Genomic DNA, 54,857 nt, shown 5'->3' with positions numbered 1-54,857 from the left:
GATTGCCGGGCCCCGTGATGAGCAACGAGGCTGGTGCCATTCGTCCCTTCTCCCCCTGTGGGAGAAGATGGCCGAGCAGAGCGAGGTCGGATGAGGGTGCTGGTGCCGCTTCCCTATCCCGCCAGTTTCGCCAGTTGCGTCATCACCACGGCCGATCCCGACAGCCGCTTCTCGGCCGTGGCCCAGTCGCGGATGAAGACGATGGAGTGGTCCGGCCGGATCTTGGCCAGGGAGCCCTGCTCGCCGATGAACTTGACCAGCCCCGCCGGATTCGGAAATTCCTTCTTGCGGAAATGGATGACCACGCCCTTCGGGCCGGCGTCCAGCTTCTCGACATTGGCCTTGCGGCACAGCGCCTTGATGAAGACGATCTTCAACAGGTGCTTCACCTCCTCCGGCAGCGGGCCGAAGCGGTCGATCAGTTCGGCGCCGAACGCGTCGATCTCCTCCGTCGTCTCCAGATCGCCGAGGCGGCGATAGAGGGCCAGCCGAAGCTGCAGGTCGGGCACGTAGTCTTCCGGGATCATCACCGCGGTGCCGATGGCGATCTGCGGCGACCAGCCGCCGTCCACCGCCTCGCCGGTGTCCTTCACCTCGGCCACGGCTTCCTCCAGCATCTGCTGGTAAAGCTCGAAGCCGACTTCCTTGATATGGCCCGACTGTTCCTCGCCGAGCAGATTGCCGGCGCCGCGGATGTCGAGGTCGTGGCTGGCCAGCTGGAAGCCCGCGCCCAGCGATTCCAGCGATTGCAGCACCTTCAGCCGGCGGTCGGCGGTGTCGGTCAGCTTCTTCTTGGCCGGCAGCGTGAACAGCGCGTAGGCGCGCACCTTCGAGCGGCCGACGCGGCCGCGCAACTGGTAAAGCTGCGCCAGGCCGAACATGTCGGCGCGGTGCACGATCATGGTGTTGGCGGTCGGGATGTCGAGCCCGGATTCCACGATGGTGGTGGACAGAAGCACGTCATATTGGCCGTCGTAGAAGGCGTTCATGATGTCGTCCAGCTCGCCGGGCGGCATCTGGCCGTGGGCCACGGCGACCTTGAGTTCCGGCACCTCGGCCTTCAGGAAATCATGGATTTCGGCCAGGTCGCTGATGCGCGGCACGACATAGAAGGAATGGCCGCCGCGATAGCGCTCGCGCAGCAGCGTCTCGCGGATCACCAGCGGGTCGAAAGGCGAGATGAAGGTGCGCACCGCCATGCGGTCGACCGGCGGCGTGGCGATCAGCGACAGTTCGCGCACGCCCGTCAGCGCCAGTTGCAGCGTGCGCGGGATCGGCGTGGCCGAAAGCGTCAGTACATGCACGTCGCTCTTGAGTTCCTTCAGCCGTTCCTTGTGCTTGACGCCGAAATGCTGCTCCTCGTCGATGATCAGCAGGCCGAGATTCTTGAATTTTATCGCCGAGCCGAGCAGCGCGTGGGTGCCCACGACGATATCCGCCGTGCCTTCGGCCAGTTCCTTCTTGGTCTCGGCAAGCTCTTTCGCCCCCACCAGCCGCGACGCCTGCCGCACCTTGACCGGCAGGCCGGCAAAGCGTTGCGAAAAGGTCCTGAAATGCTGGCGCGACAAAAGCGTTGTCGGCACCACCACCGCCACCTGGAAACCTTCCATGGCGGCGATGAAGGCGGCGCGCAGCGCCACTTCCGTCTTGCCGAAGCCGACGTCGCCGCAGACAAGGCGGTCCATGGGCCGGCCGGCGGACAGGTCGTCCGTCACGGCGTCGATCGCCGTCTGCTGGTCGTCCGTCTCCTCATAGGGGAAGCGGGCGGCAAATTCGCCATAGAGCCCTTCGGCGGGGATCATGGTGGGTGCCGCGCGCATCTGGCGCTCGGCGGCGATGCGGATAAGCTGGCCGGCCATGTCGAGCAGCCGCTTCTTCAATCGCGCCTTGCGCGACTGCCAGGCGCCGCCGCCCAGCTTGTCGAGCGTGGCCTCGGCCGAATCCGAGCCGTAGCGCGACAGAAGCTCGATATTCTCCACCGGCAGGAACAGGCGGTCGTCGCCCGCATAGCGGATTTCCAGGCAGTCATGCGGGGCGCCGGCGGCCTCGATGGTCTGCAAGCCCACGAAGCGGCCGATGCCGTGGTCGGCATGCACGACGATATCGCCGGCCGAAAGCGATGCGGCCTCGGCGATGAAATCGGCGGCGCGGCGCTTCTTGCGCGAGCGGCGCACGAGACGGTCGCCGAGGATGTCCTGCTCGGCGACGACGACCAGTTGGTCGGTCTCGAAGCCGGTTTCGAGTTGCAGCACGGCCAGACCGGCCTGCCCCGGCGCCAGCTTCTCCACTTCGTCCAGCGTGGCGACGGGCTTCATGTTGCCGAGATGATGTTCGGCCAGGATCTGCCCCAGCCGGTCCAGCGAGCCTTCCGTCCAGCCGGCCACGATGACGCGCCGCTTGGCCGCGCGCTCGTCGGCGATATGCTTCACCACCTCGTTGAAGACGTTGGCGTTGGGGTCGGCGCGCTCCTCCGCGAAGCTCCTTCCCGCGCGGGAGCCGGCGTGGAACACTTTTCGGCTGCCGGCTTCGGGAGCGGCGAAGGGCGTCAACTCGACCGCCTCGCGGTCCGCCGTGGCGGCGTTCACCGCCTCGGGCGACAGATACATCAGGCCAGGCGCCACCGGCTTGTAAGGCACCGCGTCCTTCAACGCGCCGCTGGCCTGCGCCTTGCGCGCCTCGTAATGGTCGAGGATCAGCTTGTGGCGCTCGGCAAGCGCCTCATGCGCCAGATGGTCGAACACCACCGGCACGTCCGGCAGGTAGTCGAACACCGTGGCCAGCCGCTCGTAGAAGAAGGGCAGCCAGTGCTCCATGCCCGCGAAGCGCCGCCCTTCCGAAACAGCCGCGTAGAGCGCGTCGTCGCGCGAGGGCGCGCCGAATGCTTCTATGTAGGCACGGCGGAAGCGGCTGATGCTTTCCGGCGTCAGCGCCACCTCGCTCATCGCCTGCAAGGTCATGATGTTGCGCTGGCCGGTGGTGCGCTGGCTGGCCACGTCGAAGGCGCGGATCGATTCCAGCGTGTCGCCGAAGAAGTCGAGGCGCAGCCCCTCCTCCCAGCCCGGCGCGTAAAGATCGAGGATGCCGCCACGCACGGCGAATTCGCCCACCTCGCGCACGGTGGGCACGCGCTCGAAGCCGGATGTCTCCAGCCGCGCGATCAGCTTGTCCATGTCGACCTGATTGCCGGGCTTGGCGCGAAAGGCTTGCGCCTCGATCAGTTCGGCAGGCGGCATGCGCTGCAACAGCGCGTTCGCAGTGGTCAGCACGATGGCACGATGCGGCTTCCTGCGGAGCGCCGCCATGCCTGCCAGCGCGTCGAGGCGGCGGGCGGCGGCATCCGAGCCCGGCGAGACGCGGTCATAGGGCAGGCAGTCCCATGCGGGCAGTTCCAGCACGGGCAGGCCGGGGTCGGCGAAAGCCAGTCCTTCGACGATGGCCGGCAGGCGCTGGCCGTCGCGGGCGACGAACAGCACCGGCCGGTCGGGCGCGATCTCGCGCGCCACCTCGGCCAGCGCGAAGGGCTCGTAACCATCGGCGACCCCGTCGAGGACAAAGGAGCCGATGCGGCCTTTCGGCAGGCCGATGGTGGGAATAAGCGTCATGGGTTCACGTTCAGGGAGGTCGCGTTCAGGCTTGGTAAGCGCGGCCAAACGCCAGGATGCGCCGCAGGAGCGGACAATCCAGATGCGCCGGCACCGGCCTTTCGCCGGTAATCAGCAGGAAGAACTGGTCGTCTGGGAATTCGAGCAGTTCCTCATATTGGTCGATTTCAGTGTCGTTCAAGGCGCCGAGTTCGGCATCGGCGAAACGGCCGAGGATCAGGTCCATCTCGCGCATGCCGCGATGCCAGGAGCGGAAACGCAGCTTCTTGCGGCGGGGGTCCAGTTCGGCTGCGGGAGCGGTCATTGTGGGCATTCCTTGCTCGATGGCGCGCATATAGCGTGGATAGCGCGAGGTGTCAGCCTTGCAACACAGCAAGGAGTTCCTAATCTCGGCTGCGATGCTATCAGCCTTCTTGATCCCCGCACGACGGCGGGCGCCCCCTCTTACGCTCCCCCTTGTGGGGAGGGTCGGTGAGCAATCGCGGCGCAGCCAAGATTGCGAAGCGGGGTGGGGGATCATCGACACTCCACGCCCCCACCCCGACGCTGCGCGTCGACCCTCCCCACAAGGAGGGTAAGAATGCGCCCTTCCCTTCTCGATCCACTGTTCGCGCCCATCACCTCGCTTGCCGGCGTAGGGCCGAAGGTGGCCGCGCTGATCGAGCGCGTGCTGCCGCCAGGCCCGGGCGAGCGCGCGGCCCGCGCCGCCGATCTGCTGTTCGTGCTGCCCAATTCGGTGATCGACCGGCGCAACCGGCCCGGCATCGCCAATGCGGTGGAAGGCGCCATCGTGACGCTGGACCTCACCGTCGACCGCCACCTGCCGCCGCCGCGCGGCAACAGGAACGCGCCCTATCGGGTCTACGCGCATGACGACACCGACGACATCGTGCTGACCTTCTTCCATGCCCATGCGGCCTATCTCGAAAAGCACCTGCCGGAAGGTGCGGCGGTGGTGGTGTCGGGGCGCATGGAATGGTTCAACGGCCGGCCCTCCATGGTGCATCCCGACCATATCGCGCTGGCCGAGGAGGCGGAGAACCTGCCGCTGGTCGAGCCGGTCTATCCGCTGACGGCAGGGCTTTCCCCGAAAGTGCTGCGCCGCGCCATCGGGCAGGCACTGGCGCGCGTGCCCGTCTTGCCGGAATGGCTCGATCCCGCCTTTATGCGCAAGCAGAGCTTTCCGGGTTTCCAGCCCGCGCTTGCCCGCCTCCACAGTCCCGAAAACCCGCTCGATGCGGCGCCCGAAGGCGCGGCCTGGCGCAGGCTCGCCTATGACGAGTTCCTCGCCGGCCAGGTTTCGCTGGCGCTGGTGCGGGCCAAGGTGCGGCGGCTTTCCGGCCGGCCGCTGACCGGCGACGGGCGCACCGTGGAAAAATTGCGGGCGGCGCTGCCCTATTCGCTGACCGGCTCGCAGGAAGCCGCGCTCGCCGACATTCTCGGCGACCTCGCCGAGCCGGAGCGGATGCTCAGGCTGCTGCAAGGCGATGTCGGCGCGGGCAAGACGGTGGTGGCGCTGCTGGCCATGGCCCGCGCCGTGGAAGCCGGCGGGCAGGCCGCCATGATGGCGCCGACCGAAATCCTCGCCCGCCAGCACCTTTCGACGATCGCCCCGCTGGCGGAACATGCCGGCCTGAACGTCGCGGTGCTGACGGGCCGCGAGAAGGGACGCGACCGCGCGCAGGTGCTTGCCGGCCTCGCCGACGGCTCGATCGACATCGTGGTCGGCACCCATGCGCTGTTCCAGGAGAGCGTGACGTTCAAAAACCTCGTGCTGGCGGTGGTGGACGAGCAGCACCGTTTCGGCGTGCACCAGCGCCTCGCCATCACCGCCAAGGGCGATGCGCCCGACATGCTGGTGATGACGGCGACGCCCATCCCGCGCACGCTGGTATTGACCGCCTTCGGCGACATGGACGTCTCGAAGCTCACCGAAAAGCCGGCGGGCCGGCAGCCGGTGCGCACCGTCACGCTGCCGATGGAGCGGCTGGACGAACTGGTCGGGCGCATCCGCGATGCCGTGGCCGAGGGGCAGAAGATCTACTGGATCTGCCCGCTGGTCGAGGAATCCGAAGAAGCGAAGCTGATGTCGGCCGAGGACCGCTTCGCCTCGCTGAAGCCCATATTCGGCGACCGAATCGGCCTCGTCCACGGTCGCATGAAGGGCGCTGAAAAGGACGAGGCCATGCGCGCCTTCAAGGACGGCGAGACGCGCGTGCTGGTCGCCACGACGGTCATCGAGGTCGGCGTGGACGTGCCCGACGCCACGATCATGGTGATCGAACACGCCGAGCGGTTCGGCCTGGCGCAGCTCCACCAATTGCGCGGGCGGGTCGGGCGCGGCTCGAAGCCCTCGTCCTGCGTGCTGCTCTACAAGGAGCCGCTCGGCGAGACCGCCAAGCGGCGGCTTTCGGTGATGCGCGAGACGGAGGACGGCTTCGTCATCGCCGAGGAGGATCTGAAGCTGCGCGGCGAAGGCGAATTGCTGGGCACGCGGCAATCCGGCACGCCGGGCTTCCAGGTGGCGCGCATCGAATTCCATGCCGACCTGCTGGAAGCGGCCCGTGACGACGCCCGCCTGATCCTGTCGCGCGATCCGGACCTGCAGAGCGAGCGCGGCGAGGCGCTGCGCCTGCTGCTTTACTTGTTCGGCAAGGACGAGGCGGTACGGCTCTTGCGCGCCGGCTGAGGCAGCGTGCCGGCCGGCGGGTTGCCGATCTTCACCGGCTTGCCGTTGGTGCCGGGCTTCCTTTCCGGCGGGGGCGGCACCAGCCCGGCGGAGACGATCAGGCGCGCGCCCTCCTCGATGGTCATGTCGAGCATGACGATCTCGGACTTGCGCACATACATCAGGAAGCCTGTGGTCGGATTGGGCGTGCAGGGCATGAACACCGCCACCAGCGGGTCGCCTTCCTTGTCCAGCTTGCGGTTGATCTCTGTTTCCTTCTCGCCGGCGACGAAGACCAGCGACCACACGTCCTTGCGCGGGTATTCGACAAGGCCGACCTGCTTGAACATGTCGCCGCGGTTGGACAGCACCGTCTCGAAGATCTGCTTGAGCGAGCGGTAGATGGTGCGCACCAGCGGCATACGGTCGAGCAGCCGCTCACCAAAGCCGACGATGGCGCGGCCGACGATGTTGGCGGCGAGGAAGCCGATCAGCGTGACAAGCACCAGCGCGACGATCAGGCCGAAGCCGGGCACCCGGAACGGCAGGTAGGTGTCGGGGCTGTAGCGCGCGGGGATATAGGGCGTCACCCAGGAATCCACCCAGCCGATGAAGGACCAGGCGATGTAGGCGGTGATCGCCAGCGGCGCGCAGACGATGAAACCGGTCAGGAAATAGTTCCTGAGCCGGGTCATGCCGGAAATCTTCGTACTGTCAGACATGCCGCCGCCTCGTTGCGCTGCGACATTAGGGCATGTTCCCGAAAAGTGGAAACCGGTTTTCCGACAGGAACATGCCCTCGCTGTTCTTATGGCCGCATTTGTGCGGCGCAAGGTGTTTTTACCTTGCTGCCTGCTTCGGGCGAATGGCGCCAACTTTGGACGCCGGGGAGTTCCGCGCACCGTATCGGGCCCTGTGATCTGCGCCGGCTCTGGTTTCCTCGAGTCCGAGGCCTGGATTCCCGACACTCTCCATTCGCAACGCTCATTACGCGGTCGGGAATGACGCGTTTCAATTTCGTGTCCGCCAGTCGTCAACATTGGAGACTGACCGAAGCATAAAAGCATTCCGTCATTCTCGACCTCGGAGCGAGCAATGCGAGCGAAGAGCGTCGGGAATCCAGGCCTCGGACTCGAGGAACAAAGCCTGCGCCGAACTCGAAACCGCACGTTGCCCAAACGCGAAACCGCGATAGTCTTCGACTATGGGACGGCGGGGTTATGTGTACATTCTGGCATCGCAGAAAAACGGAACGCTCTACACCGGCGTAACGTCCGATCTTGCCGGCCGTCTACTGCAGCACAAAACCGGCACAGGCTCCAAATTTGCCGCACGCTATGGAGTCATGCGGCTGGTCTGGTTCGACGAATACGAGCTCATCGTCGAAGCCATCGCACGTGAAAAGGCCATCAAAAAATGGCCGCGCCGGTGGAAGATCAAGCTGATCGAGGAGCGCAACCCTCACTGGCACGACATATCCTGGCACCTGCTTTGACAACGGCGATATGTCGGGCACGCCGCAAGGCTTCCGGTGCCGAGCCCGCTGTCCAGGCATCGGTTCGCGGCGCTCCGCGGCCCACGTTCGTGCCGGGGCCGGGAACGACGGTTTTGTTCAACCCAATTGCCAAGGCTGGCGATTGACGCGAGCGCTAAACGCACTCGTCATTCCTGTCCCCTTCATGGGCGCAGCCAATAGAAAGTGTCAGGAGTCCATGCCTCAACGGCGGAACTCAGGTTCGGCGTTCGAAATCCGGAAGCCTATTCCACCGTCACCGATTTCGCCAGGTTGCGCGGCTGGTCGACGTCCGTGCCCATGAAGACGGCGGTGTAGTAGGCCAGCAACTGGATCGGCAGGGCGTAGACGATCGGCGAGATGATCTCCGGCACGTCCGGCAGCACGATGGTTTCCAGCGTGTCGACGCTAGATGCAGCCGCGCCCTTCCTGTCGGTGATGAGGATGATCTTGCCGCCGCGCGCCGCCACTTCCTGCATGTTCGAGACCGTCTTCTCGAAGATGCGGTCGTGCGGGGCGATGACGATGACGGGCATGTTCTCGTCGATCAGCGCGATCGGGCCGTGCTTCAACTCGCCGGCCGCATAGCCCTCGGCGTGGATGTAGGAGATTTCCTTCAGCTTCAGCGCGCCTTCCATGGCGAGCGGGAAGTTGGTGTCGCGGCCGAGATAGAGCACATGCCTGTAATGCGCCAGTTCGCGCGCCACCTTCTCGATCTGGTCGCCGAGCTTCAGCACCTGGCTGGCGTAGCGCGGCGCTTCGGCGAGCTGGCGCACCAGCGCCTTCTCCTCCTCGACCGAGATCGTCTTGCGCGCCGCCGCGGCCCGCACCGCGAGCGAGGCCAGCACCGAAAGCTGGCAGGTGAAGGCTTTCGTGGAGGCCACGCCGATCTCCGGGCCGGCCAGCGTCGGCAGCGTCACGTCGGATTCGCGCGCAATGGTGGAGCCGTGCACGTTGACCACCGCCCCGATGGGCAGGCCCTCATTGCGGCAATAGCGCAGCGACGCCAGCGTGTCGGCCGTTTCGCCCGACTGCGAGATGAACAAGGCGGCCGAATTCTTCGGCAGCGGCATCTCGCGGTAGCGGAATTCGGAGGCGATATCGATGTCCACCGGCAGGCGAGCGAAGCGCTCGAACCAGTATTTGCCGACGAGCCCGCTGAGATAGGCGGTGCCGCAGGCCGAAATCGCCAGCCGGTCGATGGTGGCGAAGTCGAACGGCAGGTCCAGCGGCTTCGAAACGCCGCTGGTGAAGTCCAGGTAATGCGCCAGCGTGTGGGAGATCACTTCCGGCTGCTCGTGGATCTCCTTTTCCATGAAATGGCGGTGGTTGCCCTTGTCGACCAGGAAGGAGGTGCCGACCGACTGCTGGCGCTTGCGCTCGACCCTGTTGCCGTCGATGTCGAAGATGGTGATCTCGTTGCTGCGCACCACCGCCCAGTCGCCGTCCTCGAGATAGGTGATGGAATCGGTGAAGGGCGCAAGCGCGATGGCGTCGGAGCCCAGGAACATCTCGCCCTCGCCATGGCCGACAGCCAGCGGCGGGCCGTTGCGGGCGCCCACGATCAGGTCCTCGTCGCCCTTGAACATGATGGCCAGCGCGAAGGCGCCCTGCAACCGTTTCAGGGCGTTATGCGCGGCCGCGATGGGCGCGGCACCGCGCGCCATCTCGCGCGACACCAGATGCGCGACCACCTCGGTATCGGTCTGCGAGGCGAATTCGTAGCCGTCCTTCTTCAACTCTTCGCGCAGTTCGGCGAAGTTCTCGATGATGCCGTTATGGACGATGGCCACGCCGTTGGAAAAATGCGGGTGCGCGTTGGTCTCGTTCGGCACGCCATGGGTGGCCCAGCGGGTGTGGCCGATGCCGATGGTGCCGTCCAGCGGCTCCTTCTGGAGCCGGCGCTCGAGATTGACCAGCTTGCCCTCGGCGCGGCGGCGCGACAGCTCGCCGCGCTCGATGGTGGCGACGCCGGCCGAATCATAGCCGCGATATTCCAGCCGTTTCAGCGCATCGACGATCAGCGGCGCGACCGGTGTATGGCCGACAATAGCAACAATTCCGCACATGCAGACGTCCCCGAATTCCTGCAACGAACCCGCCGGCTATGTAGCGACGGGCCGCTGCCCATGAAAATCACGTTGCGTTTCGCTGCGTGTCAGCAAAACCGTTCACATACGGCGTCAATATGACAGCTCGCCGTTGGAATCCAGTTGTCGAAATTGCTTATTTCTTTGCCGCTTCGGCGCGGCGCGCGCGCAGTTCACGCGCCTTGCCGGGTAAATTCTTCTGTCTTGCCCGGCCGAATGCCAGCGCATCTTCGGGAACATCTTCGGTAATCACGCTGCCCGAGGCGACATAGCCGCCATTTCCGATCGAAACCGGCGCGACGAGCGACGAGTTCGAGCCGATGAACGCATTTTCACCGATGTCGGTGAAGAACTTGGAGTAGCCGTCATAATTGCAGGTGATGGTGCCTGCGCCGATATTGGCACCGGCGCCGACGCGCGCGTCGCCGATATAGGTCAGATGGTTGACCTTGGCGCCTTCCTCCACCGTCGCCTTCTTCACCTCGCAGAAATTGCCGACCTTGGCCCTCTTCTTCAGGTCCGCGCCGGGACGCAGCCGCGCGAAGGGGCCGACTTCCGAACCCGAAGCGACCGTTGCGCCCTCGATATGGCTGAAACCATGGATGGACGCGCCCGGATCGATGCGGACGCCCGGCCCGAACCAGACATTCGGCTCGACCACCGTATCGGCGCCGATCTCGGTGTCGTGGGAAAAGAAGACGGTTTCGGGCGCGACCAGCGTCACGCCGGCCAGCATCGCCTCGCGGCGGCGGCGCTGCTGCCAGATGGCTTCGGCTTCGGCAAGTTCCGCGCGGTTGTTGATGCCGAGCGCGCTTTCGAAGCTCGCCTCCGTCGCCACCACTTCCAGCCCCTGCCCGGAAGCGATGCCGACGATGTCGGTGAGGTAGAATTCGCCCTTGGCGTTGGCGTTGCCCACCGCCTCCAGCAGCTTCAGCGCCTGCCCGCCCGCTATCGCCATCAGGCCGCTGTTGCAGAAGGTGATTCTGCGCTCCTCCTCGGAGCAGTCCTTCTCCTCGCGGATGGCGACCAGTCTGCCGCCCTTTTCGATGAGGCGGCCGTAGCCGGTCGGCTTGTCCGTGCGGAAGCCGAGCACCACGACGGCCGCGCCGTTCGCAAGGCGGTCGCGCGCGGCGGCCAGTGCTGTCGGATCGATCAGCGGCGTATCGCCGAACATGACGAGGATGTCGTCATAACCCCTGGCGATGGCGGCGCGCGCGGCCAGGACCGCGTCGGCGGTGCCGAGCCGCTTCTCCTGCACGAACAGTTCGGCGCGGGGCGCGAATTTTTCGGCCGCCTTGCGCACTTCCTCCGCGCCGTGGCCGACGACCAGGGCGAGGTCGCCCGCGCCGGCCGCTTCCGCCGCCCTCGCGACATGCGCGACCATGGGCAGGCCGGCAATCTTGTGCAGCACCTTCGGCAATGCGCTTTTCATGCGCGTGCCCTCGCCGGCGGCAAGGATGATGGACAGGCAGGTTCTGGACGTCATAGAGCGCTGCTACCGACTTGAGAAAGATTCGTTACCCAACCTAACACCGGCCACCACCACGCGTCCAACAAGACAAAAAATTGAAGACAAGACGCCCGAATCAGGAATAGGATTTACTTATCGACTGCGCAGGACGTGCAGCCTCCTTTGGAGCTGCACGTCCATGTCTTTTTTCGACGTAATTATTGATGAAGTTGTCCGCCAGCTTGTTGCTGTAATCGCTGATCTGCTTGTAAAGACAATTATTGATGGTCGTTTAGCCAGAGCTATTGATGGTCGTTTAGCCAGGCGCGTTATTATATCCGCTCTGCTTATTCTAATTCTGGCTTCGAATAGACTATCCTAGCCGCCCCAGCACCGGGAAGGTTTCGAGCAGCCAATAGGCGACCGTCTGCACGCCGCCGGTCAGGAAGAAGACGCCGGCCACCACCAGCAAGCCGCCGATGACCTTTTCCACGCGTCCAAGATGCACCCGGAACTTGCCGAGAAACCGCATGAAGGCGCCGGAAAAGATTGCCGCGATCAGGAACGGTATGCCGAGCCCCAGCGAATAGGCGGCCAGCAGCAGCGCGCCCTCGCCCATCGTCTCGCGGCCGCCGGCCAGCGTCAGGATCGGGCCGAGCACCGGGCCGATGCAGGGCGTCCAGCCGAAGGCGAAGGCGAGGCCCATGAGATAGGCGGCCACGGCGCTGGCCGGCTTGCCCTGCGACTGGAAGCGCGCCTCGCGCGACAGAAGCGGGATGCGGATCACGCCGAGGAAATTCAGGCCCATGAGAATGATCAGGATGCCTGCGGCGAAGGCCAGCGGCTCCTGCCAGACGCGCAGCAGGCGGCCGATGGTGGAGGCGCCGGCGCCGAGGGCGACGAAGACCGTCGAGAAGCCGAGCACGAAGGCCACCGAGGCGGCGAACAGCGCGCCGCGCGCGCCGGCCTTGGCGGTCGCGCCGGCCTCGCCGCGGAAATCATCCACCGACACGCCGGCCATGTAGCACAGATAGGGCGGCACCAGCGGCAGCACGCAGGGCGACAGGAAGGAGATGGCGCCCGCGCCGACCGCGCTTACATATCCGATGTCCAGGGCCATTTCCGCTTCCCGCCGTGTCGCGTCTTTCAAGTCCCGGCCCGTATAGCCTTCGCGTCCCGGCTTCTCCAATCACCATTTCGTGGCGCATTTCGTCGCTGGCGCTGTGCCGTTTGCCTTGCCGCGCTAGATTCAAGAAACGGCGGCGCCGCGGGAAGAAACCGCCGGCTCGCGGCGTTCTGCAAAGGGGCGCGACGGCGCGCCATTTTCGTCAAGGAGGACTTTCATATGAAATCACTGACAATCGCCCTGGCCGCTTTGCTCATCGGCACCACGGCGTCCTTCGCCGCCGAAGCCTGGAAGGAAGCGGAAGTCGGGGGCATGAAGATCTACACCGACGCCAAGGGCATGACGCTCTACACCTTCGACAAGGACAAGAAGGGCGTGTCCAACTGCTACGACAAGTGCGCCGCCAACTGGCCGCCGCTGAAAGCCGCGAAGGGCGCCAAGGACGAAGGCGCCTGGACCGTCATCAAGCGCAAGGACGGCAGCCGCATGTGGGCCTATGAGGGCAAGCCGCTCTACACTTTCGTCAAGGACAAGAAGGCCGGCGACATGAACGGCGAAGGCGCCATGGGGGTCTGGCACACGGCCAAGGCCGACTGACGTTCACCCGGTCAGCCGGCACGCCATTCCCATCACGACGCGCCGCCCGCCTGGCCGCGGGCGGCAGGTTTCCCGCTGGTGCCCGCCCGCTTCCAGGATCTCAGGCGACGTCCCTGCGCTTGGGCTGCTGCACGCGCAGCGGGCGCTCGCCCCGGATGATGTCGCTGACCTCCACATAGGCCATTTCGATCAGGTAGGTCAGCATGTCGCAACGTTCGGCCTCGGCCATGTTGCGAAGCTGGCCCAGCATCGACTGCAGATAATCGAGCGTCTCGGTCCGCCGTCTTGTGTAGAGTTGTCGCATCGACAATACTCCCCCTTCCGTGCTCGCTCGTACATTGCCCGCGGGCGCGCCGGTCGAATCTGCGGCGGCCGAACGGGCGACGTCGGGTAAGATATTAAATACATCTAAAATTGCAAGATAGCGATTTATGCACTTATAAGTTGCATTGACGACAGTCACCTTGGCGACCCAGCCTCTTGACCGGATGCAAAAGCACAGCCATTTGACGGGCACCTGAATGATTTTCGTCGCGGCCTGAGGGGAATCTCCTGCCGCCGACCCAGCTGACACGGGCAACATGGACGTCGTCGTCGTCGAATCGCCGGCCAAGGCGAAGACAATCAACAAGTATCTCGGGCGGAACTACAAAGTTCTGGCCTCGTTCGGCCATGTGCGCGACCTGCCGCCCAAGGACGGCTCGGTGCGCCCGGACGAGGACTTCGCCATGTCCTGGGCGGTCGATTCGGCATCGGCCAAGCGGCTGGCCGACATCGCCAAGGCGGTCAAGGACGCCGACGGGCTCATTCTCGCCACCGACCCGGACCGCGAGGGCGAGGCGATTTCCTGGCACGTGCTGGAGGTGTTGCGCGCCAAGCGCGCGCTGAAGGACAAGCCGGTCAGCCGCGTCGTCTTCAACGCCATCACCAAGCAGTCGGTGCTGGACGCCATGGCTAACCCGCGCGAGATCGACGTGCCGCTGGTGGACGCCTATCTGGCGCGCCGCGCGCTCGACTATCTGGTCGGTTTCACGCTTTCCCCGGTGCTGTGGCGCAAGCTGCCCGGCGCCCGCTCGGCCGGCCGCGTGCAGTCGGTGGCGCTGCGTCTGGTCTGCGACCGCGAACTGGAAATCGAGCGCTTCATCCGCGAGGAGTACTGGCAGATCGCCGCCATCCTCGGCACGCCGCGCAAGGACAGTTTCGAGGCGCGGCTGACCGCCTATGAGGGCAAGAAGCTCCAGAAGCTCGACATCAAGAACAAGGAGCAGGCCGACGGCATCAAGGCGATGCTGGAGGGAGCGACCTTCCGCGCGCTGTCGGTGGAAGCCAAGCCGACCAAGCGCAATCCGGCGCCGCCCTTCACCACCTCGACCCTGCAGCAGGCCGCCTCCTCGCGGCTCGGCTTCTCCGCCAACCGCACCATGCAGGTGGCGCAGCGCCTCTATGAAGGCGTCGACCTCGGCGGCGAGACGGCCGGCCTCATCACCTATATGCGAACCGACGGCGTGCAGATGGCGCCGGAGGCGATTTCGGCCGCGCGCGACGCGATCGGCAAGGAATTCGGCCCGAAATACGTGCCGGAGAAGCCGCGCTACTATTCGGTGAAGGCCAAGAACGCGCAGGAAGCGCACGAGGCGATCCGCCCGACCGACTTCTTCCGCACGCCGGCTTCGGTCAGGCAATATCTCGACGCCGACCAGGCCCGTCTCTACGAACTGGTCTGGAAACGCGCCATCGCCAGCCAGATGAACGCGGCCGAGATCGAGCGCACCACGGTCGAGATCGAGGCCACGAACGGCACCCGCACCGCCGGCCTGCGCGCCGTCGGCTCGGTCGTGCGCTTCGACGGCTTCATCGCCGCCTACACCGACCAGAAGGACGAGGATTCGGAGGACGAGGAAAACCGCCGCCTGCCCGAAATCCGCCAGGGCGAAGAGCTTTCGCGCGAGGCGATCAACGCCACGCAGCACACCACCGAGCCGCCGCCGCGCTATTCGGAAGCCTCGCTCATCAAGAAGCTCGAGGAGCTCGGCATCGGCCGGCCCTCCACCTATGCGGCGACGCTGAAGACGCTGGAAGACCGCGAATACGTCACCATCGACAAGCGCCGCCTGATCCCGCAGTCGAAGGGGCGGATCGTCACGGCCTTCCTCGAAAGCTTCTTCGAGAAATATGTCGAATACGACTTCACCGCCTCGCTGGAAGAAAAGCTGGACGAGATTTCCGACGGCAAGCTGGCCTGGAAAGAGGTGCTGCGCGACTTCTGGAAGGATTTCTCGGCCTCGGTTGACGACATCAAGGAACTGCGCGTCTCCGACGTGCTCGATGCGCTGAACGAGGAACTGGCGCCGCTGGTGTTCCCCGCCCGCGAGGACGGTTCGGACCCGCGCATCTGCCCCAAATGCGGCACCGGCAACCTGTCGCTCAAGCTGGGCAAATACGGCGCCTTCGTCGGCTGCTCGAACTATCCGGAGTGCGGCTATACGCGCCAGCTCGGCGAAAACGGCAATGGCAACGGGGAAAACGGCGCGGGCGAGGACGGCACCAAGGTGCTGGGCAAGGACCCGTATACGGGCGAGGAGATCACCCTGCGTTCCGGCCGCTTCGGCCCCTATGTGCAGCGCGGCGAAGGCAAGGAAGCCAAGCGCTCCAGCCTGCCGAAGGGCTGGACGGTCGAGAGCATCGACCATGAGAAGGCGTTGGCGCTGCTTTCCCTGCCGCGCGACGTGGGCAAGCATCCCGAGAGCGGCAAGATGATCTCGGCCGGTCTCGGCCGCTACGGTCCGTTCGTGCTGCACGACGGCACCTATGCGAACCTCGATTCCATCGAGGACGTGTTCTCCATCGGCCTCAACCGCGCGGTGACGGTGCTGGCGGAGAAGCAGGCCAAGGGCAAGGGCGGACGCAACGGCGGCACGCCCGCCGCGCTCAAGGACCTCGGCGACCATCCGGACGGCGGCGGCAAGGTGACCGTGCGCGACGGCCGCTACGGCGCCTATGTCAATTTCGGCAAGGTCAACGCCACGCTGCCCAAGGGCAAGGACCCGCAGTCCGTGACCCTGGACGAGGCGCTGGCGCTGATTGCCGAGAAGGAAGCCAAATCGGGCAATGGCGGCGGCAAGAAACCGGCCCGCAAGGCAGCGGCCAAAAAGCCGGCGGCCAAGAAGCCGGCCGCGAAGAAGAAGGGATAGAGTCTTGGCGCGCAGGATCTCCGGACGGCATCACGGCGATCCCCGCGCTGGCGATACGAGGCGCGGGAGCGATCAATATCGTCCCTCGCGCGACGAAATCCTGCGCTACATCGCCGAGAACCCCGACCGGTCGGGCAAGCGCGAGATCGCCAAGGCTTTCGGCCTGCGCGGCGAGGATCGGGCGTGGCTGAAGGACATGCTGCGCGACCTTCAGGAAGAAGGCCTGCTGGAAAAGAAGCGCAAGCGCCATATCCGCCCCGGGGCCCTGCCGCATGTGACGGTGCTGGACATTTTCGGACGCGATCCGGAAGGCGGGCTCTTGGCCCGCCCGGCCGAGCAGGAAGGCAACGGCACCCCTCCGGTCGTGGCCGTGCGCGTCTCGCGGAGCGGCCCGACGCCCGGCATCGGCGACCGCATCCTGGCCAAGACCTTCCCGACCGACGATCCGACCGGCCCGGCCTACACGGCCAGGGTGATGAAGATCTTCGAGAAGCGCTCGGAGGCGGTGCTGGGCATCTTCCGCGTGCTGAAGGACGGCACGTTCCGCATCGAGCCGGTGGAGCGGCGCCAGCCGGAACTCATAGTCGACAAGGAGTTCCAGAACGGCGCGAACAACGGCGACCTGGTCGAGGTCGAGCCGGCGCGGGCCGCCCGCTACGGCCTGCCGAAGGCCAAGGTGCTTCAGGTGCTCGGCTCGCTGACCAGCGAGAAGGCGGTCTCCATGATCGCCATCCACGCCCACGAGATCCCCCACATCTTCCCGGCGGACGTGCTGGCGGAGGCGGAGGCGCTGAAGCCAGTGACGCTGCAAGGGCGCGAGGACTGGCGCGACCTGCCGCTGGTGACCATCGACCCGGCCGACGCCAAGGACCATGACGACGCCGTCTTCGCCACGCCCGACACGGACGAGAAGAACCCCGGCGGCGTCATCGTCACGGTGGCCATCGCCGACGTGGCGGCCTATGTGCGGCCCGGCTCGGCGCTCGACCGCGAGGCGCTGAAGCGCGGCAATTCGGTCTATTTCCCCGACCGCGTCGTGCCGATGCTGCCCGAGCGCATCTCCAACGACCTGTGCTCGCTGCGCGAGGGCGAGGACCGCCCCTCCATGGCCGTGCGCATGACCTTTTCGGCCGAGGGGCGCAAGATCAGGCATTCCTTCCATCGCGTGATGATGAAATCGGCCGCCAAGCTCGCCTACAGCCAGGCGCAGGCGGCGATCGACGGCGTGCCGGACGACAAGACCCGCCCGATCCTGGACACGGTGCTGAAGCCGCTGTGGGAAGCCTATGCCGTGCTGAAGCGCGGCCGCGATTCCCGCCAGCCGCTGGATCTCGACCTGCCGGAACGCAAGATCCTGCTCAAGCAGGACGGCACGGTCGATCGCGTGATCGTGCCGGAACGCCTCGACGCGCACAAGCTGGTCGAGGAATTCATGATCCAGGCCAATGTGGCCGCGGCCGAGACGCTGGAAGCCAAGAAGCAGGCGCTGGTCTACCGCATCCACGACGCGCCGTCGCTGGCCAAGCAGGAATCCCTGCGCGACTTCCTGCAAACGCTGGGCCTTTCGCTGGCGCGCGGCGCGCAGATGCGTCCTTCCCAGTTCAACGGCATTTTGGAGCGGGTGCGCGGGCAGGACAATGAGGGGCTGGTCAACGAGGTGGTGCTGCGCTCCCAGAGCCAGGCCGAATATTCGCCCGCCAATATCGGCCATTTCGGGCTGAACCTGCGCCGCTACGCGCATTTCACCTCGCCGATCCGCCGCTACGCCGACCTGATCGTGCATCGCGCCCTGATCGCCAGCCTGGGTCTCGGGCCGGGCGGGCTGACGCGCGAGGAAGAAGCGCGGCTGGACGAGATATCCGCCCTGATCTCGACCACGGAGCGGCGCGCCATGGCGGCCGAGCGTGAAACGGTGGACAGGCTGGTCGCCGCCTATCTGGCGGAGCGCATCAACGACCGCTTCGACGCGCGGATTTCCGGCGTGGTCAAGGCTGGACTCTTTGTCCAATTGCCGCAGTTCGGCGCAGATGGCTTTATTCCGGTGTCGTCGCTGGGCGGCGACTACTATATATACGACGAAACTGCACGATCGCTTTACGGAGAGCGCAGCGGAAAAGGCTACCAGCTCGCGGATCGCGTCGAGGTCCGTCTCGTCGAAGTGGCGCCCATGGCGGGCGCCATGCGCTTCGAGATGCTGAGCGAGCCCAAGCCACTGCCGGGTTCGCGGCGATCCTTTCACAAGGCCAAGGGCCGCGCACGCGCCTCGCAATCGCGTCCGGGACCGCGCGGCAGGAGACGTTGACCATGGAACAACAGGTTTTCGGCGGCGAACATCATTCGGGGCGCCCTGCCCGTCCGCTCTGGGAGGCGATGAAGCGCGGCTTCCTCGGACGCTGCCCGCATTGCGGCGAGGGCAAGCTGTTCCGCGCCTTCGTCAAGACGGTGGACCGCTGCGACAATTGCGGCGAGGACATTTCCCACCACCGCGCCGACGACCTGCCGGCCTATCTCGACATCGTCGTGGTCGGCCACATCGTGCTCGGCGGCTTCATGGCGGTGGAGATGGCCACCGTGTGGCCGATGTGGCTGCATCTGGCGGTGTGGGTGCCGCTGACCATATTGCTGTCGCTGATCCTTCTCCAGCCGATCAAGGGAGCCGTTGTGGGCCTGCAATGGGCGCTCTACATGCACGGCTTCGGCGGCGAGGCGGAGCATCTCGAGCCGCAGCCCGAGGCCTGAATTTTCCGGTTCGGCTCCGTGCACGCGACGCAAACGCCTCTTTCGCGTGGCAAAACTTTCCGCTAGTGGTCCGGTTCTGACATTTGCGTTCCTCTGATACAAACCGCTCAGGCAAATGTCGGCATCAAAGGGCCACCGGCAAGTGTTTGATTCTGGTGGAACTTTGGATTTGACATTCGCATGTTTCGCTTGATGTCGAATGGAGCGCGAATTTCAAATTCGTTCCACTAGGGCGTGCGCATGGACGGAATGACCAAGGCCGAGATCGACACGGCCGAACGCAGCGACATCGCGCTCGGGACCGGGCCGAAGCGTCCGCGCGACGCCGCGACGCTGATCCTGCTCGACAGGTGCGGCGACGAAGTGCGGGTGCTGATGGGCCGCCGCCACAGCAGGCACGCCTTCATGCCCGGCAAGTTCGTTTTCCCCGGCGGCCGGACCGACCCGGCCGACAGCCGCGTGCCGGTGGCCAGCGCGCTCACCGCCCTGGACGAGCAGAAGCTGAGGGCCGGCGCAGGGCGCATCAGCGCGGCGCGGGCGCGCGCGATCGCGCTTTCCGCCATCCGCGAGACCTATGAGGAAGCCGGTCTGCTGATCGGCCGCAAGGGCGATTTCACGACCACCAAGGCCGATTGGCAGGGCTTTGCGCGGCATGGCGTGCAGCCTTCGCTGGAGACGGTGCGCTTCATCGCCCGCGCCATCACGCCGCCGGGGCGCGTGCGGCGCTTCGACACCCGTTTCCTGGCCGCGTGGCGTCACGACGTCGCGGTGGAACTGCCGGACGGCGGCCCCACGAACGAACTGGAGGAAATCGCGTGGCTGCCGCTGGCGCAGGCCAAACAGGCGGACATTCCCTCCATCACCCGCACGATCCTGGAAGAACTGGAAACACGGCTGCGGGACGACCCGCGGCTCGATCCCGGCCGGCCGGTGCCGTTCTACCGGCTCGTGCGAACGCGCTTCATGCGTGAACTTCTGTAGACTTACGTTCAGGCTTTTCATGACGGTGGACACCAGGGTGCAAGACGAGGAACGCGTTCATTGGCTGCCTATGACGGCGGCAGTATCCTCGATCAGCGTGGTGGGCATCGCCATCGGCCTCGGCATGCCGCTGCTCAGCGTGATCCTGGAATCGCGCGGCCATTCGGCCTCGATGATCGGGCTGAACACCGCCGTGGCCGGCGTCGCCTCGATCGCTGGGGCGCCGCTCGCCACCCCGATCGCGTCGCGGCTCGGCGTGGCCTGGGCGATGCTGGCGATGATCGCGTTGGGCGCGCTCGCCTTCGTCGGCTTCTATTTCGCGCCGGCGTTCTGGATGTGGTTCCCGCTGCGCGTGGCGCTGCACATGTCGCTGACCATCCTGTTCATCCTGTCCGAATTCTGGATCAGCACCTCCGCGCCCCCCAGCCGGCGCGGGCTGGTGCTGGGCGTCTACGCCACGGTGCTGTCGCTCGGCTTCGCGGCGGGGCCTTGGCTGTTCGCGCATCTCGGCAGCACCGGATTCCTGCCGTTCGGCGTCACCATGGCGCTTGTGACGATCGCGGCGATCCCCGTCCTGGCCGCCCGCAACGAAAGTCCGCCGATCCGCCCCGAGGGCGAGGAAACCAGCGGTTTCCTGCAATATATCTGGATGGTGCCGACCGCAACCGTGGCGGTGCTGGTGTTCGGCGCCGTCGAGACCGGCGGCTTCGCGCTGTTTCCGGTCTATGGCAGCCGTATCGGCTATTCGGAGGCGAATGCCGCGCTCCTGCTCACCATGATCGGGCTCGGCAACGTGCTCCTGCAAATCCCCATCGGCATGATCTCCGACCGCGTCAGCGACCGCCGCTACCTGCTGCTCGCCTGCGCCACGGTCGGCCTGCTCGGCGCCGCGTTCATGCCGCTGTTCGCGCAGAACTGGCACCTGATGGCGGCGCTGCTGTTCGTATGGGGCGGCGTGGTGGCCGCGCTCTATACCGTGGGTCTCGCCCATCTCGGCTCGCAACTTTCGGGCCACGAACTCGCCTCGGCCAATGCCGCCTTCGTGCTGTGCTATGGCGTCGGCATGGTGATGGGACCGCAGGCGATCGGCATCGGCATGGACATGTTCGGTCCCGTCGGCTTCGGCTGGTCGCTGTCGCTGTTCTTCGGCGTCTACATATTGGTGTCGCTCGGAAGGCTCTTCTTCCGACGCGCGGCGTCCTGAGACACCCGACCGGACTTCCCAGGCACCTTTTCGACCATGACGACGGGCTTTGCGGCGCGAGGCCGAGTTGATCCGCATGGCAACTAGAGCGTTTTATCTCGCTCGAACAGCCTATTCCTAAATCTTATTTTCAGTTTTAAAACAAATCGCAAAATTATACGCTCGAAAGACGTAATTTTACTTTCATTTCTTGACCTTCATTTCGGCAAGCGGGAGACAGCCCTAATGCTCGCATCGCGCCGCGAATTCCTCTTCATCCTGGGCACCACGGTTGTGTGCGCAGCTTCCACCGGCATCGCTGCCGCCAAAGGCGGAGGCGGTGGTGGTGGCGGAGGCGGTGGCGGCGGAGGCGGCCACGGTGGCGGCGGTCACGGCGGCGGTGGTCATGGCGGTCACGGGGGCAAGGGAGGCGGCGGCAAGGGCAAGGGCGGCGCGAAAGGCCGCACGGGCACCGATATTATCGCCTGCAAGGGGACTAAGTGTAAAAAGCCCTAGAATCCGCCGAACGAGGTTCCGGCTTCCGGGTCGGAACATGCCCCGTTCGCGGAGGCGCCGAAACGATCCGTCTTTTTGTTCTGCGCAACTCCGGACGGAAAACCGCTCCGCACTTTTCCTGGAATCGCTTGTGTTCTGCGCAACTCCGGACGGAAAACCGCTCCACACTTTTCCTGGAATTGACTGTGTTCTGCGCAATTCCGGACGGAAAACCGCTCCACACTTTTCCTGGAATTGCTTTAGCGCATCATGTCCGCCAAGGCATCGCGCATCGCGGAACTGGTGATGCCGAACACCCCGCCATAGGGGATTTCGAGATCGACGATCACGAACATCACGCTGGCCACGGCGACGACCCCGATCCCCAGAACGATCGCGCCCAGGAAGCGGCGCGGGACCTGAAGACCGAAGCTCAGGAACACCAGCGCCAGCCAGAAGGCGACGATGTCGCTGAACGAACTGCGGGACGCACCGTTCGCGTCCTCGATGACGGCCCAGCGGCTTTGCTGGACCATGGTGTAGTTGGCGCGGCATCGGGCGGCGACGTTCGCGCGCGCGGCGTCGGGCGGCGCCACGGCATCCACCATCGTTCCGATTTCATTCATCAGCACCTTGAGCGTGGCGTCCTCGCCGCTGACCGCCATGTGCGTCACGTCGGGCATCCCGTCGACGAAGGGGGCGGCCTCGTCAGGCCAGGTGCTGGCTATGACGGCGGCGGTATAGCGGCGCAGGCCCAGCCTCGCCGGCTCCATTCCGGGACCGAGATTCTTCAGGCATTCGTCGAGGCGAGCGAGTTGCGCGGCATAGAGCGAGCGATCCTTGTTGGCGGCATCGAAAGCCGTGCGCGCCGTCGACAGTTGAAGGCTGAGGATGATGGCGGCGAAAGTGACGAGGAGACCCGCCACAAGCTGCACCGCAGCCATGTTCTCGCTCGACAGATGTTTTTCGCGCAGATGCGCGCGGAGAACCATCCCGCCGATGGCGCTCACGCTGAACAGCAGCAGAAACCCAAGTCCGTAGAGGATTTCCATGACGCCGGATGGCCGAGGAGGTAGGCTGTTTAGCTGCGCGCGGAATGTACCGCACCCTGTGCAATCCCACAATCCGGGCCCAGATCCAAGCTCACGATCCATGCTCGGCCATCTCCGACCGCCCGGAGCGGATTGCCTTGCGGCGCCGGCCGGTCCCGCTGCCCGGCCCTGCGGGCTTGCGTTGTGGCCAGAATCCTGTATAGACGCGCGCAATCTGCCGGTCCCGATTGGGGGCTGAACGGAGGGCCGAAGGCCGTTTTCCCCTGAAAACACGCTTTCGTTGCGGAGCCGCAAGGGCTTCCGCCTCCCGTGTCTCCGCTCTCGACCGTCTCGTCATGCTCCTTTCTTCCCCGTTTCGATGCGGGTCAAGAGAAGTTGCAGAGGCTTAGCCGTCGGGAACCGGGAGAGAAACGAAGAAAGGCAAAAGAACTATGGCTCTTTACGAACATGTGTTCCTTGCCCGGCAGGATCTGTCGCAGCAGCAGGTCGATGAGCTCGTTGAACGGTTCAAGGGCGTCATCACCGCTGGCGGCGGCTCGGTCGGCCGGGTCGAGAACTGGGGACTGAAGTCCCTCACCTACCGGGTCAAGAAGAACCGGAAAGCCTACTACACGCTCATGGACCTCACCTGCCCGCCGGCCGCGCTCAACGAGATGGAGCGCCAGATGGGCCTGTCGGAAGACGTCCTGCGCTTCCTGACCATCAAGGTCGACAAGCATGAGGAAGGCGCTTCGGCCATGATGCAGAAGCGCGAGGAGCGCTCGGATCGCGGCGGTTTCGGCGATCGTGATCGCGGCCCGCGCTCGTTCGGCGACCGCGACCGCGGCGACCGTCCGGCCCGCAATTTCGGCGACCGTGACGACCGTGGCCCGCGCCGCCCGCGCGAAGGTGCTGAAGGAGCTGCAGAATAATGGTCGACATCAACCAGATCCCGACGCGGCGTCCGTTCCATCGCCGCCGCAAGACCTGCCCGTTCTCCGGCGCCAACGCTCCGAAGATCGACTACAAGGACGTGCGCCTGCTGCAGCGCTACATTTCCGAGCGCGGCAAGATCGTGCCGTCGCGCATCACCGCCGTCAGCCAGAAGAAGCAGCGCGAGCTCGCCCAGGCGATCAAGCGCGCCCGCTTCCTCGGCCTGCTGCCCTACGTGGTTCGCTAAAGCACGGTCCCGGAAAGTCGCAGATTTTCCGGAAGATCGTGCCGCAACGAGAGTTCGAGGCGGGCGGTCTGCCGCCCGCTTCTCCCGTCCCTGATCGGCACGGCGGGAAAAGCTTAAATCCGAGTTGGGCTTGCCGGCCCTAACTGCCTGGACAGGCAGGACAGCGACAAAAAGGCGCCTTGGCGCTCTTCTAGCTTCCTGGCTGTCTCCCAATCGCCGCCGACGGCGGCCAAGATGGAGAGAAAAATGGAAGTCATCCTTCTCGAACGCGTTTCGCGCCTCGGCCAGATGGGCGACGTCGTCAAGGTCAAGGACGGTTTCGCGCGCAATTTCCTGCTGCCGAAGGGCAAGGCGCTGCGCGCCAACGAATCCAACAAGAAGAAGTTCGAAGGCCAGCGCGCCCAACTCGAGGCCCGCAATCTCGAGCGCAAGTCGGAAGCCCAGCAGGTCGCCGACAAGCTCGACGGCAAGAGCTTCGTGGTGGTGCGTTCGGCCGGCGAGACCGGCCAGCTCTACGGCTCGGTGTCGACCCGCGACATCGCCGACATCCTGACCGGGGAAGGCTTCAGCGTCGCCCGCAACCAGGTCGAGCTGAACCACCCGATCAAGACCATCGGCCTGACCAACGTCGCCATCGCCCTGCACCCGGAGGTCGAGGTGACGGTGACGCTCAACATCGCCCGCAGCGCCGACGAGGCCGAGCGCCAGGCCCGCGGCGAGACGCTGACCACCGCCGAGGCGATCTACGGCGAGGACATCAACGAGAACGCCCGCCCGGACAATTTCTTCGACCCGAACGCCGAGTTCGAAGGCGAAGAGGAAGCCGGCCAGTAAGCCGGCGGAAAGCGGGCCCTGGCACCGTTTACGTGCCGGCCTGCCATAATCTGGACCAAAAGCCCGGGCCTCGTGCCCGGGTTTTTTGTTGAAAAAGGAACTTTTCAAGGCAGATCGTTTTTAGCAAGATCGGGCATATTGCCGTCTGATTGGGTCTTGCCATGAATATTCTCCTGCATCGCCTTGCCGAGAAAATGATCCGCGTCGGAAGCCTGACCATTACGGGTCCGGACGGAATCACCCGCAATTTCGGCGACGGCAGCGGCGAGAAGGTGCACATGGTCATCCATACGCGCCGCGCCGAACGCGCGATTACGCTGCATCCCTCGCTCGCCATTCCGGAAGCCTTCATGGAGGAGGAACTGGATTTCCTCGAAGGCGACGTGCTCTCCTTCCTGCACCTGGTCTACGAGAACACGGGCATTTCCTGGATCGATTCCAACTGGGGCAAGCTGTTGAACCACGCGCGGCTCGCCGCGCGGCCGTTCCAGCAGCTCAACAGCGCGCGCCGGTCCAGGCGGAACGTGGAGCGCCACTACGACCTTTCGGGCGAACTGTACAAATTGTTCCTCGACGACGACATGCAGTATTCCTGCGCCTATTACGAGCGGCCCGACATGACGCTCGACGAGGCGCAGCTCGCCAAGAAGCGGCACATCGCCGCCAAGCTGAAGATCAAGCCGGGGCAGACCGTGCTCGACATCGGGTCGGGCTGGGGCGGCATGGGCCTCTACATCGCCAAGGCCTTCCAGGCCGACGTGCTCGGCGTCACGCTTTCGACCGAACAGCATCAGGTTTCGACCGACCGGGCGCATGCCGAAGGGTTGCAAGACCGGATCCATTTCGAATTGCGCGACTATCGCGACCTGTCCGAGCGCTTCGATCGCATCGTCTCGGTCGGCATGTTCGAGCATGTCGGCATCAACCACTACCGCACCTTCTTCGACAAATGCGCGACGCTGCTGAAGCCGGACGGCGTGATGCTGCTGCATACGATCGGCCGCGTCGGCCCGCCCACCACCACCAACGCCTTCATCCGCAAGCACATCTTCCCAGGCGGCTACATCCCCGCCCTGTCGGAAGTGATGCCGCATATCGAGCGCTCCGGCCTGATGGTCACCGACGTGGAGGTGCTCAGGCTGCACTATGCGGAGACGCTGAAGGCATGGCGCGAGCGCTTCCTCGCCAATCGCGACAAGGTCAAGGCGATCTACGACGAGCGCTTCTGCCGCATGTGGGAGTTCTATCTTTCCGGGTCGGAAGCCTCGTTCCGCTGGCAGGACCTGGTGAATTTCCAGATCCAGGTGACCAAGCGCAACGACGTGCTGCCGATGACCCGCGACTATATCGGCAAGTGCGAAAAGACGCTTGCCATGCACGAGATGGGCCATTCCAGGACCGAGCCTGTTGCCGAGCCGGCCGAGAAGACCCAGGCCAAGCCTACGCACAGGCGCAAGGTGGCCGGCGAGGACTAGGATCACTCGCAGGCCGTGTTGCCGCTTGCCATCGGCCGCGCTTGCGGCGAATAAGGTCCCGTCATCCGGCGGGACCTTTTGCATGACCTACCTGATCTATGCCGCAGCCGCGCTTGCCGAAATCGGTGGCTGTTTCTCGTTCTGGGCGTGGCTTCGGCTGGGCAAATCGCCGCTTTGGCTGGCGCCGGGCCTTGTTTCGCTCGTCCTCTTCGCCTGGCTCCTGACGCTGGCGCCGTTGGACGCCGCCGGCCGGGCCTACGCCGCCTATGGCGGCATCTACATCATGGCCTCGCTCGGCTGGCTGTGGCTGGCCGAAGGCGTGCGCCCGGACCGCTGGGACCTGATCGGCGCGCTCGTCTGCCTCGGAGGCGCGTCGATGATCCTGTTCGCGCCGAGGGGCGCCTAGTGGAACTGCCTGCCGCGCTGCGCCAAGGCGTCGACCGCCTGCTGGAAGGGGTGCCGCCGGCAGCGCTCAAGGAAGCGGCGCGGACCCTTTCCGAGCGCTACCGGGCCGAAACGCGCGACGGCCGGCTGCATATGGCCGGCGACATGGCGGCGAAGGCCTATCTGGCGGCGCGGCTGCCCGCGACCTATGCCGCGGTGCGGGCAAGCCTCGATCATGCCGCCGACGCGCTGCCGGAATTTTCGCCGAGGTCGCTGCTCGATGTCGGCGCCGGGCCGGGCACCGCGCTCTGGGCCGCCGCCGACCAGTGGCCCGGCCTCGAAAAGGCTACACTGCTGGAAGCGAGCGACCCGGCGCGCAAGATCGGGAAGACATTGGCCGAAGCCCTTGCCGCGCAGGTGGAATGGATTTCCGGCGATGCGACCCTTGACCTCGACAGGGCGCCGCCGGCCGATCTGGTCACCGTCGCCTATGTGCTGGACGAACTGGCGCCGGCCTCGCTGCCGAAGCTGGTCGAACGCCTGTGGGGGCTGGCCGGCGGCATGCTGGTCGTCATCGAGCCCGGTACGCCGGCCGGCTGGCGGCGTATCCTGGCAGTCCGTGCGCAATTGATCGAAGCCGGCGGCCATATCGTCGCGCCCTGTCCGCATCAGGCCCCCTGCCCGCTTGCCGCGCCCGACTGGTGCCATTTCGCGCGGCGCGTGGCGCGCTCGCGCATCCATCGGCTGACCAAGGATGCGGAGGTGCCCTGGGAGGACGAGAAGTTCATCTATCTGGCCGTGTCGCGCCAGCCCGCTTCCGGATTTGCCGCACGCGTGCTGGCGCCCCCGAAATCCGGCTCCGGCAAGGTGGCGCTGAAGCTGTGCCAAGCGGACGGCACGGCGGCCGAACGGCTGATCACCAAGCGCGACGGCGATGCCTTCAGGCGCGCGCGGCGCGCCGACTGGGGCGACAGCCTGCCATAGCCCGGCCGATCAGTGACGGCGGCTGTATTCGTAGCGCACGAACAGCCAGCTTTTGCCCGTTCCGTTGGCCATCATGACATGCTGCTCCTTGAGTGCATGGTCGGCGTCCGGACTTGAAATCGCCATGTCGGATATCATGAAGCGGCCTTCGACCTCCGACCCGAAGCCGACGAAGCCCTGCGGCACGAACTGCACGTCGATCCTGCCGTCGCGCGCGGGTCCGAAACTGCTTGCCGGCATGATGCTCACCGGAAAGCGGGTGTCCATCGACACATATTTCCAGCGGCCCTCGACCCGGTCGAAATTGAGATAGTCCAGCCGCGTGAAGGGCGGCGTTTTCGAGCCCTGCGCCGGCTGCATGGTTTCCTGCAGGATGGGGCCGATCATCTTGCGCTCGGCGATGATTCCGCGGCTTACGATCGGCTGCGCGCCGGGAGCCGGCCAGATGGTCGCCACCACGTCCCAGCTACCCGCCTGCTTCTCCAGAGATTGCTGCTCCGGTCCCGCGACGGACATGCGCTCCGCCGCCGAGAGATCGGCGGACCGGACGGGCGCGGCGACGGCAAGCATCGCAGCGAAAGCGGCAGGGATGGCGAATCTGCTCATGTGAAGGCTCCCGGTTGAAACCCGCCCGCGGGCAACTTGAAGAGGGAGCGCAGAGCGGTCAACCTCCTGCGCCTCGTATATGTTCTTGATATGTTCCGAACCATGCGCTAAGAGGCGCGACCCTTCGGGGTCAATGCCCCGAGTCAACGGGAATCGGCGGACTGGAATTTAGTCCTGTGGACGATCGGTGCTTTCTGTGAATCACGGTGAGTTCCTCCGGTAGTATCGGCAGTGATGCATCCATGTCAGCACCGACTCGCCTTGGTTCTGCTAACGACGCTGCGGGTTCAGGGAACGGGAACAAGATGGCAGAGGCAGCACGCAAGTTCAGCACGGCCGAAACGCCGCTCTATCGCGAGGCGCCGAACAACATCGAGGCCGAGCAGGCGCTTCTGGGCGCCATGCTGGTCAACAACGACGCCTTTTACCGCGTCTCCGATTTCCTCAAGGCCAGCCATTTCTACGAGCCGCTGCACCGCAGGATCTTCGAAATCTCGGCCGACCTGATCCGCATGGGCAAGATGGCCAATCCGGTGACGCTCAAGACCTTCCTGCCCGCCGACGAGAAGGTCGGGGACATGACGGTGATGCAATATCTGGCCCGGCTGGCGACGGAGGCGGTCACCGTCATCAATGCCGCCGACTACGGCCGCGCCATCTACGACCTCGCCACGCGGCGCGCGCTGATCACGGTCGGCGAGGACATGGTCAACATCGCCTATGACGCGCCGGTGGACATGTCGCCGGCCGACCAGATCGAGGACGCTGAGAGGCGGCTGTTCGAACTGGCCGAAACCGGGCGCTATGACGGCGGTTTCGAGAGCTTCACCGATGCGGTGAAGACCGCCGTGGACATGGCCAACGCCGCCTATATGCGCGACGGCCATCTTTCCGGCACCGCCACCGGCCTGCGCGACCTCGACAAGCGCATGGGCGGCCTGCAGCCTTCCGACCTGATCGTGCTGGCCGGCCGCCCCGGCATGGGCAAGACCTCGCTCGCCACCAACATCGCCTTCAACATCGCCGAGGCCTACGTGCCGGCGCAGCAGGCCGACGGCAGCTTCAAGGCGGCCAATGGCGGCGTGGTGGGTTTCTTCTCGCTGGAAATGTCGTCGGAACAGCTCGCCACCCGCATCATCTCCGAGCAGACGGAGATCCCCTCCTCCAAGATCCGGCGCGGCGAGATCTCCGAGATGGATTTCGAGAAGCTGGTGGCCTGCTCGCAGACCATGCAGAAGCTGCCGCTGTTCATCGACCAGACCGGCGGCATCTCCATCGCGCAACTCGCGGCGCGCGCCCGGCGGCTGAAGCGCCAGCGCGGGCTCGACGTCATCGTCATCGACTATATCCAGCTCATGACCGGCTCCTCGAAGGCTTCCAGCCAGAACCGCGTCCAGGAAATCACCGAGATCACCACTGGCCTCAAGGCGCTGGCCAAGGAACTCGGCGTGCCGATCATCGCGCTGTCGCAGCTCTCGCGCCAGGTGGAAAGCCGCGACGACAAGCGCCCGCAGCTTTCGGACCTACGCGAATCGGGCTCCATCGAGCAGGACGCCGACGTGGTGCTGTTCGTCTACCGAGAGGAATACTACCTCAAGAACAAGGAGCCGAAATACGGCACGGAAGAACACATCAAGTGGGAAGCCGAAATGAACGAAGCGCGCGGCAAGGCCGAGGTGATCGTGGCCAAGCAGCGCCACGGCCCCACCGGCACGGTGCCGCTCGGCTTCCAGGGCGAGTTCACCCGCTTCTTCGACCTGGCTGAGGACAGCCACATGCCGGAACGGTTCGAGTGAACGGCAATCGCCAGTCGGCAGTCGGCAATCGGGGTTGAGAATGGATGCGCTTCAAATAGTCGACACTGTCGTGCGGTCCTGCTGTCACCTGCCGCCGACTGCCGACTGCCGGCTGCCGACTGCCGACGCCCATGGCTAAATCGCGCACCCAGTTCATCTGCCAGAATTGCGGCACGGTGCACCAGCGCTGGGCCGGCAAGTGCGATTCCTGCGGCGAGTGGAACACGCTCGTCGAGGAAGGCACCAACAGCGGCATCGGCTCCGGGCCCGCTTCGCTGCGCAGCGCGCGCAAGGGCCGCGCGGTGGCGCTCACCAGCCTGTCGGGCGACATCGAGGACGCGCCGCGCATCGTCTCCGGCATCGGCGAGCTGGACCGCGCCACCGGCGGCGGCTTCGTGCGCGGCTCGGCGCTGCTGGTGGGCGGCGATCCGGGGATCGGCAAGTCCACCCTGCTGACGCAGGCCGCGGCGGCGCTCGCCTCGAAAGGCCATCGCATCGTCTATGTCTCGGGCGAGGAAGCCGTCGCGCAGATCAGGCTGCGGGCGCAGCGCCTCGGCGTCGCGGCCACGCCGGTGGAACTGGCCGCCGAAACCAATGTCGAGGACATTCTGGCGACCATCGCCGACGGAAAACGGCCGGACCTGGTCATCCTCGATTCCATCCAGACGCTGTGGACCGACCTTGCCGATTCGGCGCCGGGCACGGTCACGCAGGTGCGCGCGGCGGCGCAGGCGCTGATCCGCTACGCGAAGTCGACGGGCGCGGCGATCGTGCTGGTCGGCCACGTCACCAAGGAAGGCCAGATCGCCGGCCCGCGCGTGGTCGAGCACATGGTCGACGCCGTGCTCTATTTCGAGGGCGAAGGCGGCCACCACTACCGCATCCTGCGCACGGTCAAGAACAGATTCGGGCCGACCGACGAGATCGGCGTGTTCGAGATGTCCGACGGCGGCCTGCGCGAGGTGGCGAATCCGTCCGAGCTTTTCCTCGGCGAGCGCCACGCCAAGTCGCCGGGGGCAGCGGTCTTCGCCGGCATGGAAGGCACGCGGCCGGTTCTGGTGGAAATCCAGGCACTTGTGGCTCCCTCCTCGCTCGGCACGCCACGCCGCGCCGTGGTGGGCTGGGACGGCGCGCGCCTTTCCATGGTGCTCGCCGTGCTGGAGGCGCATTGCGGCGTCCGCTTCGGCCAGCACGACGTCTATCTCAACGTCGCCGGCGGCTACCGCATCTCCGAGCCGGCGGCCGACCTGGCGGTGGCGGCGGCGCTGGTTTCCTCGCTGACCGGTCTTGCCCTTCCAGCCGATTGCGTCTATTTCGGCGAAATCAGCCTTTCTGGTGCCGTAAGGCAGGTTGCGCATGCGCAGCAGCGTCTCAAGGAGGCTGAAAAGCTGGGTTTCGGAAGCGCGGTTCTGCCGCTCGGCAGCGAAGAGATCGGCGCAGGCATAGGGGCCGGCGCGTTCCGGCCGACCGAGCTTGCCGAGCTGGTGGCGCGAATCGCCGGCACCCGTCGCGGCAGCGCGCGCGCGCTGGCCGACGAAATGGAATGAAGCGGCTCTTCATGGAGTGGGGACATGCCCATCACGTTGCTTGACGGAATCCTCGTCGGCTTCACCCTCGTCTCGGCAATGCTGGCCATGGTGCGCGGCTTCTCGCGCGAGGTGCTGTCCGTCGTCTCCTGGGCGGCGGCGGCGGCAGCGGCCTTCTTCTTCTACAAGCCGCTGATCCCCTACGTTCAGCCCTATATCGACAATGACAAGATCGCCATGGCGGCAGCGGCCGCCATCGTCTTCATCATCGCGCTGATCGTGGTGTCGGTCATCACCATGAAGATCGCCGATTTCATCATCGACAGCCGCGTCGGCGCGCTGGACCGGACGCTGGGCTTCCTCTATGGCGCGGCGCGCGGCATCCTGGTCGTGGCCGTCGGGCTGATGTTCTTCAACTGGCTGGCAGGGTCCAACGCGCCGGCCTGGGTCGCGCAGGCCAAGTCCCGCCCGCTGCTGGAATCGATCGGCACCTCCATCGAGAACATGCTGCCGGAAGACCCCGAGAACACCATCCTGAAGCGGCTGAACAAGCAGGGCACGACGCCCGAGGCCGGCACCGGCGGCGAGGCGACGACGCCCGCGCCCGACGCCGGCGACCAGAGCGCGCCGGACGACGAGGCTCCGCCCGCCAACCCGCCCGCGGAGACCACGCCGCCCGCCAACAACAACTGAGGCGGCGGGCGCGCACGGCCTGCAGCCGGCAAAGGCCGATTTGGGCCGGTTGATACGTTGCTTTCGACCGGCCGACACTCTATATCGCGGCTTTAGAGAGGCTTCAGGCTATGGCAGACGCAGCCGACGTGCTTTCCGCCGAGGCAGACGACCACTTCCATGACGAATGCGGGGTGTTCGGCATCTTCGGACGCCAGGACGCGGCGGCCATCGTGACGCTCGGCCTGCACGCCTTGCAGCATCGCGGACAAGAGGCGGCCGGCATCGTTTCCTACGACGGCGCGCAGTTCCACGTCGAGCGCCATGTCGGCCTGATCGGCGACACCTTCACCAAGCAATCCGTGCTCGACCGCCTGCCCGGTGCGCGCGCCATCGGCCATACGCGCTACGCCACCACGGGCGGCGCGGGCCTGCGCAACGTCCAGCCCTTCTTCGCCGAACTGGCCGACGGCGGCTTCGCCGTTGCGCATAACGGCAATCTGACCAACGCCATGACGGTGCAGCGCACGCTGCAGAAGCAGGGCGCGATCTTTTCATCCACCTCCGACACCGAGACCATCCTGCACCTGGTCGCCACGAGCAAGGAGCGCGACCTCAACGCACGCTTCATCGACGCGGTGCGGCAGATCGAGGGCGCGTTTTCGCTGGTGGCGCTATCGTCCAAGAAGATGATCGGCTGCCGCGACCCGCTGGGCATCCGCCCGCTGGTGCTGGGCGACCTCGACGGCGCCTGGATCCTGGCGTCGGAAACCTGCGCCCTCGACATCATCGGCGCGCGCTTCGTGCGCGACGTCAAACCGGGCGAGATGGTGGTGGTGACGGCCAAGGGCATCGAGAGCCTGTTCCCGTTCGAGCCGCAGAAGACGCGCTTCTGCATCTTCGAATATGTCTATTTCGCCAGGCCGGATTCGCAGATCGAGGGCCGCAACGTCTATGAGGTGCGCAAGCGCATCGGCATAGAACTGGCGCGCGAGAGCCCCGTCGATGCCGATATCGTGGTGCCGGTGCCGGACAGCGGCACGCCGGCGGCGATCGGTTTCAGCCAGGAAGCCGGCCTGCCGTTCGAACTCGGCATCATCCGCAACCATTATGTCGGCCGCACCTTCATCTCGCCGGGCGATTCCATCCGGCACATGGGCGTGAAGCTCAAGCACAACGCAAACCGCCGCATGATCGAGGGCAAGCGCGTCGTGCTTGTGGACGATTCCATCGTGCGCGGCACCACCAGCCAGAAGATCGTGCAGATGGTGCGCGAAGCCGGCGCGAGGGAAGTGCACATGCGCATCGCCTCGCCGCCCACCCGCGCCTCCTGCTTCTACGGCGTCGACACGCCGGAGAAATCGAAGCTTCTCGCCTCGCGCATGTCGATCGAGGAAATGGCGGAGTTCATCCGCGTCGATTCGCTCGGTTTCCTTTCCATCGACGGGCTCTACCGGGCCGTCGGCGAGGCTTCGCGCAACGGTGAGCAGCCGCAATTCTGCGACGCCTGCTTCACCGGGCAATATCCGACGCGGCTCGCCGATTTCGACGGCGCCGACAACGTGCGCACCCTGTCGCTGCTGGCCAGCAACGGGCAGTAGGCCACCGCCGCTTCAGCGCGCGGAAGCCGCCGTTTGCGTCCAGATGAAGCCCTTGCGAAGCGCCAGCCGCTCGCCCGGCCCGTGCACGGCCGCAAACAGCAGGCCGGCCAAAAAGGTGAAGTGATCGACGAAGAAGCCGAACTCCGCCTGGTTGCCCTGCCAATGCGACGGTCCGTGAAAAACAAAGGCGAGGAAGATCACATAGACGGCCGCCAGCAGCGCGGCTTCCGAGAAGAAGGCTCCGGTCAGGAAGGCCAGCACGAGCGCGACCTCGAAGATCGCCGCCACCCAGGCCAGGAAAAGCGGAAACGGAAATCCCGCCGCGGCGATATAGGCGGCCGTGGCCTCCATCCCGGCGAATTTGAAGCTCGCCGCCAAGGCGAAGACGCCTGCGAAGATCAGCCTGGCGACGAGAATGGCGATTGTCCTGCCCATAAGTCCCTCCTTCGAAACATGCGTTACCGGCCTAGGACGCGCGACGCCCGTCCTGCCCGACACGACCGCCGAAAATTCTCCTGTCCGCCACGGGTGCGACACCCGTTCCGCATTCAAGGGTTTCGCCAGAGGCGGATTCGTCCTATCTGGTGCCGCATCCTAATAGGCTCATATTGGATAGCTGCATGACCAATTCTCCCGACCAGGCCCGCCCCGAAGAAGATACCGTCGAGCCTGCGGTGCCCGATCTCAGCGGCCGCATCGCGCTGGTCACCGGCGCTTCGCGCGGCATCGGCTATTTCCTCGCCAGGCAGATGGCCGCCGCCGGCGCCCATGTGGTGGCCGTGGCCCGCACCGTGGGCGGGCTGGAGGAGCTGGACGACGCGATCAAGGCGGAGGCGGCGAGCACCGGCAAGGGCGCGGCCACGCTGGTGCCGCTCGACCTGACCGACATGGAAGGCGTGGACCGGCTGGGCGGCGCGATCCACGAGCGCTGGGGCAGGCTGGACATACTGGCCGCCAATGCGGGCGTGCTCGGGGTCATCGCCCCCATCGGCCATGTCGAGGCCAAGACCTTCGAGAAGGTCATGACCGTCAACGTCACGTCGACCTGGCGGCTGATCCGCTCGGTCGACCCGCTGCTGCGCAAATCCGACGCCGGCCGCGCCATCGTCATGTCCTCTGGCGCCGCCCATTCGGGGCGGGCTTTCTGGGCGCCCTACGCGGCCTCGAAGGCCGCCGTCGAAGCGCTGGCGCGCTCCTGGGCCGACGAGACGCGCAACATGCCGCTCTGCGTCAACGTCGTCGATCCCGGCGCGACGCGCACGGCGATGCGCGCGCAGGCCATGCCCGGAGAGGATCCCGAGACCTTGCCGCATCCTTCCGAGATCGCGGCGCGCATCCTGCCGCTGGCGGATCCGGCGCTGAGCAGGACGGGCATGATCTTCCAGGCCGGACGCCAACGCTGGGTCGAGTACCAGCGGCCGGCCTGAGGCACGGCGCGGTCCTCCCGGCGTACGCGGGCAGCTCCCTCTTTTCGACGGGCCAGCTTTCACCTGCGGTGGAGACTTGCTAGACTCGCCGGGCATACTCCCCCGAATCCAAAGCCAAAGTGAGGAATTCCCATGTCATCGACCATCGCGCTGGTATGGTATCTCGTCGTTGCCGGCCCCCAGGGCGGCATGGTCGTGCTGCCGAGCACATTCGACACGCGCGAGCAGTGCGCCTCGGCGATCGCTGAATACCAGAAGCAGCCCGCGCCCAACGGCTGGACGGTGCAGTGCATTCCCAGCGCCTCGCCCTATGCCGACGACATGGGCGACAATGAAAACGGCAATCAACAGCAGCAGACGCCGCAGGCCCCGCAGGAATAGCCGGGACCAGCCGAGGAAAGCCCGGACGAAGCGGGCTTTCCTCCTTCACGCTCGTCGGGTTCTTCATGCCGGCGCGGCGAAGATCGAAAGTTCGGGCCTGGAATTGAGGGTCTGGAACACCACGCAGTAGCGTTCCGTCAGTTTGAGCAGAAGGTCCACCCGCTCCTGCGGCTCGTCGCTGTCCAGCGCGAATTTCAGACGTATGGCGCGGAAGCCGACCGGCGCATCCTTGGCCACGCCGAGCGTTCCGCGAAAATCGAGGTCGCCTTCCGCCTCGACCGTCGCCGCGCCCAGCCGGAATTCCAGTGCGGTCGCCACCGCCTTCAGGGTGACGCCGGCGCAGGCGACGAGCGCCTCGAGGAGCATGTCGCCGGAGCACAGTTCCAGCCCGGAGCCGCCCGTCGCCGGATGCAGGCCCGCCACCGCCAGCGCCCTGCCGGTTTCCACCTTGCAGGCTATGGCCCCGTCCTCGACCGCGCCCCTTGCCCGCAGCGTGATCAGCGCCCGCGAAGGGTCGTCGCGATAGGCGTCCTTGAGCGGCGCCTGCATTGCCTTGATAGCGGCGGCATCCATGGCTTCCTCCCCTTACGATAGGAAATCATAGCAGCTTCGGCCGGTTACCGCGATGCTGCGCCAACGCTCGGCAATGGCTGGCGCAGCGCCGTGGCGCGGCCCTGTGGTGTAGCATCCGGCGGAAGGCGGCCGGAGGGCGGTTCGCCGGCATTTCTTGCCAGACGGAATCCCCGACCATGGCCGAAGCCGCGGTGCTCGATACGCGCGAAAAGGTTTTCGCCGGAATATTGCTGACCAGCTCGGCCTATCTGCTGTTCTCGGTCCAGGACGCCACCATCAAGCTCCTGGTGGTCGGCATCAGCGTGTGGCAGATCCTGTTCTTCCGCAGCGCGGCCATACTCGTGGGCTGCGCCCTCATCGGGGGGCGGAAACTGTTCGCCGATTCGGTCCGTTCGCCCATCGTGACGCCGATGCTGCTGCGCAGCTTCCTCATCCTTGCGGCCTGGCTTTGCTTCTACACGGCCGCGAAATCGCTGCAGCTGGCCGAACTCACCACCATCTATTTCGCCGCGCCCATCATCGTGACGGTGCTTTCGATCCTGCTGCTGGGCGAAAAGGTGCCGCCGTTGCGCTGGGCGGCGGTGCTGTGGGGGTTCGTCGGCGTCTTCGTGGCCTGCGACCCGGCCCGGCTCGGCCTCTCCCTCCCCGTCCTGCTGGTGCTGGCGGCGGCCTGCATCTGGGCCCTTTCGATCGTGCTGATGCGCAAGATCGCGCTCCAGGAGCGGACACTCGTCCAGCTCGTCCTCAACAACGCCTTCTTCCTGGTCATCGCCGGCCTGCCGCTGGCCTTCCTGTGGCAGACGCCGACGCCCGGCGAGTTCTTCCTGCTGGTCACGGTCGGCGCGCTCGGCGGCCTGGCCCAGTTCCTCCTGTTCGAAGGCATGAAGCGGGCGCCGATCTCGATCATCGCGCCCTTCGAATACACGGCGCTGATCTGGTCGTTCGCGCTGGGATTCGCCATCTGGGGCGACGTGCCGCGCGACGGGGTGTTTACCGGCGCCGCCATCATCCTGAGCGCCGGCCTGCTGATCCTGGCCAGCGAAAGGCGGCGGCGATGGGCAAGCTGAATTCCCCTTCCCGCCGATGCGTCCTGCCACGAGGCTGGCAGGAGCGCTGGCGTAGGTTCGTGTCCGGAGGTGCAGGCAGTGTCGCATAGCGAAACCGGCGCAAACGAACGCATGCTGGGCATCATGCTGGTGGCTGCCTCGGCCGCCGTTTTCGGCCTCGCCGGGGTGCTGACCAAGTCCATCCACGCCGACCCGCTGACCATCAATTGCTGGCGCGGGCTGGTCGGCGGCGCGCTGATTTCCGTCTACGTGTTCTGGCGCCGGCGCAACAGCGGCATCGCGGGGCTGCCGCGCCTCGGCTGGCGGGGCTGGCTGCTGGCCACGATCGGGGCGTGCGCCAGCATCGCCTTCATCTCCGCGTTCAAGAACACCTATGTGGCCAATGTCGCGATCATCTATGCCACCGCACCCTTCGTCGCGGCGCTGCTCGGCTGGCTGCTGCTGCGCGAGCGCGTGCGCGCCCAGACCATGCTGGCCGCCGTCCTGTCGCTGGCCGGCGTGGGCATGATGGTGTTCGCGGGGCTCGGCACCGGCAGGCCGTTCGGCGACGCCCTCGCCCTGGTCATGACCTGCGGCAGCGCGCTCTACATGGTGCTGGTCCGCAAGTTTCGCGACACGCCCGTCGTCTGGGCCGGCGCAGTTTCCGGCTTGCTGCTGTTCGTATTCGGCTGGCTGGTGACGGACCCATCGGCCATCTCCTGGCGGGACGCCTGGCTGCTGGCGGCCTTCGGCGTCTCCTTCGCGCTCGCCTCGGTGCTGTGGACGGAGGGCGCCCGGCTCATTCCGGCGGCGGAAGCCGGACTGCTGGGCTCGGCCGAAGTGCCGTTCGCCATCCTGTTCGGCTGGCTGTTCCTGACCGAGTTCCCGCCGCCGGCCAGCCTGATCGGCGGCGGCCTGGTGCTGCTCGCGGTCGTGGCCCATGCGGGACGCGACTGGCTCGCCGCGCGCCGCGCCGTCGCCCTGCCGTGACGCGGAAAAATTCGAAATCCGGCGGAACCGAACCGGCTGCGGCGCATTCATGCTTGCGACGGGCCGTCCCCAAGTCCCCCCAGACCACTGGCCCGTCCCCCTCCCAGCCGGTCCCACTCCGGCTTTTTCTTTGCCCGAGCGCAAGCCGGCGCGCGACGGCGCGACATTCGGCTCCGCTGCGATGGTTCAGGCGCATTGACCTCGGTGACGCATTGGTTAGTTTCTGCCCAAGCGGTCCTCCGCCGCGAAGCGAAGACAGTTGGGAGTGATGCGGTATGACCCTGACGCTATCGCTGCTCGCGGCCATAGCCATCGTTTGGGCGCTGGTTGCCATTGCGGTCCATTACCGGCTCGGTCTCGGCAAGGCGCAGGCGCTGCTCTATGCGCCGTTCAAGCTTGTCTTCCGCATCGACGACCGGGCGATGCGGGTCGCGCGCAAGGCCGACGCCCCGGTGATCTACGCCGTCGTGCACCAGTCGCGCATCGAGCCGGCGCTGATGCTGTCGCTGCTGCCTGCCGATACGCTGCACATTCTGGACGAGGCGTCGGCCGCGTCCTCCTGGCTGGAGCCGTGGCGTGAACTGGCCCGCACGATCGCCTTCAACGCCGAGCACATCTTCGTCAGCCGCCGTCTCGTGCGTGTGCTGAGGGGCAAGGGCCGGCTCGCGGTGTATATTCCCGACGACGAGGCGCCGGACGTGAAGGCGCTGCGCCTCTATCGCGCCATCGCCCATATCGCCATGCAGGCGGAAGCGCGGATCGTGCCGATATTCGTGGACGGCTCGCGCCTTCTTCCCGGAGCCTTCAAACCGGCGGCGGGCGACCGGCGCAGCCTGTTCCCCAAGCTTTCGATCAACGTGCTCGAGCCGATGAGCATGGACGAAATGACGGCAGCCTCGCCCGATCCGGCGGCGCGCAAACGCGACATCCTGTTCGATCGCGTGGCGTTGGCACGGCCCGCGCCTCGCGGCAACGGCGCGGCGTCCTAATCCATGTCCGGCGGCAGTTCCTTTTCGCCCTCAAGCTTGGCGCGGCGCGAATAGGCCCGCATGCTGAGGGGCAGGAACGCCAGATAGGCGAAGGCAGAGGCCGTCAGCGTGTACCAGGGATAGCTTGCCAGCAGCAGGAAATAGAGAACGACGGCCAGGATGACCAACAGAACACGGTCGCCCGGGATCTTCAGGCTCTTGCCGGAATAGACCGGCAGGCGGCTGACCAGCAGGAACGCCACCAGCACCGTATAGGCCGTGCCGATCATGGCCATGGTGCGCGTCGGGTGCACGCCGAGGAAGGCGATGTAGAGCGGCAGCATGACCAGCAGCGCCCCGGCCGGCGCCGGCACGCCGACGAAATAGTCGGACTGCCAGTCCGGCTGGTCGTGCGCCTCGTCCAGCACGTTGAAGCGGGCGAGCCGCATGCCGCAGGCGATGGCGAACAGAAGCGTCGCGATCCAGCCCAGCGAACCGACCCGGTCGAGCAGGTAGGCATAGAGCACCAGCGCTGGGGCGACGCCGAAATTGACGATGTCGGCCAGCGAATCCATCTGCGCGCCGAATTTCGAGGTCGCCTTGAGCAGGCGCGCCAGCCGCCCGTCTATGCCGTCGAGGAAGGCGGCGATAAGCACCATCACCACAGCCGATTCGAAACGTCCCTCGAAACCGAAGCGGATGCCCGACAGGCCGGCGCAGATGGCCAGCACCGTGACGAGGTTGGGAAAGACCATGCGCAGCGGAATCTCGCCTATGCGCGGCCCGCCATGGCCATGCGCCTCGAACCGCTTGAAGGGCGCGCCTGCCAAGGTCATGTCCCTCAGGAGATACTTACAAGCGGCGCGCTGCGCGTGCCGCCGAACTCGGCGATCACGGTTTCACCCGCCACCGCGGTCTGGCCGACGGCCACGCGCGGCACCGCCGCCGCAGGCAAATAGACATCGACGCGCGAGCCGAAGCGGATCAGGCCGAATCGTTCGCCCACGGACAGCGCGTTGCCGGCCTCGGCCCAGCACAGGATGCGGCGCGCCACCAGCCCGGCGATCTGCACCGCCGCCACCGTGCCGTTCGGGCTTTCGATGACGAGCCCGTTGCGCTCGTTCTCGGCGCTGGCCTTGTCCAGCTCTGCGTTGAGGAACTTGCCGGGCCGATGTTCGATGCGGCTGATGCGGCCGCGCACGGGAGCGCGGTTCACATGGCAGGAAAAGACATTCATGAAGACGGAGACGCGCGTCATCTCGGCATTGCCGAGGCCAAGCTCGCGCGGCGGCACGGCAGGCCCGACGGACGACACGACGCCGTCGGCCGGGCTGATCACCAGCCGATCGTCAACGGGCGTGACCCGTTCGGGGTCGCGGAAGAAATAGGCGCACCAGCCGGTCAGGATCAGGCCGATCCAGAACAGGACGGACGAGAAATAGCCGAGCAGCAGCGTCGCCGCCGCAAAACCGGCTATGAAGGGATAACCTTCGCGATGGATCGGCACGAAGGCGTTCTTGACCGTGTCGACGAGATTCATCGGGCGCTGGTCGGGCTCCGTTTCGGGTCCGGCCTGTCTAGCGGAAACGGCCAGAAGCCGCAACGCGGCAATCTGGGCGTTCCCAGCCTTGCGCAAGCAGCGGGCTTGCGTCTATGTTCCCGGCGTTCTCAGGGCGGGGCGCAATTCCCCACCGGCGGTATGCGGCCGAAGCCGCGAGCCCGCGAGCGCCTTCCTCCGGGAAGGGTCAGCAGACCAGGTGAGATGCCTGGGCCGACGGTTACAGTCCGGATGAAAGAGAACGGCAAGTCCGAGGGGCCTTACGGCCTTTCGTGCTGTCCGTGATCGCCTTGGGTGACGTGTCTGTTACGAGAAAGGCGATCAAAGATGACACACACCCGCTATGCTTTCATCAAGGCCAATTGGCATTCCGACATCGTGGACCGGGCGCTGGAAGGGTTCTGCGAGCTCATTCCGGCCGCGCAGGTCGATGTGTTCGACGTTCCCGGCGCTTTCGAGATGCCGCTTCTGGCGCGCGACCTGGCCGCTTCCGGTCGCTTCGCGGCCGTGGCGGCGGCGGCCTTCGTGGTCGACGGCGGCATCTACCGGCACGAATTCGTGGCGCAGGCCGTGGTGGACGGGCTGATGCGCGCCGGCATGGACACCGGCGTGCCGGTGCTTTCCGTTTCGCTCACGCCGCACCACTATCAGGAGACCGAGCATCATTCGGCGATCTACCGCGCCCATTTCGTCGAGAAGGGACGGGAAGCGGCCAAGGCCGCGCTGATGATCGGCCGGACCCGCGCCGCGCTGGCGGCGTAGTTTCACGGACACGCGCCGACCGGAAGAACCGCGGGGCCGGCAAGGCATGGGGCGGCACCGGCGCGCCGCCCGCTCCTGCCGGCCTCAGGAGACTTCCGCAGTGCGGCGGCGCACAAGGATGCCCATTTCATCGGTCTCGCGGGCGATGCGCAGGCGCTCCTCCGCCTCGGTCGCCTCGCGCTGGCGATCCCACATGGAGGCGTAGAGCCCGTGCTGCTTCAAAAGTTCGGCATGGGTGCCGCGCTCGGCGATGAGGCCGTCCTTCAGAACGATGATCTCGTCGGCCGAAACCACCGTGGACAGCCGGTGCGCGATGACGATGGTGGTGCGGCCCTTGCTGACGAGGTCGAGCGCGGCCTGGATCTCCTGCTCGGTGTGGGTATCCAGAGCCGAGGTCGCCTCGTCCAGGATGAGGATCGGCGGGGCCTTGAGGATGGTGCGGGCAATCGCCACGCGCTGCTTCTCGCCGCCCGACAGCTTGAGGCCGCGCTCGCCGACCATGGAGCGATATCCTTCCGGCAGGCGCTCGATGAAGGGGCCGATCTGGGCCAGCTCCGCCGCCCGGCGAATCTCTTCCTCGCCGGCGCCCTGTCGTCCGTAGCGGATGTTGTAGGCAATGGTGTCGTTGAACAGCACCGTGTCCTGCGGCACCATGCCGATGGCGGCGCGCAGGCTCTCCTGCGTGACGTCGCGCACGTCCTGCCCGTCGATCAGCACCGCCCCCTCCTGCACGTCGTAGAAGCGGAACAGAAGGCGCGAGATGGTGGACTTGCCCGCCCCCGAAGGCCCGACGATGGCCACCGTCTTGCCGGCGGGCACCTCGAAGCTCACGCCCCTCAGGATCGGCCGGTTCGGCTCGTAGGCGAAATGCACGTCGCGGAACTCGACGCGGCCGGGCCCGGGAACGAGCGGCTTGGCGCCGGGCCTGTCCACCACTTCCTGCTGCACGTCCAGAAGCTCGAACATCTGCTCGATGTCGGTCAGGCCCTGCCGGATCTCGCGGTAGATGAAGCCGATGAAGTTCAGCGGCACCGAAAGCTGCATCAGCATGGCGTTGATGAAGACGAAGTCGCCCACGGTCTGGGTGCCGCGCGTGACTTCGAGCGCCGACATGCACATGACCACGGTGGTGCCGAGGCCGTAGATCACGCCCTGGCCGAAGTTCAGCCAGCCCAGCGAGGTCCAGATGCGGGTGGCCGCCAGCTCGTAGCGCGCCATGGAGCGGTCGAAGCGTTCGGCCTCCATCGCCTCGTTGCCGAAATATTTCACGGTCTCGAAATTGAGCAGCGAATCGATGGCCTTGGTGTTGGCGTCGGTGTCGCTGTCGTTCATGTCGCGGCGGATGTTGATGCGCCAGTCGCTCGCCTTGACCGTGAACCAGACATAGACGGCGACGGTGACGGCCACCACCGCCACATATTTCCAGCCATAGGTGAAGGCGAAGATGCCGGCCGTCAGCGCGAATTCCAGCACCGTCGGCGCCGTGTTCAGCATGATGAAGCGCACGATCGTCTCGATGCCCTTGGTGCCGCGCTCGATGATGCGCGACAGGCCGCCGGTGCGCCGTTCCAGATGGAAGCGCAGCGACAATTGGTGCATGTGGACGAAGGTGCGGAAGGCAAGCTGGCGCACGGCGTGCTGGCCGACCCGCGCGAACAGCGAATCACGCAGCTGGTTGAAGCCGAGCTGCACCACCCTGAGCACGTTGTAGGCGATGACCAGCGCCAACGGTCCGAGCAGGAAGGCCGGCAGCGGCGGATGGTATTTGCCCTCTCCGGCCAGCGCGTCGGTGGCCCATTTGAAGAAATATGGGCCGGCGACCAGCACCAGCTTGGCCACGACCAGAAGCAGCGTCGCCCATGTCACCCGCCATCTCAGGTCCGGCCGGTCGGCCGGATACATGAAGGGCCACAGGTTGCGCAAAGTCTTCAGGGTCGAGCCGGAATCGGCGGAAACGGTTTTTTCGGGCACTTTTCTTGCCTTGCAAAAAGAAGGATCAGCAGCCGGGACGGCAGGATTCGACCAGTTCGGCCAGGTCTCGCGACAATGCCGCCAGCGCCGCGCGGTCCACGGTGTAGCGCGAGCGCTGGCCTTCCGCAGCGAAGCGGACCAGCCCCGCCTCCACCAGCACCTTAAGATGCTGGGAGACGGTGGACTGCGCCAGATCGATGCGCCGCACCACCTCGCCGCAGCAGCAGGACGAACTCTGCGCCAGGTGACGCAGGATTTCGAGGCGCGCGGGATGCGACAGCGCGGCAAGCTTCGCCGCCATCGCGCGGGTGTGGGCGGACGGGCAAGGCTCTACGGTGCCGGCGATTTCATTCATCGTATATCGGCGATATACGATGAAACCACATTCCGCAAGGGACAGGATGGAAAGAACGGACGTTCCGAGGCGTCCTCACATTCCGAGTCCGCCTTTGTGCGCATCGTCTTGTTTGCGCGAAGCTTTGCGGCCGCGCCTTATTGCTGCGTCTTGATCCGGTCGCCCATGGCCCTCATGTCGGCGGCCTCGCCTTCGCGCGACTTTTCCGGAACCTTGAACACCTGGCCGGGCCAGATGCGATCGGGATCGCGAATCTGGTCCTGGTTGGCGAGATAGATGGTCGAATAGCGCACGCCGCGGCCATAGACCTGCCGCGAAATGTGCCAGAGCGTGTCGCCGCGCTTGATGATGACCGCGCCATCGACCTGTTGCAGCTTGGGCGAGACCGTCTCCGGCACGGCCGAACCGGCCGAAGCCTGCGCCTGCGGCGCAGCCTCTTCCTGCGAGGCCGCGGGAGCCGCCGCGGAGCCGGACGCCCCCTGCGCGGCAGACGGCTTCTGCTGCGGGGACGGCGCGACGGCGGCGATCGATTCGCCCGGCTCGCGCTGGAACGGCACGGCGGCGCGCGCGATCACCTTGGCTCCGTCGGCATCGAGTGCGTCGACCCGGATCGTATATTCGCCCACCGGCAGGTCGCGCGCGACCTCGACGAGGAAATGGCCGTCCGGCGAGGTCACGGCATCGCCGAGCAGGATGTCGTTGGCATAGGCGCGCACCTTGCGGCCGGGGTCGGCGAGGCCGGCCACGAAGATCTTGGCGCCATCGATCTCCACGGCCTCCACGACGACGGTCGGCCCGGAAACGTTGGCGGCGGGCGCCGGCTGTGCCGATGCCTGCGCACCGGCGGCCGGCTGCGAGGCGGCCGCTTCGGCGGAGCCGGGCGCCGGAGAGGCGGCGGCGCCGTCCGCCGGCGCCGGGGCGGTGGCGGGAGCAGACTGGCCCGTGGCGGCCGCGCCTTCGGCCTTCTTTTCAGGCTTCGGCATGGTCAGCACTTCGGACGCCTTGCCGGGCTCCTCCACCATGGCCAGCACCTGCCCGCCCGACTTTTCCGGGATGGAGACCACCGCGGTCTGCTCGGAGGTGGCGACCGTCTTGTCGGGCGAGGTCGCGCGCAGCACGAGCTGGTAGTCGCCGGGCTTCAGCGGGTCTTCCAGGATGATGGCGAAGGCGCCGTCCGGGCCCGCCTTGGCGGAGCCGAGCACGGTCGCCCCGTGAATGACTTCGACGTCGGAATTGGGCGCGGCGCTGCCAGCCACCACCATCGAGCCGTTACCTTCGACCCGCACGACATCGAAGACCGGCGCGACCACGCCCTTTGCAGCCTCCTTCGGGGCCGCTTCGGGCGCCGCCTGGCCGGACGACGGCTGCGCGGAGGAGGCCGAGCCCGCCGGCTTCATGGCTCCGGCATCCGGGGTCGAGGTCGCCGGAACGCGCGCCACGGTGCCGGAGGCGGTCTTGTCCGAAGGTTCCTGTGCGGCCGCCGGCTTCTGCGGAAGTGCTGCGACTTCGACGGGAGGCGCCTGCCTGAAAAGCGGGTCGAGCCCGCCCGAAACATAAGCGACCCCTACCAGGGCGGCAGACCCGCCGGCCGCGAACAGCAATGCCTTGAGTGGAGTTACCGCCATGTTTTCCTGCCCCTTGGCCCTCAGCAGCGGTCTAGCCTGTTTTATCGGCACCGACAAGAAAAAGCCCCAAAACACTTGACGGAGCTGGGGCGGGCACCACCAATCAAGAAATGAACACGATTCGATCCGTCTGCGTCTATTGTGGGTCCTCGCCCGGCCGCGACCGCGCCTATATCGAAGCGGGTCACACGCTCGGCCGCTCGCTTGCCCGGTCGGGCCTGCGCCTGGTCTATGGCGGCGGCACCAAGGGCATCATGGGCGCCGTGGCGGACGGCACGCTGAAGGCCGGCGGCAAGGTGACGGGCATCATCCCCCGCTTCCTGATGAACAAGGAAGCCACCGAGGCCGCGCTCGGAAAGCTCAACGACCTGGTGATCACCGAGAACATGCACGAGCGCAAGCACCGCATGTTCGAGGAATCCGACGCCTTCGTCGCCCTGCCCGGCGGCATCGGCACGGTCGAGGAGATCGTGGAGATCATGACTTGGGCGCAGCTCGGCCATCACCGCAAGCCGATCGTGTTCGCCAATATCAAGGGTTTCTGGGAGCCGATGCTGTCGCTGATCGAGCATATGACAGACGAGGGCTTCATCCACACCGCCCATAACGTCAAGCCGCTGGTGGTGGACGACGCCGAGGCCATCGTCGCCACCGTGCTGGCGGCAGGTGCGGCCGACGGCGCGCCGACCGAGGGCGTCTCCTCGGTCATCGACAAGATGTAGGCAGGAGCGGCGGCCCTGCCGGTTCCGGATCAGGACCGGGCGCGGCCCGCGAACATCGACCAGGAATAGATCGCCAGCGCGGCCCAGATCAGCGCGAAGGCCGTGGCCTGCTCGCTGGAGAACGGCTCGCGGAAGATGAACACGGCCAGCATGAAGATGATGGTCGGGGCGATGTACTGCATGATGCCGATGGTCGAGAGCCTGAGCAGCTTGGCCCCGTTGGCGTAGAGGATCAGCGGCACGGCGGTGACCAGCCCCGCCCCCATCAGCAGCCAGACGTCGGCCATGCCCTGATCGCCGAAATGGCCGTTTCCGGACGCTTCGGCCCAGACGATATAGCCAAGCGCCGGCAGGGCGAGGAGCAGCACTTCAAGGAAGAAGCCCTGCGCCGGGCCTATGGGCAAGGTCTTCTTGAACAGCGCGTAGAACGCCCAGGTGCCCGAAAGCGCGATGGAAATCCATGGCAGGCCGCCGGTCTCCCAGGTCAGGATCGCGACGGCCGCAACCGCCAGCGCGATCGCCGCCATCTGCGCGCGCGACAGCTTTTCGCCGAGGACGACGGCGGCGAGCAGGATGCTGAACAGCGGATTGATGTAGTAGCCAAGCGCGGTTTCCAGCGTCCTGTCGGCGGAGATCGCCCAGACATAGACGCACCAGTTTGCGGAAATCAGCGCAGCCGTCAGCGCCCCCATCATGAGCATGCGCGGGCTGCGCAACGCGCGGCCTATGTCGGCGGTGCGGCCGAGCCAGACCAGCAGCGCGCCGGCGACGGGCACCGACCAGACGACGCGGTGGGCGACCACCTCGATCGCCGGAATGTGGGCCACGGCCTTCATGTAGAAGGGCAGGACGCCCCACAGCAGATAGGCGGAAAGCGCGAACAGGAAGCCGCGCTGGGCGGCCTTGTCGTCTTCGGGGAAGGTTTCGGTGGTCATCGGCGTGATATGGGCCGGGCAAAACTTTTACGCCATCGCAAAATTATGATGGGTCAATGGAGTTTCGGTGATGGTTCAATCGATTGTGCCGATGGAAAGGTCCCTGCCCGCCTATTCGGCAGCGACCAGGCCCGCCATGTCGCGGTTCTTCATCAGCTTGTAGACGATGGAATCCATCAGCGCCTGGAACGAGGCGTCGATGATGTTTTCCGACACGCCGACCGTGGACCAGCGCGCGCCGGAAGAATCGTGCGATTCGATCAGCACGCGCGTGATCGCCTCGGTGCCGCCGTTCAGGATACGCACCTTGAAGTCGGCCAGTTCCAGATCGCCTATCTCGGCCTGGTACTTGCCGAGGTCCTTGCGGAGCGCGATGTCGAGCGCGTTGACCGGGCCGTGGCCTTCCGCCACCGACATCTTCTCCTCGCCGTCCACCAGCACCTTGACGATCGCCTCCGACACGGTCTTCAGGCTGCCGTTGGCGTCGAAGCGGCGTTCCACCATGCAGCGGAAGGACGTGACCCGGAAGAATTCCGGCAGGCCGTGCAGCATCTTGCGCGCCAGAAGCTCGAAGGAGGCGTCCGCGCCCTCATAGGCATAGCCCTGCGCCTCACGCTCCTTCACCACCGCGATCAGGGCGTCCAGCCGCGCGTCGTCCCTGGGCACGTCGATGCCGCGCCGCTTCAGCTCGGCCAGGAAATTGGCCTTGCCGCCCTGGTCCGAGACCATGACGCGACGGCGGTTGCCGACCGTCTCCGGCGGCACATGCTCGTAGGTTTCCGGCTCCTTCATGATGGCCGAGGCGTGGATGCCCGCCTTGGTCGCGAAGGCCGATGCGCCGACATAGGGAGCCTGCGGTTCCGGCGCGCGGTTCAGGAGCTCGTCGAAGGCACGCGACAGACGCGAGATGCCGGCCAACTGCGGCGCCGAAATGCCGGTTTCGAAGCGGTCGGCATAGGCGGGCTTGAGCATGAGCGTCGGCACCAGCGTCACCAGATTGGCGTTGCCGCAGCGCTCGCCGATGCCGTTCAGCGTGCCCTGGATCTGGCGCACGCCCGCTTCCACGGCGGCCAGCGAATTGGCCACCGCCTGCCCCGTGTCGTCATGGGCATGGATGCCGAGATTCTCGCCCGGAATGCCGGCCGCGATCACCTTCTCCACGATGGCCCGCACTTCCGCCGGCTGGGTGCCGCCATTGGTGTCGCACAACACCACCCAGCGCGCTCCGGCCGCGTAGGCTGTGCCGGCGCAGGCCAGCGCATAGGCGGGATTGGCCTTGAAGCCGTCGAAGAAATGCTCGCAATCGACCATCGCCTCCTTGCCGGCTGCGACGGCCGCTTCGACCGAGGCGCGGATGGCGTCCAAATTCTCCTCGTTGGAGCAGCCGAGCGCCACGCGCACATGGTAGTCCCAGCTCTTGGCGACGAAGCAGACGGCATCCGTCTTCGCCTGAAGCACCGCCGCAAGGCCCGGATCGTTGGAGGCCGAGACGCCGGCGCGCTTGGTCATGCCGAAAGCGACGAATGTCGACCGCGACGTGCGCTTCTTCGTGAAGAACTCGGTGTCGGTCGGATTCGCGCCCGGGTAGCCGCCCTCGACATAGTCCATGCCGAACTCGTCCAGCATGCCGGCGATGGTGATCTTGTCCTCGACGGAAAAGTCCACGCCCGGCGTCTGCTGGCCGTCGCGTAGCGTCGTGTCGAAGAGGTAGAGGCGTTCTTTTGCGGTCATTGGTGTGCCTTGCAGCGCGACGGCAGTTTTCCCGTCTTGTCCGTCCTCGCCGCTTCGCGGCTGCGGTCGCACGGGCCGCGAAGGGTCGTGTCGAAGAGGTAGAGGCGTTCTTTTGCGGTCATTGGCGTTCTGCCGAAGCACCCCCCTCCGGCCTGCCGGCCATCTCCCCCTCAAGGGGGGAAATCAGACGAGAGTCCTGCTTTCGCCAATCACCGGCGTTGCAGGAACGGCGGAGGGGCCAAAACTGCCGATCTCCCCCCTTGAAGGGGAGATGGCCGGCAGGCCAGAGGGGGGTGACAGTGATCATGAGTCCCGTTTCCCCGCATATTTGTCGGTCGCGCGGATCAGGCGGTCCAGTATGCCCGGTTCCGAATAGGCATGGCCGGCGCCCTCGATGAGATGGAATTCCGCCTTCGGCCAGGCCTTGTGCAGCGCCCAGGCGTATCTGAGCGGACAGGGCATGTCGTAGCGCCCATGCACGATGGTGCCGGGAATATCCTTCAGCCTGCCCGCGTCGCGCAGAAGCTGCCCCTCCTCCAGCCAGCCGCCATGGACGAAATAGTGGTTCTCGATGCGGGCGAAGGCGAGCGCGTAATTGGCCTCGCCGAAGACGTCGCTGGTCTCGGGCTCGGGCAGCAGGGTGATGGTCTGGCCCTCCCACGAACTCCAGGCGATCGCGGCCTCGCTCTGCCTGCGCTTGTCGGTGCCGGTCAGGATCTTGCGGTAGGCCGCCATCAGGTCGCCGCGCTCGGCCTCCGGGATCGGAGCGATGAAACGTTCCCACTTGTCCGGGAACATCTCCGACACGCCGAACTGGTAGTACCATTCCAATTCGGCGCGGGTGAGCGTGTAGATGCCGCGCACCACCAGTTCGCTGACGCGCCCGGGATGCGTCTGGGAATAGGCGAGCGCAAGCGTCGAACCCCAGGAACCGCCGAACACCAGCCACTGGTCGAAGCCGCACATCTCGCGCAGGCGCTCGATGTCGGCCACCAGATGCCAGGTGGTGTTGGCCTCCAGCGAGGCATAGGGCGTCGATTTCCCGCAGCCGCGCTGGTCGAACAGGATCACGTCGTAGAGCGTGGGGTCGAACAGCCGCCGCTGCTTCGGCGAAATGCCGCCGCCGGGGCCGCCATGCAGGAACACCGCCGGCTTGGCGCCCCTGGTGCCGACACGCTCCCAATAGATCTTGTGGCCGTCGCCGACGTCCAGCATGCCGGTCTCGAACGGCTCGATCTCGGGATAGAAGGTGCGCAGGTCCGCGCTCATGTCCGGTCTTCCTTGGGCGGCCAGGTTTCGGTGTCGTAGTCGGGATGCTGGAAGGAGACGAGGTCGGCAAGGAAGGACGCGGCTTCGCCGTCGGCCATCGTTTCCTTGCCGGGCAGAGTCGGGATCGAATCCACGTAAGGCAGCTTGGCCTCGATGCCCCATTGGACGGTCGGGGCAAGTTCCTCGGGATGGTCGAACGCGCCGATGGCGAGCGCCACGCCGTCCGGCGCCTCATAGGTCAGCGGCGTGCCGCATTCGGCGCAGAAGCCGCGCAGCACATGGCTGGAGGAGCGGAATTTCCTGGGCGCTCCGCGCGTCCATTCGAACCTGGCGGCGCGCACCGACACCAGCGGCGCATAAAAGGCGCCGAACGCCTTCTGGCACATGCGGCAATGGCAGACCGAGGCGTCGCCGAGCGCGCCCTCGACGCGAAAGCGCACCGCTCCGCACTGGCAGCCGCCGCTATAGACCGGCTTGTTGTCGAGGCTCATGGCCGACTTCTCCCGCGTCCGCTTCCGTGACGGGTCACCGAACCGGCGCAAGCCATTGATGCGCGATTCATTTCCTCACTCCGGCGTGTGGCAGACGGCTTCGATATTGTTGCCGTCCGGATCGAAGACGAAGGCGGCGTAATAGTCCGGGTGGTAGTGCGGGCGCAGGCCCGGCTTGCCGTTGTCCCGGCCGCCCGCGGCCATGGCCGCCGCATAGAAGGCGTCGACCTCGGCGCGCGTATCCGCCGTGAAGGCGTAGTGGCGGCCCGGTCCCGGCTCGTCGCCCTCATGCAGCCAGAACTGCGGCCGGCCGTAGCCATAGCCGCCGACCTTGACGCCGTCGGTATATTCCTCCGGCACCATCATCACCAGCGAGGCGCCGAGAGGCTCCAGCGCCGCGTCGTAGAAGGCCTTGGACTTGTCGAAATCCGTTACGGCAATTCCGGTATGGTCGATCATGGTCGATCCCCTTGAACAAGTGCCCCTTGAAACTGCGCCACTCCCGCCGCCATGGCGATATGCTGGCAGACATTGTCGATGCCGCGAAGAATGTCATCGTTCCAGAAGCGAAGGACGGTCCAACCCAAATCCTTCAATCTCTCATCGCGCATCCTGTCGAGAGGAGATTCAGCGTGCTGAGAACCGTCGGCTTCGACTATGATCTTGTGCGAAGGACAAGCAAAATCGACGACATAGCCGGCAATGGGAAGCTGACGGCGGAAGCCCAATCCCATCAGCCTATGAGCGCGAAGCTCGTTCCAGAGCTTCAGTTCGGCATCCGTCATCGAGCTGCGCATCCTGCGCGCTTTGCGACGGTTCGCGGCAGGTACGGGATGGTGGTTCGTTGTCGTCCACCCCCCTCTGGCCTGCCGGCCATGGCTGGTAGGCCCGAGGGTGCTGACACCGCCTGCCGTCACCGCTTCACCTCCCATGTGGTGATGCGCTCGCCGGTGGCGGGGTCCTTGCCGTCCTTGAGCTGGACGCCCTGCGCCAGAAGCTCGTCGCGGATCTTGTCCGCCTCGGCCCAGTTCTTGTCGCGGATCAGCGCGAGACGTCGCTCGACCGCAGCATTAGTTCCTTCCTCGTCAATTTGCTCAAACCGCCGCAGACTATCAAGAACCAGCGTGTCAAAGCCGAGCAGGACTAAACTGGCAAGAAGCGGCATACGACTCGGAACTTCGGGGTTTCCCTGTGAGTCATTTTTGAAAAGCCAGCGTAGATTTCCCGACAATGACTGAATCGCTGAGTAAGTGTTCAAGTCATCCAGCACCGACGATAGTACCCCCATCGGCAGTGTTTCGATCTTAATGTCTTGAAGGGATCGAATCTCACCGGTTCTGATCGCTGAGTTTACTGCAAGTTGCCAATTACGAATAAGATTCTCGGCTTCCTCCAATCTCCGCACGGAAAAGTCGATCGGCTCGCGGTAGTGCGTCATCAGCATGGCGAGGCGCAGCACCTCGCCCGGCCATTTGCGGCCGCCGAAACTCTCCGTCTCCAGCAATTCGTGGATGGTGAAGAAGTTGCCGAGGCTCTTCGACATCTTCTGCCCCTCCACCTGGAGGAAGCCGTTGTGCAGCCAGTAATTGGCCATCACCTCGGTGCCGTGGGCGCAGCGCGACTGCGCGATCTCGTTCTCGTGATGCGGGAAGATCAGGTCCAGCCCGCCGCCATGGATGTCGAACACCTCGCCGAGATAGGCCGCCGACATGGCCGAGCATTCGATGTGCCAGCCGGGTCGGCCCCTGCCCCAAGGCGAATCCCAGCCGGGCTCTTCCGGCGAGGACAGCTTCCAGAGAACGAAATCGCCGGGGTTTTTCTTGTGCGTGTCGACGGCGATGCGCGCACCCGCCTGCTGCTCGTCCAGCGGGCGCTTCGAGAGTTCCCCGTAATCCGGCATTGAGGCGGTGTCGAACAGGACTTCTCCTGCCGCTTCATAGGCATGGCCGCGTTGGATGAGGGTTTGAATCAGGCCGATCATGTCGGCGCGGCCATCGGCGCGGGGCTGCACGAACTCGGTCGCGCGCGGCTCGAAGGTCGGCTTCAGGCAGCCGAGCGCGGCGACGTCCTTGTGGAACTGGCCGGCGGTCTTTTCGGTAACGCGGCGGATCGCCTCGTTGAGCGGCAGGTCCGGGAAATCGCGCAGGGCGCGCGCGTTGATCTTGTCGTCCACGTCGGTGATGTTGCGCACATAGGTGACGTGGTCGGCGCCGTAGAGATGGCGCAGCAGGCGGAACAGCACGTCGAAGACGATGACGGGACGCGCATTGCCGATATGGGCGAAGTCGTAGACCGTCGGCCCGCATACATACATGCGCACATTGTCCGGATCGATGGGGACAAAATCCTCCTTCGCGCGGGTCAGCGTGTTGGTGAGGCGCAAACCCTTGAAACCAGAAACCGACATAATGCTCCCTTGGCCTGCTGGCCGGGGCGTTTGTCCACTCTGGGTGAAGATGAGGTGAAAACGTCCGGACCAGCGCGTGCGCTAGTCAATAATCGAGATGCCGCAAATGGCGAAAGACGTCCTCATGCGCCGCTTATCGCCCCCGCCGATGTTGCCGTCAAGTCGCAAGTTGCGACGAAAGCCCGGCTCCAGCGACGCCGGATAAGGTTTGAAACATTTTATTAAACATGTCGGCACTCAGATGAAACATTCACAGGATAGAGCCAATCACGTCATGATTTCGGCAGAATCCGCCAACATGATAGTAACCCGATGTGAGAATGCGCTTTAGGGGAAGGTTCAACATGTCACGTCAGAAGAAAGACGACAAGCAATCCAAGAAATCCACGCTCGCCAGCAACTATCGGGCGATCGGGCCGGCTGCGATCGTAGCCGCGCTTCTTCATACCGAGAAGAAAAAGCAGACGAAGCAGAAATTCATTTCTCCGCGTGCGGCCTGACCGGCGGCGTAGGGCCACCGCGCTTCAGAACAGCGTCATCTGGCCGTCGTCGGTTTCGGGTTTGCGCGGCTTCTGCCTGGCGGTTGCCCCCGCTTGCGTCGCGACGGACTTCTCCTGAATCTCAGGCCCGGTATTGGCGACCTTGTTGACGAGGTCCGATACCGGAACGGCTTCGAAGAAACCCGGTTCCGCCGGCCGCATCAGATCGGCCACATGGCGCGGCTCCCGGGTGCGGCAATCCAGCCATCGCGAAAAATCCTGCGGCCCGATCACCACGGGCATGCGCTCGTGGATATCGGCGATGTCGGCATTGGCATGCGTCGTCACGATGGCGCAGGTGTCCATTTCCGAACCGCCGGGCTCGGCATAGGTTTCCACCAGCGCGGCGAAGGCGACGAGTCCGCCGTGCCTCGGCCGCACCCAGTAGGCCTGCCCCTTGCGCCCGCCGGCCTGCCGCCATTCGTAGAAGCCGGAGGCCGGCACCAGCGCGCGGCGGTGGCGCATGGCCGTGCGGAAGGAAGCCTTTTCGGCCACGCTCTCCGAGCGCGCGTTGAACAGCAGCGGGAAGCCGCGCGTCTCCTTCACCCAGGCCGGAATGAGCCCCCAGCGCACCAGCATGGCGGCGCGATCCGGCCGGTTGGAGCCCGGCGCCTGCGGCCCGGCGGACAGCACGGCGAGGATCGGCTGGGTCGGGGCGATGTTGTAGCGCGCCGGAAATTCCTCCAGTTCGGCCAGGCCGAGGAAGGCCGCCGTCTGGTCCGTCGTCGCAGTGAGGGCAAAGCGTCCGCACATGGTCCCGGGCTCGAACTCGAATTTCGGTCGCAGACAAAGGTGGTGGTGGAAGCCCGACGCCGCAACCGTTAAAGCTCGACATCGAACATCCGTCCACAGAGGTCTGCCCCGGCAACAGAGCGCCATGGAAGCAAGAAGGGAAGTGCCGGCCGTCTCGGTCGCCGTGCTGCGCGGCGGGCGCGTGCTTCTGGTCAAGCGCGCGCTGCCGCCCTCGCAGGGGCTCTATGCCTTCCCGGGCGGCAAGGTGGAGCCGGGCGAGACGCTGGAAGAGGCGGCGCGGCGCGAACTCCTCGAAGAAACCGGGCTCGAGGCCGACGGGTTCCGGCCGCTGGAGACGATCTTCATCGAAGGCTCCGGCGAAGGCCACCCGGTCGACTATCGCCTGACCGTGTTCGGCGCCGTCCATGTCGGCGGCGAGGCGATCGCCGCCGACGACGCCGAAAGCGCGGCCTTCTATACGCTGGCCGAGATTGCGGTGCTGCCGCTGGCGGACTCGGTGCTGCCCATCGCGCGCGCGCTGATAATGGGCGGGAAGTCCGGCGCTTGAGTGCGGCATCGGCCAGATTCCTGGGTGTGCGGCCCGATGGGCCTTGCGGCGAGCGGATTGCTTGGCCACAACAGGCCATGAAG

Annotated in this window: 55 protein-coding genes and 1 riboswitch (1 of these 56 running past the window's edge); of the genes, 29 read left to right on the top strand and 26 right to left on the bottom strand. The window is 65.8% G+C overall.

Features of this window, described 5'->3' with window-relative positions; all coding sequences use genetic code 11:
• Window positions 1-113 precede the first annotated feature (113 nt).
• Together mfd and QU595_RS05125 are read right to left on the bottom strand one after the other, a co-directional pair.
• On the bottom strand, window positions 114-3,602 hold the full coding sequence (mfd, locus tag QU595_RS05130; RefSeq protein WP_315919602.1) for a transcription-repair coupling factor: 3,489 nt from the start codon (window positions 3,600-3,602) through the stop codon (window positions 114-116).
• 25 nt (window positions 3,603-3,627) lie between these two features.
• Window positions 3,628-3,915 carry a succinate dehydrogenase assembly factor 2 gene (locus QU595_RS05125; RefSeq protein ID WP_410000477.1) on the bottom strand — a complete coding sequence of 96 codons (288 nt, stop codon included), beginning with the start codon at window positions 3,913-3,915 and terminating at the stop codon, window positions 3,628-3,630.
• Between the two features lie 267 nt (window positions 3,916-4,182).
• On the opposite strand from QU595_RS05125, the gene recG reads away from it, so the two are divergent.
• Entirely contained in the window at window positions 4,183-6,291 is a 2,109-nt protein-coding gene (gene recG, locus QU595_RS05120; protein ID WP_315919600.1) for an ATP-dependent DNA helicase RecG, read from the top strand.
• Here the strand turns inward: recG and QU595_RS05115 are convergent.
• A complete protein-coding gene (locus QU595_RS05115) occupies window positions 6,243-6,992 on the bottom strand; it encodes a DUF502 domain-containing protein (protein ID WP_315919599.1) in 750 nt (249 codons plus the stop codon). The two genes, recG and QU595_RS05115, sit on opposite strands and share 49 nt — an antisense overlap.
• Window positions 6,993-7,474: 482 nt before the next feature.
• Here QU595_RS05115 and QU595_RS05110 point away from each other — a divergent pair, with 482 nt between their 5' ends.
• Window positions 7,475-7,765, top strand: a complete 291-nt coding sequence (locus QU595_RS05110; protein ID WP_315919598.1) for a GIY-YIG nuclease family protein — start codon at window positions 7,475-7,477, stop codon at window positions 7,763-7,765.
• A 263-nt stretch (window positions 7,766-8,028) separates the two neighbouring features.
• On the opposite strand, the gene glmS is transcribed toward QU595_RS05110, so the two are convergent.
• Entirely contained in the window at window positions 8,029-9,852 is a 1,824-nt protein-coding gene (gene glmS / locus QU595_RS05105; RefSeq protein ID WP_315919597.1) for a glutamine--fructose-6-phosphate transaminase (isomerizing), read from the bottom strand.
• Window positions 9,853-10,009: 157 nt separating this feature from the next.
• Window positions 10,010-11,359: a bifunctional UDP-N-acetylglucosamine diphosphorylase/glucosamine-1-phosphate N-acetyltransferase GlmU gene (gene glmU, locus QU595_RS05100; RefSeq protein WP_315919596.1), complete on the bottom strand. Its 1,350-nt coding sequence runs from the start codon at window positions 11,357-11,359 to the stop codon at window positions 10,010-10,012.
• A 163-nt stretch (window positions 11,360-11,522) separates the two neighbouring features.
• Between glmU and QU595_RS05095 the strand changes: the two genes are divergently transcribed.
• Window positions 11,523-11,705, top strand: coding sequence for a hypothetical protein (locus QU595_RS05095; RefSeq protein ID WP_315919595.1), 183 nt, complete (start codon window positions 11,523-11,525; stop codon window positions 11,703-11,705).
• Here QU595_RS05095 and QU595_RS05090 read toward each other — a convergent pair.
• Window positions 11,697-12,443: a cytochrome c biogenesis CcdA family protein gene (locus tag QU595_RS05090; RefSeq protein ID WP_315919594.1), complete on the bottom strand. Its 747-nt coding sequence runs from the start codon at window positions 12,441-12,443 to the stop codon at window positions 11,697-11,699. The two genes, QU595_RS05095 and QU595_RS05090, sit on opposite strands and share 9 nt — an antisense overlap.
• 225 nt (window positions 12,444-12,668) lie before the next feature.
• On the opposite strand from QU595_RS05090, the gene QU595_RS05085 reads away from it, so the two are divergent.
• Complete coding sequence (locus QU595_RS05085; RefSeq protein ID WP_315919593.1) at window positions 12,669-13,046, top strand: hypothetical protein; 378 nt, start codon at window positions 12,669-12,671, stop codon at window positions 13,044-13,046.
• A gap of 100 nt (window positions 13,047-13,146) precedes the next feature.
• Here QU595_RS05085 and QU595_RS05080 read toward each other — a convergent pair whose 3' ends face one another.
• Complete coding sequence (locus QU595_RS05080) at window positions 13,147-13,350, bottom strand: hypothetical protein (protein WP_315919592.1); 204 nt, start codon at window positions 13,348-13,350, stop codon at window positions 13,147-13,149.
• Window positions 13,351-13,627: 277 nt separating this feature from the next.
• On the opposite strand from QU595_RS05080, the gene topA reads away from it, so the two are divergent.
• From topA to QU595_RS05055, 5 genes are all read left to right on the top strand, one after another.
• A complete protein-coding gene (gene topA / locus QU595_RS05075) occupies window positions 13,628-16,237 on the top strand; it encodes a type I DNA topoisomerase (RefSeq protein ID WP_315919591.1) in 2,610 nt (869 codons plus the stop codon).
• A gap of 4 nt (window positions 16,238-16,241) precedes the next feature.
• On the top strand, window positions 16,242-18,539 hold the full coding sequence (gene rnr / locus QU595_RS05070) for a ribonuclease R (RefSeq protein WP_315919590.1): 2,298 nt from the start codon (window positions 16,242-16,244) through the stop codon (window positions 18,537-18,539).
• A gap of 2 nt (window positions 18,540-18,541) precedes the next feature.
• Window positions 18,542-18,976 (top strand): DUF983 domain-containing protein, encoded by a 435-nt coding sequence (locus tag QU595_RS05065; protein ID WP_315919589.1) that lies wholly within the window; start codon window positions 18,542-18,544, stop codon window positions 18,974-18,976.
• 240 nt (window positions 18,977-19,216) lie between these two features.
• Window positions 19,217-19,957 (top strand): NUDIX domain-containing protein, encoded by a 741-nt coding sequence (locus QU595_RS05060; RefSeq protein WP_315919588.1) that lies wholly within the window; start codon window positions 19,217-19,219, stop codon window positions 19,955-19,957.
• A gap of 19 nt (window positions 19,958-19,976) precedes the next feature.
• Complete coding sequence (locus tag QU595_RS05055) at window positions 19,977-21,161, top strand: MFS transporter (protein WP_315919587.1); 1,185 nt, start codon at window positions 19,977-19,979, stop codon at window positions 21,159-21,161.
• Window positions 21,162-21,383: 222 nt separating this feature from the next.
• Here the strand turns inward: QU595_RS05055 and QU595_RS05050 are convergent, their stop codons facing one another.
• Both QU595_RS05050 and QU595_RS05045 read right to left on the bottom strand, forming a co-directional pair.
• A complete protein-coding gene (locus QU595_RS05050; protein WP_315919586.1) occupies window positions 21,384-21,548 on the bottom strand; it encodes a hypothetical protein in 165 nt (54 codons plus the stop codon).
• A gap of 347 nt (window positions 21,549-21,895) precedes the next feature.
• The gene (locus QU595_RS05045; RefSeq protein WP_315919585.1) at window positions 21,896-22,687 is read right to left on the bottom strand and encodes a hypothetical protein; all 792 of its coding nucleotides are present in this window, start codon (window positions 22,685-22,687) and stop codon (window positions 21,896-21,898) included.
• Window positions 22,688-23,118: 431 nt separating this feature from the next.
• Here QU595_RS05045 and rpsF point away from each other — a divergent pair, with 431 nt between their 5' ends.
• The 3 genes from rpsF to rplI all read left to right on the top strand — a co-directional run bounded on the left by rpsF (window position 23,119) and on the right by rplI (window position 24,680).
• Window positions 23,119-23,598, top strand: a complete 480-nt coding sequence (gene rpsF / locus QU595_RS05040) for a 30S ribosomal protein S6 (RefSeq protein WP_315919584.1) — start codon at window positions 23,119-23,121, stop codon at window positions 23,596-23,598.
• Window positions 23,598-23,846 carry a 30S ribosomal protein S18 gene (gene rpsR, locus QU595_RS05035; protein WP_024923879.1) on the top strand — a complete coding sequence of 83 codons (249 nt, stop codon included), beginning with the start codon at window positions 23,598-23,600 and terminating at the stop codon, window positions 23,844-23,846. The genes rpsF and rpsR overlap by 1 nt, the downstream gene beginning before the upstream one ends.
• Window positions 23,847-24,092: 246 nt before the next feature.
• The gene (gene rplI, locus QU595_RS05030) at window positions 24,093-24,680 is read left to right on the top strand and encodes a 50S ribosomal protein L9 (RefSeq protein ID WP_315919583.1); all 588 of its coding nucleotides are present in this window, start codon (window positions 24,093-24,095) and stop codon (window positions 24,678-24,680) included.
• 104 nt (window positions 24,681-24,784) lie between these two features.
• On the opposite strand, the gene QU595_RS05025 is transcribed toward rplI, so the two are convergent.
• Complete coding sequence (locus QU595_RS05025) at window positions 24,785-24,970, bottom strand: hypothetical protein (protein WP_315919582.1); 186 nt, start codon at window positions 24,968-24,970, stop codon at window positions 24,785-24,787.
• Between QU595_RS05025 and QU595_RS05020 the strand changes: the two genes are divergently transcribed.
• From QU595_RS05020 to QU595_RS05010, 3 genes are all read left to right on the top strand, one after another.
• Complete coding sequence (locus QU595_RS05020) at window positions 24,959-26,155, top strand: cyclopropane-fatty-acyl-phospholipid synthase family protein (protein ID WP_315919581.1); 1,197 nt, start codon at window positions 24,959-24,961, stop codon at window positions 26,153-26,155. The genes QU595_RS05025 and QU595_RS05020 overlap by 12 nt on opposite strands.
• An 82-nt stretch (window positions 26,156-26,237) precedes the next feature.
• Window positions 26,238-26,561, top strand: a complete 324-nt coding sequence (locus QU595_RS05015) for a YnfA family protein (RefSeq protein ID WP_315919580.1) — start codon at window positions 26,238-26,240, stop codon at window positions 26,559-26,561.
• Window positions 26,561-27,523 carry a small ribosomal subunit Rsm22 family protein gene (locus QU595_RS05010; protein ID WP_315919579.1) on the top strand — a complete coding sequence of 321 codons (963 nt, stop codon included), beginning with the start codon at window positions 26,561-26,563 and terminating at the stop codon, window positions 27,521-27,523. The genes QU595_RS05015 and QU595_RS05010 overlap by 1 nt, the downstream gene beginning before the upstream one ends.
• 9 nt (window positions 27,524-27,532) lie before the next feature.
• Here the strand turns inward: QU595_RS05010 and QU595_RS05005 are convergent, their stop codons facing one another.
• Window positions 27,533-28,129, bottom strand: a complete 597-nt coding sequence (locus QU595_RS05005) for a hypothetical protein (RefSeq protein ID WP_315919578.1) — start codon at window positions 28,127-28,129, stop codon at window positions 27,533-27,535.
• A gap of 305 nt (window positions 28,130-28,434) precedes the next feature.
• Here QU595_RS05005 and QU595_RS05000 point away from each other — a divergent pair, with 305 nt between their 5' ends.
• From QU595_RS05000 to purF, 4 genes are all read left to right on the top strand, one after another.
• Window positions 28,435-29,925, top strand: a complete 1,491-nt coding sequence (locus tag QU595_RS05000; protein ID WP_315919577.1) for a replicative DNA helicase — start codon at window positions 28,435-28,437, stop codon at window positions 29,923-29,925.
• A 131-nt stretch (window positions 29,926-30,056) separates the two neighbouring features.
• Entirely contained in the window at window positions 30,057-31,472 is a 1,416-nt protein-coding gene (gene radA / locus QU595_RS04995) for a DNA repair protein RadA (RefSeq protein WP_315919576.1), read from the top strand.
• A 24-nt stretch (window positions 31,473-31,496) separates the two neighbouring features.
• Complete coding sequence (locus tag QU595_RS04990) at window positions 31,497-32,144, top strand: CvpA family protein (protein WP_315919575.1); 648 nt, start codon at window positions 31,497-31,499, stop codon at window positions 32,142-32,144.
• Between the two features lie 110 nt (window positions 32,145-32,254).
• A complete protein-coding gene (purF, locus tag QU595_RS04985) occupies window positions 32,255-33,724 on the top strand; it encodes an amidophosphoribosyltransferase (RefSeq protein ID WP_315919574.1) in 1,470 nt (489 codons plus the stop codon).
• A 12-nt stretch (window positions 33,725-33,736) separates the two neighbouring features.
• On the opposite strand, the gene QU595_RS04980 is transcribed toward purF, so the two are convergent.
• Complete coding sequence (locus QU595_RS04980; protein WP_315919573.1) at window positions 33,737-34,159, bottom strand: DoxX family protein; 423 nt, start codon at window positions 34,157-34,159, stop codon at window positions 33,737-33,739.
• 185 nt (window positions 34,160-34,344) lie between these two features.
• On the opposite strand from QU595_RS04980, the gene QU595_RS04975 reads away from it, so the two are divergent.
• Window positions 34,345-35,151 carry an SDR family NAD(P)-dependent oxidoreductase gene (locus QU595_RS04975; RefSeq protein ID WP_315919572.1) on the top strand — a complete coding sequence of 269 codons (807 nt, stop codon included), beginning with the start codon at window positions 34,345-34,347 and terminating at the stop codon, window positions 35,149-35,151.
• 132 nt (window positions 35,152-35,283) lie between these two features.
• Window positions 35,284-35,532 carry a hypothetical protein gene (locus QU595_RS04970; RefSeq protein ID WP_315919571.1) on the top strand — a complete coding sequence of 83 codons (249 nt, stop codon included), beginning with the start codon at window positions 35,284-35,286 and terminating at the stop codon, window positions 35,530-35,532.
• Window positions 35,533-35,595: 63 nt separating this feature from the next.
• On the opposite strand, the gene QU595_RS04965 is transcribed toward QU595_RS04970, so the two are convergent.
• Window positions 35,596-36,105 (bottom strand): OsmC family protein, encoded by a 510-nt coding sequence (locus QU595_RS04965; RefSeq protein WP_315919570.1) that lies wholly within the window; start codon window positions 36,103-36,105, stop codon window positions 35,596-35,598.
• A 176-nt stretch (window positions 36,106-36,281) separates the two neighbouring features.
• Between QU595_RS04965 and QU595_RS04960 the strand changes: the two genes are divergently transcribed.
• The 3 genes from QU595_RS04960 (at window position 36,282) to QU595_RS04950 (ending at window position 39,130) form a co-directional block, all read left to right on the top strand.
• Window positions 36,282-37,172, top strand: coding sequence for a DMT family transporter (locus QU595_RS04960; RefSeq protein ID WP_315919569.1), 891 nt, complete (start codon window positions 36,282-36,284; stop codon window positions 37,170-37,172).
• A 111-nt stretch (window positions 37,173-37,283) separates the two neighbouring features.
• Window positions 37,284-38,141 carry a DMT family transporter gene (locus QU595_RS04955; RefSeq protein WP_315920716.1) on the top strand — a complete coding sequence of 286 codons (858 nt, stop codon included), beginning with the start codon at window positions 37,284-37,286 and terminating at the stop codon, window positions 38,139-38,141.
• 275 nt (window positions 38,142-38,416) lie between these two features.
• Window positions 38,417-39,130 (top strand): 2-acyl-glycerophospho-ethanolamine acyltransferase, encoded by a 714-nt coding sequence (locus QU595_RS04950; protein WP_315919568.1) that lies wholly within the window; start codon window positions 38,417-38,419, stop codon window positions 39,128-39,130.
• On the opposite strand, the gene pssA is transcribed toward QU595_RS04950, so the two are convergent.
• Together pssA and QU595_RS04940 are read right to left on the bottom strand one after the other, a co-directional pair.
• Window positions 39,127-39,864 (bottom strand): CDP-diacylglycerol--serine O-phosphatidyltransferase, encoded by a 738-nt coding sequence (pssA, locus tag QU595_RS04945; RefSeq protein ID WP_315920714.1) that lies wholly within the window; start codon window positions 39,862-39,864, stop codon window positions 39,127-39,129. The two genes, QU595_RS04950 and pssA, sit on opposite strands and share 4 nt — an antisense overlap.
• Before the next feature lie 86 nt (window positions 39,865-39,950).
• Window positions 39,951-40,703 (bottom strand): phosphatidylserine decarboxylase, encoded by a 753-nt coding sequence (locus tag QU595_RS04940; protein WP_315920712.1) that lies wholly within the window; start codon window positions 40,701-40,703, stop codon window positions 39,951-39,953.
• A 66-nt stretch (window positions 40,704-40,769) separates the two neighbouring features.
• A riboswitch (FMN riboswitch) is annotated at window positions 40,770-40,914 on the top strand.
• Between the two features lie 80 nt (window positions 40,915-40,994).
• Between QU595_RS04940 and QU595_RS04935 the strand changes: the two genes are divergently transcribed.
• Window positions 40,995-41,429 (top strand): 6,7-dimethyl-8-ribityllumazine synthase, encoded by a 435-nt coding sequence (locus QU595_RS04935; RefSeq protein WP_315919567.1) that lies wholly within the window; start codon window positions 40,995-40,997, stop codon window positions 41,427-41,429.
• An 84-nt stretch (window positions 41,430-41,513) separates the two neighbouring features.
• On the opposite strand, the gene QU595_RS04930 is transcribed toward QU595_RS04935, so the two are convergent.
• The 3 genes from QU595_RS04930 to QU595_RS04920 all read right to left on the bottom strand — a co-directional run bounded on the left by QU595_RS04930 (window position 41,514) and on the right by QU595_RS04920 (window position 45,380).
• Window positions 41,514-43,400: an ABC transporter ATP-binding protein/permease gene (locus QU595_RS04930; RefSeq protein WP_315919566.1), complete on the bottom strand. Its 1,887-nt coding sequence runs from the start codon at window positions 43,398-43,400 to the stop codon at window positions 41,514-41,516.
• Between the two features lie 25 nt (window positions 43,401-43,425).
• On the bottom strand, window positions 43,426-43,755 hold the full coding sequence (locus tag QU595_RS04925) for a metalloregulator ArsR/SmtB family transcription factor (RefSeq protein ID WP_315919565.1): 330 nt from the start codon (window positions 43,753-43,755) through the stop codon (window positions 43,426-43,428).
• 137 nt (window positions 43,756-43,892) lie between these two features.
• Entirely contained in the window at window positions 43,893-45,380 is a 1,488-nt protein-coding gene (locus tag QU595_RS04920; RefSeq protein ID WP_315919564.1) for an Ig-like domain-containing protein, read from the bottom strand.
• A gap of 110 nt (window positions 45,381-45,490) precedes the next feature.
• Here QU595_RS04920 and QU595_RS04915 point away from each other — a divergent pair, with 110 nt between their 5' ends.
• Window positions 45,491-46,102, top strand: coding sequence for a TIGR00730 family Rossman fold protein (locus QU595_RS04915; protein ID WP_315919563.1), 612 nt, complete (start codon window positions 45,491-45,493; stop codon window positions 46,100-46,102).
• Between the two features lie 29 nt (window positions 46,103-46,131).
• On the opposite strand, the gene rarD is transcribed toward QU595_RS04915, so the two are convergent.
• From rarD to cysS, 7 genes are all read right to left on the bottom strand, one after another.
• Entirely contained in the window at window positions 46,132-47,037 is a 906-nt protein-coding gene (gene rarD / locus QU595_RS04910; protein WP_315919562.1) for an EamA family transporter RarD, read from the bottom strand.
• 111 nt (window positions 47,038-47,148) lie between these two features.
• Window positions 47,149-48,768, bottom strand: coding sequence for a citramalate synthase (gene cimA / locus QU595_RS04905; protein ID WP_315919561.1), 1,620 nt, complete (start codon window positions 48,766-48,768; stop codon window positions 47,149-47,151).
• A gap of 303 nt (window positions 48,769-49,071) precedes the next feature.
• Window positions 49,072-50,037 carry a prolyl aminopeptidase gene (gene pip, locus QU595_RS04900; protein WP_315919560.1) on the bottom strand — a complete coding sequence of 322 codons (966 nt, stop codon included), beginning with the start codon at window positions 50,035-50,037 and terminating at the stop codon, window positions 49,072-49,074.
• A complete protein-coding gene (locus QU595_RS04895) occupies window positions 50,034-50,528 on the bottom strand; it encodes a GFA family protein (RefSeq protein ID WP_315919559.1) in 495 nt (164 codons plus the stop codon). The genes pip and QU595_RS04895 overlap by 4 nt, the downstream gene beginning before the upstream one ends.
• Window positions 50,529-50,603: 75 nt before the next feature.
• Window positions 50,604-50,987, bottom strand: coding sequence for a VOC family protein (locus tag QU595_RS04890; protein ID WP_315919558.1), 384 nt, complete (start codon window positions 50,985-50,987; stop codon window positions 50,604-50,606).
• A complete protein-coding gene (locus tag QU595_RS04885) occupies window positions 50,984-51,460 on the bottom strand; it encodes an endonuclease domain-containing protein (RefSeq protein ID WP_410000476.1) in 477 nt (158 codons plus the stop codon). Before QU595_RS04885 ends, QU595_RS04890 begins: the two co-directional genes overlap by 4 nt.
• Window positions 51,442-52,935, bottom strand: a complete 1,494-nt coding sequence (gene cysS, locus QU595_RS04880; protein WP_315919557.1) for a cysteine--tRNA ligase — start codon at window positions 52,933-52,935, stop codon at window positions 51,442-51,444. Before cysS ends, QU595_RS04885 begins: the two co-directional genes overlap by 19 nt.
• A gap of 344 nt (window positions 52,936-53,279) precedes the next feature.
• Between cysS and QU595_RS04875 the strand changes: the two genes are divergently transcribed.
• Window positions 53,280-53,435, top strand: a complete 156-nt coding sequence (locus QU595_RS04875; RefSeq protein ID WP_315919556.1) for a hypothetical protein — start codon at window positions 53,280-53,282, stop codon at window positions 53,433-53,435.
• A 24-nt stretch (window positions 53,436-53,459) separates the two neighbouring features.
• Here the strand turns inward: QU595_RS04875 and QU595_RS04870 are convergent, their stop codons facing one another.
• Complete coding sequence (locus tag QU595_RS04870) at window positions 53,460-54,227, bottom strand: SOS response-associated peptidase (protein WP_315919555.1); 768 nt, start codon at window positions 54,225-54,227, stop codon at window positions 53,460-53,462.
• Window positions 54,228-54,351: 124 nt separating this feature from the next.
• On the opposite strand from QU595_RS04870, the gene QU595_RS04865 reads away from it, so the two are divergent.
• Window positions 54,352-54,774: an NUDIX hydrolase gene (locus QU595_RS04865; RefSeq protein WP_315919554.1), complete on the top strand. Its 423-nt coding sequence runs from the start codon at window positions 54,352-54,354 to the stop codon at window positions 54,772-54,774.
• Window positions 54,775-54,851: 77 nt separating this feature from the next.
• Window positions 54,852-54,857, top strand: the 5' end (the start) of a protein-coding gene (locus tag QU595_RS04860) for a TIGR02301 family protein (protein WP_315919553.1). The gene runs 372 nt beyond the window's last position; the window shows 6 of its 378 coding nt (coding positions 1-6); its start codon is at window positions 54,852-54,854; its stop codon lies beyond the right edge, outside the window.

Origin of the sequence: Mesorhizobium sp. SP-1A (assembly GCF_032460275.1) — a bacterium.
GTDB lineage: Bacteria > Pseudomonadota > Alphaproteobacteria > Rhizobiales > Rhizobiaceae > Mesorhizobium.
The sequence above is the reverse complement of the archived record's forward strand: the minus strand, read 5'-3'. Positions and strand labels throughout refer to the sequence as shown.

What these genes read in the sequence shown, in the direction of transcription:
- mfd (WP_315919602.1), bottom strand. Translation starts at nt 3,602, where the DNA reads ATGACGCTTATTCCCACCATCGGCCTGCCGAAAGGCCGCATCGGCTCC.
- QU595_RS05125 (WP_410000477.1), bottom strand. Translation starts at nt 3,915, where the DNA reads ATGCCCACAATGACCGCTCCCGCAGCCGAACTGGACCCCCGCCGCAAG.
- recG (WP_315919600.1), top strand. Translation starts at nt 4,183, where the DNA reads ATGCGCCCTTCCCTTCTCGATCCACTGTTCGCGCCCATCACCTCGCTT.
- QU595_RS05115 (WP_315919599.1), bottom strand. Translation starts at nt 6,992, where the DNA reads ATGTCTGACAGTACGAAGATTTCCGGCATGACCCGGCTCAGGAACTAT.
- QU595_RS05110 (WP_315919598.1), top strand. Translation starts at nt 7,475, where the DNA reads ATGGGACGGCGGGGTTATGTGTACATTCTGGCATCGCAGAAAAACGGA.
- glmS (WP_315919597.1), bottom strand. Translation starts at nt 9,852, where the DNA reads ATGTGCGGAATTGTTGCTATTGTCGGCCATACACCGGTCGCGCCGCTG.
- glmU (WP_315919596.1), bottom strand. Translation starts at nt 11,359, where the DNA reads ATGACGTCCAGAACCTGCCTGTCCATCATCCTTGCCGCCGGCGAGGGC.
- QU595_RS05095 (WP_315919595.1), top strand. Translation starts at nt 11,523, where the DNA reads ATGTCTTTTTTCGACGTAATTATTGATGAAGTTGTCCGCCAGCTTGTT.
- QU595_RS05090 (WP_315919594.1), bottom strand. Translation starts at nt 12,443, where the DNA reads ATGGCCCTGGACATCGGATATGTAAGCGCGGTCGGCGCGGGCGCCATC.
- QU595_RS05085 (WP_315919593.1), top strand. Translation starts at nt 12,669, where the DNA reads ATGAAATCACTGACAATCGCCCTGGCCGCTTTGCTCATCGGCACCACG.
- QU595_RS05080 (WP_315919592.1), bottom strand. Translation starts at nt 13,350, where the DNA reads ATGCGACAACTCTACACAAGACGGCGGACCGAGACGCTCGATTATCTG.
- topA (WP_315919591.1), top strand. Translation starts at nt 13,628, where the DNA reads ATGGACGTCGTCGTCGTCGAATCGCCGGCCAAGGCGAAGACAATCAAC.
- QU595_RS05065 (WP_315919589.1), top strand. Translation starts at nt 18,542, where the DNA reads ATGGAACAACAGGTTTTCGGCGGCGAACATCATTCGGGGCGCCCTGCC.
- QU595_RS05060 (WP_315919588.1), top strand. Translation starts at nt 19,217, where the DNA reads ATGGACGGAATGACCAAGGCCGAGATCGACACGGCCGAACGCAGCGAC.
- QU595_RS05055 (WP_315919587.1), top strand. Translation starts at nt 19,977, where the DNA reads ATGACGGTGGACACCAGGGTGCAAGACGAGGAACGCGTTCATTGGCTG.
- QU595_RS05050 (WP_315919586.1), bottom strand. Translation starts at nt 21,548, where the DNA reads ATGACCACCGCCGCCGTGACCGCCGCCACCGTGGCCGCCTCCGCCGCC.
- QU595_RS05045 (WP_315919585.1), bottom strand. Translation starts at nt 22,687, where the DNA reads ATGGAAATCCTCTACGGACTTGGGTTTCTGCTGCTGTTCAGCGTGAGC.
- rpsF (WP_315919584.1), top strand. Translation starts at nt 23,119, where the DNA reads ATGGCTCTTTACGAACATGTGTTCCTTGCCCGGCAGGATCTGTCGCAG.
- rpsR (WP_024923879.1), top strand. Translation starts at nt 23,598, where the DNA reads ATGGTCGACATCAACCAGATCCCGACGCGGCGTCCGTTCCATCGCCGC.
- rplI (WP_315919583.1), top strand. Translation starts at nt 24,093, where the DNA reads ATGGAAGTCATCCTTCTCGAACGCGTTTCGCGCCTCGGCCAGATGGGC.
- QU595_RS05020 (WP_315919581.1), top strand. Translation starts at nt 24,959, where the DNA reads ATGGTCATCCATACGCGCCGCGCCGAACGCGCGATTACGCTGCATCCC.
- QU595_RS05025 (WP_315919582.1), bottom strand. Translation starts at nt 24,970, where the DNA reads ATGGATGACCATGTGCACCTTCTCGCCGCTGCCGTCGCCGAAATTGCG.
- QU595_RS05015 (WP_315919580.1), top strand. Translation starts at nt 26,238, where the DNA reads ATGACCTACCTGATCTATGCCGCAGCCGCGCTTGCCGAAATCGGTGGC.
- QU595_RS05005 (WP_315919578.1), bottom strand. Translation starts at nt 28,129, where the DNA reads ATGAGCAGATTCGCCATCCCTGCCGCTTTCGCTGCGATGCTTGCCGTC.
- QU595_RS05000 (WP_315919577.1), top strand. Translation starts at nt 28,435, where the DNA reads ATGGCAGAGGCAGCACGCAAGTTCAGCACGGCCGAAACGCCGCTCTAT.
- radA (WP_315919576.1), top strand. Translation starts at nt 30,057, where the DNA reads ATGGCTAAATCGCGCACCCAGTTCATCTGCCAGAATTGCGGCACGGTG.
- QU595_RS04990 (WP_315919575.1), top strand. Translation starts at nt 31,497, where the DNA reads ATGCCCATCACGTTGCTTGACGGAATCCTCGTCGGCTTCACCCTCGTC.
- purF (WP_315919574.1), top strand. Translation starts at nt 32,255, where the DNA reads ATGGCAGACGCAGCCGACGTGCTTTCCGCCGAGGCAGACGACCACTTC.
- QU595_RS04980 (WP_315919573.1), bottom strand. Translation starts at nt 34,159, where the DNA reads ATGGGCAGGACAATCGCCATTCTCGTCGCCAGGCTGATCTTCGCAGGC.
- QU595_RS04975 (WP_315919572.1), top strand. Translation starts at nt 34,345, where the DNA reads ATGACCAATTCTCCCGACCAGGCCCGCCCCGAAGAAGATACCGTCGAG.
- QU595_RS04970 (WP_315919571.1), top strand. Translation starts at nt 35,284, where the DNA reads ATGTCATCGACCATCGCGCTGGTATGGTATCTCGTCGTTGCCGGCCCC.
- QU595_RS04965 (WP_315919570.1), bottom strand. Translation starts at nt 36,105, where the DNA reads ATGGATGCCGCCGCTATCAAGGCAATGCAGGCGCCGCTCAAGGACGCC.
- QU595_RS04960 (WP_315919569.1), top strand. Translation starts at nt 36,282, where the DNA reads ATGGCCGAAGCCGCGGTGCTCGATACGCGCGAAAAGGTTTTCGCCGGA.
- QU595_RS04955 (WP_315920716.1), top strand. Translation starts at nt 37,284, where the DNA reads ATGCTGGGCATCATGCTGGTGGCTGCCTCGGCCGCCGTTTTCGGCCTC.
- QU595_RS04950 (WP_315919568.1), top strand. Translation starts at nt 38,417, where the DNA reads ATGACCCTGACGCTATCGCTGCTCGCGGCCATAGCCATCGTTTGGGCG.
- pssA (WP_315920714.1), bottom strand. Translation starts at nt 39,864, where the DNA reads ATGGTCTTTCCCAACCTCGTCACGGTGCTGGCCATCTGCGCCGGCCTG.
- QU595_RS04935 (WP_315919567.1), top strand. Translation starts at nt 40,995, where the DNA reads ATGACACACACCCGCTATGCTTTCATCAAGGCCAATTGGCATTCCGAC.
- QU595_RS04925 (WP_315919565.1), bottom strand. Translation starts at nt 43,755, where the DNA reads ATGAATGAAATCGCCGGCACCGTAGAGCCTTGCCCGTCCGCCCACACC.
- QU595_RS04920 (WP_315919564.1), bottom strand. Translation starts at nt 45,380, where the DNA reads ATGGCGGTAACTCCACTCAAGGCATTGCTGTTCGCGGCCGGCGGGTCT.
- QU595_RS04915 (WP_315919563.1), top strand. Translation starts at nt 45,491, where the DNA reads ATGAACACGATTCGATCCGTCTGCGTCTATTGTGGGTCCTCGCCCGGC.
- rarD (WP_315919562.1), bottom strand. Translation starts at nt 47,037, where the DNA reads ATGACCACCGAAACCTTCCCCGAAGACGACAAGGCCGCCCAGCGCGGC.
- cimA (WP_315919561.1), bottom strand. Translation starts at nt 48,768, where the DNA reads ATGACCGCAAAAGAACGCCTCTACCTCTTCGACACGACGCTACGCGAC.
- pip (WP_315919560.1), bottom strand. Translation starts at nt 50,037, where the DNA reads ATGAGCGCGGACCTGCGCACCTTCTATCCCGAGATCGAGCCGTTCGAG.
- QU595_RS04895 (WP_315919559.1), bottom strand. Translation starts at nt 50,528, where the DNA reads ATGAGCCTCGACAACAAGCCGGTCTATAGCGGCGGCTGCCAGTGCGGA.
- QU595_RS04890 (WP_315919558.1), bottom strand. Translation starts at nt 50,987, where the DNA reads ATGATCGACCATACCGGAATTGCCGTAACGGATTTCGACAAGTCCAAG.
- QU595_RS04885 (WP_410000476.1), bottom strand. Translation starts at nt 51,460, where the DNA reads ATGGGAGGTGAAGCGGTGACGGCAGGCGGTGTCAGCACCCTCGGGCCT.
- cysS (WP_315919557.1), bottom strand. Translation starts at nt 52,935, where the DNA reads ATGTCGGTTTCTGGTTTCAAGGGTTTGCGCCTCACCAACACGCTGACC.
- QU595_RS04875 (WP_315919556.1), top strand. Translation starts at nt 53,280, where the DNA reads ATGTCACGTCAGAAGAAAGACGACAAGCAATCCAAGAAATCCACGCTC.
- QU595_RS04870 (WP_315919555.1), bottom strand. Translation starts at nt 54,227, where the DNA reads ATGTGCGGACGCTTTGCCCTCACTGCGACGACGGACCAGACGGCGGCC.
- QU595_RS04865 (WP_315919554.1), top strand. Translation starts at nt 54,352, where the DNA reads ATGGAAGCAAGAAGGGAAGTGCCGGCCGTCTCGGTCGCCGTGCTGCGC.